We start from the raw sequence: 57,671 nt of genomic DNA, 5'->3' as shown, positions 1-57,671 counted from the left end.
GCCAGCATATTTGGCTGGATGCTCACCGCCACCGGTGTGACCACCGCCATCTCCAGCTGGGTGCTGGGCTTCACACAAGAGCCTTGGGTGTTCTTGCTGCTGGCCAATGCATTGATGCTGTTTGTCGGCTGCTTCCTGGAGCCCACCGCCGCCATCACCATCCTGGTGCCTATCCTCGTGCCGATTTGCCAGCAACTGGGCATTGACCTGGTGCACTTCGGTCTGGTCATGGTGCTCAACCTGATGATCGGTCTGCTGCACCCGCCCATGGGCATGGTGCTCTTTGTGCTCGCCCGTGTGGCCAAGCTCAGTGTCGAGCGCACCACCATGGCCATCCTGCCCTGGCTGTTCCCTTTGCTAGGCAGCCTTGTCGTCATCACTTATGTGCCCAGCTTGGTGCTGTGGTTGCCCAAGCAGTTTTATTGAGGTTTTTTCATGAGCAGTTTCATCCGTTTGCACCCGGCCGATGACGTGGTCATCGCGCGCAGCCAACTCATGAGCGGCAGCGCCGTCGAGGGCGTGCCTGTACGCGGCTTGATCCCGCCAGGTCACAAAATCGCGACACGCGCCATTGCCGTGGGCGAGCCCGTTCGCCGCTACAACCAGATCATTGGTTTTGCACACCAGGCCATTGCCCCGGGCGAGCATGTGCACACGCACAACCTGAACATGGGCGCGGAAAAAGGCAACTTCGAGCGCGACTACGCCATCGGGCAAGACGTGAAACCTGAACCTGTGCGCAAGCAAGCGAGCTTCATGGGCTACAAGCGAACAGACGGTCGTGTGGCCACGCGCAACTACATCGGCGTGTTGTCCAGCGTCAACTGCTCGGCCACCGCTGCACGGGCGATTGCCGACCACTTTTCCAAACGCAACAACCCGGCTGCGCTGGCCAACTTTCCGAATGTGGACGGCGTGGTCGCCCTGACCCACGGCACTGGCTGCGGCATGGACACCGAAGGGCTAGGCATCCAGCTACTGGAGCGCACGCTGGCCGGTTACGCGACACACGCCAACTTCTGGGGCGTGGTGGTGGTGGGCTTGGGCTGCGAAGCGAATCAGCTCAACACCTGGCTGGCGCACAGCAGCCTGCGCGAGGGCGACACGCTCAAGGTCTTCAACATCCAGGACACGGGCGGCACACGCCTCACAGTAGAAAAAGGCATTGCCTTGATCGAAGAGATGCTGCCCCGCGCCAACGCCATTACCCGCGAGCCTTGCAGTGCCGAGCACATCACCGTCGGTTTGCAGTGCGGCGGGTCTGACGGTTATTCGGGCATCAGCGCCAACCCGGCGCTGGGCGCAGCGGTGGACCTGTTGGTGCAGCATGGCGGTACGGCCATCCTGAGCGAAACGCCCGAAATATATGGTGCCGAGCATTTGCTCACGCGCCGTGCTGTGAAGCCCGAAGTGGCGCACAAACTGATCGAGCGCATCCGCTGGTGGGAGAACTACACCGCCATCAACGGTGGCGAAATGAACAACAACCCCTCGCCCGGCAACAAGGCGGGCGGCCTGACCACCATCCTAGAAAAGTCGCTGGGCGCGGTGGCCAAGGGCGGCACCAGCAACCTGCAGGCGGTGTACGAATACGCCGAACCCGTCACGGCCAAAGGCTTTGTCTACATGGACACGCCCGGCTACGACCCGGTGAGCGCCACAGGCCAGGTGGCAGGCGGGGCCAACCTGATCTGCTTCACGACCGGGCGCGGCAGCGCCTACGGCTGCGCGCCCTCGCCCAGCCTCAAGTTTTCGACCAACACCGCCCTTTGGAAAAAGCAGAAAGAAGACATGGACCTGAACTGCGGCGAAATCGTGGACGGCGGCGTGAGCATTGCCGACATGGGCCAGCGGATTTTTGAAATGATCCTCGCCGCCGCTTCGGGCGAGCCCACCAAGAGCGAGCGCCACGGCTACGGCCAAAACGAGTTTGTGCCGTGGCAAGTCGGCGCGGTAATGTGAGAAAAAAATGAGCCACACCATTTCTGCAAGCGACCTGCGCGCCAAAGTCGCACGCATCATAGAACAAGCGGGCAGCGCCCCGGCCGAGGCAGCCCAGGTGGCCGACAACTTGGTCATGGCCAACCTGAGCGGGCACGACTCGCACGGCGTGGGCATGGTGCCACGCTATGTGGACGCGGTGCTCGAAGGCGGCCTGAGTCCCAACATGGGCGTGAAGGTGCTGCTGGACACCGGCCCACTGCTCAACCTGGACGGCCAACGCGGCTACGGCCAAATCACCGGCGTGCAGGCCATGCAGATGGGCATCGAGCGCGCCAAGCAACACGGTGTGTGCACCGTAGCGCTCAGCCGCTCGCACCACCTGGGCCGCATCGGCCAGTTTGCCGAGATGGCCGTGGCCCAGGGTCTGGTGTCGGTGCATTTTGTGAACGTGCTCTCACGCCCCGTGGTGGCCCCCTTTGGCGGTGGTGACGGGCGCTTTGGCACCAACCCCTGCTGCATCGGCGTGCCCATGGGCAAGCGCGCCCCCTTTGTGCTGGACTTTGCCACCAGCCGCGTGGCGCAAGGCAAGATGCGCGTGGCCCACAACAAGGGCGAGCAAGTGCCGCCGGGCTATTTGATCGACGAACACGGCCACCCCACCACCGACCCCGGCGTGGTGGTGGTGCCGCAATCCAACGGCCTGTTTGGCGCGCTCATGACCTTTGGCGACCACAAAGGTTTTGGCATGGCCGTGGCCTGCGAACTGCTGGGTGGTGCGCTGACCGGTGGTGGCACCTGGCACCGCGAAGCCGACCAACAACGTGCCGTGCTCAACGGCATGCTGACCATGCTGATCGACCCCGTGCGCTTGGGCACGCAAGACATGTTCGAACAAGAAGCCCTGGCCTTTGCCGACTGGCTGCGCCAAAGCCCCGATGCCCCCGGCAGCGACGGCGTGCACATGGCGGGCGAACCCGAACGCACTGCCCGAGCCCAGCGCGAGCAAAGCGGCATCTGGATCGACGACGCCACCTGGACCGAAATCGAAGCATCGGAACAGAAACTCCAAGCGAGATCATCGACTTGAAGATGACTGGATTTTTTGTAGGAGCCAGCCCAGCTGGCGATGCGAACGCTTGCGGCCCGCAGGCTTTTCGTTTGCAGGGCAAGCGCCTACAAAGAGCGTCGCGCTTATTCGTTTGAAACCTCTCTTCACAGCACTTCCACCATGCCACTTTCTGCCCTCACCCTTTCATCGCTGCCGTCCAACGTGAAAGTGCCCAACTACGACCGCACAGCCCACGCTCCCGGCGTGGTGCATCTGGGCCTTGGCGCTTTTCACCGCGCCCACCAGGCCATGGTGTTTGACCAGTTACTGGCCAGTGGCGACACGCGCTGGGGCATCCACGGCGTGGGCATGACTCGGCCCGATTTGGTGAACCCACTGCGAGCACAAGACGGCCTGTATGCCGTGCGCATCGCCGATGCAAAAGGCGTGAAGTGGCAAGTGCCCGGCGCGCTTTGGCGCATGAATGTGGCCACCACCGAACGCGATGCAGTGGTGCAAGCCATCGCCGCACCCTCCACTCGCTGGGTCACCCTCACCGTGACCGAAAAAGGCTACACCCCGGCTTTAGGCCTGTTGCTGCTGGACGGCTTGCGCCTGCGCCAGCAGGCAGGCTTGCCCGGCATCACCATCGCCTCGTGTGACAACCTGCAAGGCAATGGCCACAAACTGCAAGCCTTGGTCAAAGCTGAGATTCCAGCCAAACACACCACGCCACAAGACGCGGAATTTCTGCGCTGGCTGGATGTACATTGCGCTTTCCCCTGCAGCATGGTCGACCGCATCGTGCCTGCCGCTACGGCTGAGGTGTTGACTGCGGCCCAACAAGCACTGGGCTTGCAGGACGCCTGCGCCCTGAGCACCGAAGGCTTTTGGGAATGGGTGATCGAAAACCGCTTTGCCGACCCAGCGGATGCAGCAGTGCTGCAAAGCGCCGGTGTGCGCGTGACGGGCGATGTGCACAGCTACGAAGAAGCCAAGCTGCGCATGCTCAATGGCAGCCACACGACCATGGCGCTCATGGGCGCGGTCACGGCGCGGCCGTTCATTGCCAACTGCATTGGCGTAGAACACATCCGAACATTTGTTCACCAACTGATGGGCCGCGAAGTCTCACCACACCTGAGTCGCAGCGACTGGGCGGATTACCGCGATGCGTTGATTGCGCGTTTTGCCAACCCGCACCTGAAGCACAGCGTGCACCAGATCGCCACCGACAGCTCGCAAAAAATCCCGCAACGCTGGCCACCTTCGGTGTTGGGGCAGATCGCCCAAGGCGCATCATTTGAACACCACGCGCTGGCAGCCGCCGTGTTCGTGCGCTACACCCTGGGCGTGGACGAAAACGGCCAAGTCTATGCCCTGAACGACCCGCAAGCAGCCAGCCTGATGGCCCTGGGTGCCGCCCAACGCACCGAGCCCGAGACCTGCGTGCGCGCCCTGCTGGCCCGCGAAGACCTGTGGGGCAGCGCCCTGCCACAGCACGCCGCATGGATCGCCCGCGTGACGCACTGGCACCAGCAAGTGATGCAGCACGGTGTGGACAAAGCCATCCAGCAACTGCTAAGCACAGCTGCATGAAAGCCCCTATACGCGCCCCCCGTAGGTCGGCAGCTTCAGCTCCGACAAGTCTCGCTTGGGCTCAGGCCTCATGTCGGGGCCAAAGCCGCCGACCGACAAAACCAGTCTGACGCCATTGCATGACAACGCAACCATTCACGCAAACAAAGCCATGAAAATCACCGCCGCCCGCGTCATCGTCTGCAGCCCTGGCCGCAACTTCGTCACCCTCAAGATCGAAACCGACCAAGGCGTCACCGGCGTGGGCGACGCCACGCTCAACGGCCGCGAGTTGGCCGTGGTCAGCTACCTCCAAGACCACCTCATTCCCTGCCTGATCGGGCGCGACCCACAGCAAATCGAGGACATCTGGCAATACCTTTACAAAGGCGCCTACTGGCGGCGCGGCCCGGTGACCATGAGCGCGATTGCCGCGGTGGACACCGCGCTGTGGGACATCAAGGCCAAGATGGCCAACATGCCGCTGTACCAACTGCTGGGCGGGCGCAGCCGCACCGGAGTCATGGTCTACGGCCACGCCAACGGCCGCGACACGGCCGAAACGGTGGACGAAGTCTTGCGCCACAAGGAAGAAGGCTACTTGGCCATCCGCGCCCAAAGCGGCGTGCCGGGGCTGAACAAGGTTTATGGCGTCAGCGGTGCGAACCGCATGTATGAACCTGCCGACGGCAACTTGCCCAGCGAACACGACTGGAGCACCGAAAAATATTTGCGCCACACGCCCGGCCTGTTTGAAGCCGTGCGGGAAGCCGTGGGTCCCGACATCCATTTGCTGCACGACGTGCACCACCGCCTGACGCCCATCGAAGCGGGCCAACTGGGCAAGGCGCTCGAGCCCATGCGCATGTTCTGGATGGAAGACCCAACGCCCGCCGAAAACCAGGATTCCTTCCAGTGGATACGCCACCACACCACCACACCCATTGCTGTGGGCGAGATTTTCAACAGCATCTGGGACTGCAAGACACTGATCGAAAAGCAACTGATCGACTACATCCGCACCACCGTGGTCCACGCGGGCGGCATCACGCACCTGCGGCGCATCGCTGACCTGGCCAACCTCTACCAAGTGCGCACCGGCTGCCACGGCGCAACCGATTTGTCACCCGTGTGCATGGGCACAGCCCTGCACTTTGACACCTGGGTGCCCAACTTTGGCGTGCAGGAATACATGCCGCACAGCGAGGAAATGCTGTCGGTCTTCCCGCACGATTACCACTGTGAGCGCGGCATGATGCACTGCGGCGAGTCCCCCGGTCATGGGGTGGACATCGACGAAAAGCTGGCTGCCAAGTACCCGTATCAACGGGCTTATTTGCCCGTGAACCGGTTGCAGCATGATGGGACTTTGTGGAATTGGTGATGCACTCTGACCATGAATCGGCTGCTTTGCAGCGGTTGCAGGCATCGATCCGAGTGAGCCCGTTGTCTGCTAACGGCCAGAAGCGGTCAGTCATCGATATCACGTAAATGGTCTGCGGGCGTTCACTACAACTGTGACTGCTAATCAAGCCGTGTATTTGTCATCAACTTGAACGAAGTGTTTCAGCATCGAGAAATCCACTGCTAATCACCTCTCAGCGCGATGAAAAATAATCCCAGTAAAGCTGCAATGGATTGCGAGACATGATTTGCTCAATGTGCTCGGAAATGATCCATTCGTTGGCTTGCGCAATGAGCTTTTCGAAGTCTGCAAACTGTTCATGGTTAGTGCATGGCCAATCGCTTCCCCAGAGCAGTGCACTGGGCCCCAACTCACTCAGTAAGAGCGCGGCCAAGCGCCCAGGATCGACTTCACCCAACCGGTAAGCGCCACTCAACTTGACGTATACAGGCGAAACCATGGCCCGAGCGTTCAAGGCCCGCAAGGTGGGGTCATCCGCACTGGCACGCAATGGCTTGGCCATATGGTCCACAACAAGGGGCAAATCCGATGGCAATTGACTGAGTACGTGAGGCAGTTTGCCTTGATCTGTGTGTACCTCAAGGTGCCACCCGCGCGACTGCATAGCATCCCAGAGGATATGGGCCTGTGCCCATGCCGGAATGTCATGAGATACACCTGCCAAATTCAAACGGATACCTCGCACACCTACTTCATGCAAGGTGTTGAACTCTTCCAAACTCACATCAGGCCTCACCACAGCGATGCCGCGTAGCATGTCAGGGTGAGCCTTGAGCGCATCCAACATCAGGCTGTTGTCGTTACCCAAAAAACTGGGCTGCACCCAAACACCACGTGTCACACCAACGTTTTGTGCTTGCCTCATCCAGTCGGATAACACGGCACTGTACTGCGGCACATACCGGGCACCCTCGATGGCAACGCTCGCATTGAAAACGTGGAAATGGGTATCGACCCAGTTTTTTGACTTCAGTGAATTCATGTTGTATATTCTAGTCCTCTAGATGTCTTGTTTCAACCCATGTCCACACTTCTGATCGACAATACGCCCGGCCAAAGCCGCTACGGCAAGTTGGCGCAGGCTTTGCGTGATCGCATCCTGCTGGGCGAGTGGGCACCTGGTGAGCTCATCCCAGCCGAATCGACTTTGGCTCAAAGCTATGGCGTCGCGCTGGGAACAATCCGCCAAGCCTTGTCGTTGTTGGTTGAAGACGGGGTCTTGCAACGTCGGCACGGCAAGGGCACTTTTGTGACCAAGGGTGTCGATGGCGCTTCAATGATGCGGTTCTTCAGATTTCGCGGCCTGGATGACGACAGCAGCACAACGCCCCACTCGCGCATCCTGACGAGTCGCCTCCGCAGCGCCAGCGTGCAAGAGGCTCATGTTTTCGGTCTTGAACACGGCGCACAAGTGCTTCAACTCGAACGCGTTCGAAGTCTGGACGCAGAACCTTGCCTGCTGGAAACCATCGTTTTGCCATTGCCGATTTTTGGGGCATTGGCCGATTCAGACACCAACGCATGGGACGATTTGCTGTACCCCATGTACCAACAGCGTTGCGGGGTTGTTATTCAAAAAACACAAGATACCCTGAGCTTTTCCCAACTCAATGCCACGCAAGCCAAGCGCTTGAAGCTGGCCGCCTCACACCCCTGCGTTCTGGTCGAGCGTCAGGCCTTCGACATGGCCGGCCGTTGTGTTGAGCTTCGCACCACACGTGGTGATGCCTATTCTTTCAAGTACACCGCACAAGTCCAATAAACCACCCCGGGAGATATGTCATGACTCACCTTGTTCGTCGCCAAGCATTTCATTTGATCGCATGGGCATCGCTCGCCATCTGCGCAGCCGCACCCTCTGCCATGGCCCAAGCGGTCTATCCCAGCAAGCCCATCACGCTGGTCGTCACTTACCCACCAGGTGGAGGTGCCGACGCTATGGCCAGACTGATTGCACCCAAGATGGGCGAAGCACTGGGTCAGGCCATCGTGATTGACAACAAGCCTGGCGCAGGCGGCCAAATCGGCGCTGCCGCTGTCGCCAAAGCCGCCCCAGACGGCTACACCTTGATGCTGGATGCTTCATCTTTTGCCGTTAACCCATCGCTCTACCCCAAGCTGCCCTACGACAGCGCCAAGGCCTTTCAGGCTGTTGGCATCGTCGCCTTGTTCCCCAACGTGGTGTTGGTCAACGCCAACTTCCCGGCCAAAAACATGGCTGAACTGATGGCCGCTGCCCGCAAAAGCAAGGACGCTGTTTCTTATGCCTCATCGGGCAATGGGTCAGCCCAACATTTGGCAGGTGCCCTGTTTGAATCTGCCGCCAAGGTGGACATGGTGCACGTTCCCTACAAAGGGGGCGGCCCCGCACTTAACGACGTGATCGGCGGTCAAGTGCCCCTTTTCTTCGGAAATCTGGCCTCGACCTTGCAACACGTTCAATCCGGCAAACTCAAAGCATTGGCCGTGACTTCAGGCAAACGCTCGCCCATCTTGCCCGACGTGCCCACCTTAAGCGAATCGGGTCTCAAAGGCACCGAGATTTACGAGTGGAACGCTGTATTTGCACCCGCCAACACGCCCGAGCCCGTGATGAAAAAATTGGCTTCGGCATTTCAACAAGCGCTTGAATCACCTGACGTCAAAGCACGCGTGGGACAACTCGGTGGTGAGATTCAAAAAGGTACACCTGAGCAAGCAAAGAAGTTCATTGAGCAGCAAACCAGTCTATGGAATCGAGTCATTAAAGAACGTAACATCACCACCGAATAACTCAATGAAGTGACCGATGGCTGAGCGTTAAGCATGGCCTGTAGGAATTAGGCGGGCACCCAAGGCATGGCATTGGACTTCTGCTTTGGGTCGGTTGCGGCCAGCCACTTGCGACGATTGAATGTCTGGTCCCAGCCTGAACCAGTCATTGCATCACCAAGGTAGAAAGCTCAGTAACTTCCACCTATCTCGCATACCCGTACCCCGACTCCCAAGCCTGCGCCATCTGCGCCCACAACGCCCTGGGCACTCGCGGGTCGCCTTTGGCTTTTTCCATGGTGCTGTGCATGGCCTGGGCGATGCGCTTGAGCGTTTGGCTGGGCTGACTGACCCCGCACACACGACGGCCAAAGTCTTCCAGTTCCTCTTGGGTGGGATAGGCTTTGGTGTGGTGTTTGCCCGCAAACAGTTTGAGTGCCAGGGTACGGTCCTCCAATTCGGGGCCGCCTGTGTATTGCGTGTAGGTGTAGATGCTGGTGGTCACCACATCGAACATCGGGGCCAGCCAAACATCTTCAGACGAACGGTAAAGCAGGCCAAAATTTTTCAAGTGCGCATCGCCATTGCGCACCATGATGGAAAACGCGACCTGCTCAAAAAACCGATGCAGGTTGTCGCTGGGCAATTGCAATTGGCGCAGGAGTTCTGCAATCCGCTGGTAGCTGCCCTGGTACTTGCGATCAGACAAGATGTCACGCACGCGCAGTCCGGCAAGGGACGCGATGTCCTCAAAACCCAAACGCTCGACCCGGCCATTGTCATGAACGACCAAATCAAAGCGGTCCAGCACCAGCATCTGTCCATCGTCAGACAACGCGAATGTCGGCGTTTCGATGCCTGCTTCCTGGGCCGCTGTCAGGCACAGAAATTCATTGACGGCCAAGCCTGGATAAGCGGCGCTGGCCGCCTTCACGATGAGCGAGGGTATCGGCACGGTGGGCTGGTCAGGCACCATGATCTTGGGCTGCATGCCTGCGATGCCCGCGCCTGTGCTGAGATAAGCGGCCACCAGTTCATTGAACACCTCTGGTGTGTAGGCCGTGCCCAACAATTCGCTTTTGCTCAGCGTTCGTGGCATGGGTGTGGGTGTTTCGCCGGGCAGGCTATAACCCAGCCGCCCGATCCCATTGCGCCCAACCAGCGCCAGCATGTGCATGGGCGTCATGGGTTGCTTCGGGAAGAGTTCCCGGATCTTCATGAACAAGTCGCCTTCAGGCAGGTTCTGGTCCATCGGCGGAAACAGGTCGCCATCTTGCCAGGTGAGCTGCTGCGAGGCGGGCATGAGCAAGGCCACGGCAGCTTGCTCAGCCTGGGGCTGCACATAACGGAATTCGTAAGTGGACGCCCGGAGCAGCTGACCAGCGTTTTCTGCATCGCCAATCGAGACGTTCAGCAACCGGATTTTTTCAGGCAGCATCATCGTCGTCCATGAACCTGGCAGCGACTTCGCTGGCTGTTGGCAAGCCTGCGCGCTCCATGCGCATCGCCAGCCCCAAGGCCCCCATGACGGCCAGCAGCGACGAAACCGTGGACTCTTCACCCGCTTCCAGCCGATAGATCACTTCGCGAACCTTGCCAGCCTTTTCGGCCAGAGCAGACTTGCTCAAGCCCAGCGCTTCTCGGCGGGCTTGCAGTTGGCGGCCCAGTTCATCAGGAAGGCGGATATTGTCAGTCATGGCGTGCATTTTTGCAGAAAAAATTCCTAATTGCAAGCCATGACTTGCAATTTATCCATGCACAGGCATGATCTCATCTGCTGGCATACACCCTAAACGTCGGACTCTTCGAGTGCCGACCTACAAGACGGTCATCTCGCGTACGGCACTACAAGGAAATGGACGATTACAGAATGCGTGCCAGCGCCGCCTGCAAATGCTCCGAAGGCAGCCGCTTGAAGCCCGAACGGGCAAAGCGCTGCAAGCGCCCTTGCATGAAGGCCACCAGCAAAGAGGCCACCAACTGCGCGTCGGCCGTGGGGGTGGCTGACTCAATGCCTTTGAGGGACTGACGCAGCTGCGCCTCGATTTTGTCAAACAGCAAGTTGATGCGCTCTTGCAAGCGTTCGTGCTCCAGCACCAAGGCATCGCCAATCATCACGCGGCTCATGCCCGGGTTTTTCTCGGCAAACTGCAGCAACAAGGCCACGATGCGGCTGGCCTGCACAGGGCCTGCGGGCTCGCGATCTGTCACCTGCCGAATCAGGCCGATCACCGATTGGTCCACAAAGTCGATCAGGCCTTCAAACATCTGCGCTTTGCTGGCGAAGTGCCGGTACAGGGCCGCTTCGCTCACACCAATTTTGGCGGCCAAACTGGCCGTGGTCACACGCTCGGTACCCGGTTGCTCCAGCATGGATGCCAGGGTTTGTAAAATTTGCAAACGCCGCTCGCCCGGCCGTGGGCGTTTGCGTGCAGGCGTCGCGTCCTCGTCTGAAAAACGCTCGCTTTGTGGTTCTTGGTCTGCCATGTCTCCCCCTCTTTTTTAATTCTGGTCACGCAGACGTGCGCGCGCTTTCAACGGCTGCGGATCATGGTGCCGAAGGCTTGTTCGGAGAGCACCTCCAGCAGCATGGCGTGGGGCACGCGGCCATCGATGATGTGCACCGCATTCACACCGCTCTTGGCCGCATCAAGCGCGCCCGCGATTTTGGGGATCATGCCGCCGCTGATGGTGCCGTCGGCACACAGCTCGTCGATGCGGCTGGGCGTCAGCTCGGTCAGCAGCTGGCCTTCTTTGTCCAGGACACCGCGGATGTTCGTGAGCATGAGCAGCTTTTCGGCTTGCAGCACGGTGGCCAGTTTGGCGGCCACCACATCGGCGTTGATGTTGTAGCTTTCGTTGTTGGCACCAAAGCCGATGGGGCTGACCACGGGGATGAAGGCATCGTCTTGCAAACAGGTCAAGATGGAAGGGTCAATGCTTTCGATCTCGCCGACCTGGCCCACGTCGTGTTCTTTGCTCGGGTCCTGGCTGTCCACCAAGCGCAGTTTTTTGGCGCGAATCAGCCCACCGTCACGGCCCGTCAGACCCACGGCCTTGCCGCCTGCGCGGTTGATCATGCCCACGATGTCTTGCTGCACCTCGCCACCCAGCACCCATTCGACCACTTCCATGGTCTCGGCATCGGTCACGCGCATGCCTTGGATGAACTCGCCTTTTTTACCCAAGCGCTTCAAGGCTGTTTCAATTTGTGGGCCACCGCCGTGCACCACCACCGGGTTCATGCCCACCAGCTTGAGCAGCACCACGTCTTCGGCAAAGGCCTGCTGCAAAGCCGGATCGGTCATGGCGTTGCCGCCGTATTTGATGACCAAGGTCTTGCCGTGGAACTTGCGGATGTAGGGCATGGCCTGCGCCAGGATCTGGGCCTGATCATGCGGGGCAACGGTGGGGGCAGCGGTGTTGTCGGTCATGGTGCGTGGCGAAGTGTCAAAAAAATGAGGGTTCAAAAGTCCAGAGGATTGTGCCGCAAGCCCGTGACGACTCAGAGGATCTCGGCCAGCATGCGGTTGACACCTTGCTGCCACGACGGCAGCACCAGCCCAAAGGCTTCTTGCAGCTTGTGGGTGCTCAAGCGTGAATTCAGCGGACGCTTGGCGGGCGTTGGAAATGCGGTGGTAGCCACAGGTGCGATTTCGGTCACTTTCAGGCCCGGATCGGGCTGGAGGTGACGCGCCTGTGCGATCACGTGGCTGGCGTAGCCGTGCCAACTGGTTTCACCCGAAGCCACCAGGTGGTAAATGCCAGCCAAAGCGAGGGCTGGGCTGGCCATGGCTTGGCGAATGGCATGGGCGGTCACATCGGCAATCAGGTCTGCGCCGGTGGGTGCACCGTGTTGGTCATCGATCACCGTGAGGCGTTCACGTTCAGCGGCCAGGCGTAGCATGGTCTTAGCAAAGTTGCCGCCCCGCGCCGCATACACCCAGCTGGTGCGAAAAATCAGGTGCTTGCAGCCACTGGCAGCAATGTGCTGCTCGCCTTCAAGCTTGGTCTGGCCATACACGCTGAGCGGGCCGGTGGCATCGCTTTCTTGCCAAGCTTGATCACCCTCGCCGTTGAACACGTAGTCGGTCGAGTAATGCACCAGCCAGGCACCGATTTCGGCGGCGGCCTGCGCCAGTGCGGCCGGTGCGGTGGCGTTCAGGCAGCGGGCCAATTCGGGTTCAGACTCGGCTTTGTCGACGGCCGTGTGGGCGGCGGCATTGACGATCACGTCAGGGCGCCAGTCCCGCACGGTTTGAGCCAGACGCTCGGGCTGGCTCAGGTCACCGCAGAAATTGGTGCTGTGCCGGTCCAGCGCCAGCACTTCGCCCAAAGGGGCCAGGCTGCGTTGCAGCTCCCAGCCGACCTGGCCGTTTTTGCCGAACAGCAGGATTTTCATGAGGCGCTGTATTGTTTTTGAACCCACTCCCGGTAGGCCCCGCTTTGCACATGGGCCACCCAGTCGGGGTTGGCCAGATACCACTCCACGGTTTTGCGGATGCCGGTTTCAAAGGTCTCGGCAGGCTTCCAGCCCAGCTCAGCTTCGAGCTTGCGTGCATCAATCGCGTAGCGGCGATCATGGCCCGGGCGATCGGTGACGTAGGTGATCTGGCTGGCGTAGCTGCCACCGGCCTTGGGGCGCAACTCGTCGAGCAGCTTGCACACGGTCTGCACGATCTCGATGTTGGGCTTTTCGTTCCAGCCGCCCACGTTGTAGGTCTCGCCCAAGCGGCCGCCCGCCAGCACCGTGCGGATGGCGCTGCAATGGTCTTTCACATACAGCCAATCGCGCACCTGCATGCCGTCGCCATACACCGGCAAGGGTTTGCCCGCCAAGGCGTTGACGATCATCAGCGGGATGAGCTTTTCGGGGAAATGGTAGGGGCCGTAGTTGTTGCTGCAGTTGGTGGTCAGCACCGGCAAGCCGTAGGTGTGGTGCCAGGCCCGGACCAGGTGGTCGCTGGCGGCCTTGCTGGCGCTGTAGGGGCTGTTGGGCTCGTAGCGGTGGGTTTCGGCAAACGCCGGATCGTCTTTCGCCAAGGAGCCATAGACCTCGTCGGTGGAGACATGCAAAAAGCGAAACGCCGTTTTGTCGGCTTCGGGCAAATCGGCCCAATAGCCACGCACCGCCTCCAGCAAGCGGAAGGTGCCGACGATGTTGGTTTCAATGAACTCGCCCGGGCCATGGATGGAGCGGTCCACATGGCTTTCGGCGGCAAAGTTGATCACGGCGCGGGGACGATGCTCGGCCAACAGGCGGCTGACCAGGGCCGCATCGCCAATGTCGCCTTGCACCAGTTGGTGGCGCGCATCGCCTTGCAGGCTGGCCAGGGTTTCAGGGTTACCTGCATAAGTCAGTTTGTCCAGATTGATGACAGTTTCATCGCTGGCAGCCAACCAATCGAGCACGAAATTGGCACCGATAAATCCGGCACCGCCGGTCACTAGAAGGGTCATGATGGGTTTCGTGAAGGGTCAAAGCCATCAACACAGACATGCCAATTTGACCGCTGTGTTGCCATCTTCTGATTTTAGAAGCATTGCATTGACCGCGGCCGAATGAATACAACAGTTTTCGTTCGAATTTCTTCCATTGCGGTTAAAGTGATGTTCACTGGAGCCCCATCACCATGAGCCAAACGCCCCCCTCCTCCGCCAAACGGCCATCGAAAGACAAGTCCGATTCAAACCAAGCACCCGAAAGACCTGACGCGGCAGCACAGCACATCTGGCTGGCTGGCTTGGGGGCCATGGCCAAAGCCCAGGAGCAAGGCAGCAAAGCCATCGAAGCCCTCATCAACGATGGCTTGGCTCTGCAACGCAAAAGTCAAGCCGAGGCACAACAGCGCATGCAGGAAGCTACAGAACGACTGACCAGCTTGGCCAGTGATTTCGGTCAACCCAACGCCGTCAGAACAGACCGACTGGAGCACCTTTTTGAAGACCGCGTGGCCAAGGCATTGCATCGCCTGGGCATCCCCTCAGCGGGCGATCTGCAGTCGTTGAACGAGCGCCTGGAGCGGCTCGAACGGCTCTTGACCAAGCCATCTGTGCCCCCCAAAGTCACCCCAGCCGTGACGCCTCAAACTGCACGCCAGAAACCCGCCGCCCGAAAGTCGGCCCCCAAGCCGTCCAACAACACGGTGCCGCCCGACACAAGCGCACCCGGACCCACACGCAAAGCCCGCCGACCAGCTGGCGGTTCATCCAGCGCCTGACGGCAAGCCATGGCCAAGAAACCCCCACGTCGAACCGCCCAGCGCATTGCCGAGGTCACGCTGGAGTTGTTCAATCGTTTTGGCGAGCCCAATGTCTCCACCACCGTCATTTCGGCCGAACTCAACATCAGTCCCGGAAACCTGTACTACCACTACCCATCCAAAGACGCCTTGGTCAACCAGCTTTTTGACCAGTACGAACAGGCGATCTTGAAACTTCTGGATGCTGCTCCGGACGTTCAGGACACAGAGGATGCCTGGTTCTTCCTCCACTCCTTGTTCGAGCAAATTTGGAATTACCGCTTCTTGTACCGCGACCTGAACAACTTGCTGTCAGGCAACCGACACCTGGAAACCCACTTCCAGCGGATTCTTGAACGCAAGACGTTGGCTTTGCGTTTGATGCTCGAATCTCTTTCTTCTGCCGGCTTGATGCAAATCGGCCCGGACAGCATTGAAACCATGTCCGCAAGCATGGCCGTGATGGTGACGTACTGGTTAAGTTATGAATATGTCCGCAACCCACGCCAAGCGATGGAGCCCGCGAGTGCGGGGCTGGCATTGACGACCGGAGCAAAGCATGTCCTGGCTTTACTCATCCCGTACATGGCCACCCCAGAGTTGCAACACCACTTGCAGAGCCTGACAGCAGCCTACAGCGTCTCGCCTGAATAAAGCCGGCTGAAATTGACCGCTTCGTCCTGAAAGACACGATTGACACCAGGGTGAAAACAATCTCAACAGCCCAAAGCTGAAGCGGCATCAGTTGAATCGACAGGCAGCCATGGCCAGCAAGCCATCAAAAATCAGGTTATCGACCAATTCGAACTGCACGGACATGCTGGGTGCCATCTTCCATCCCGCCCCCCCGGTCATCACACAGACCGGCTCCTGTCCGGTGTGTTCGCGCAAGTGCTGAACCATGCGCTCACATGCCCCGGCAATCGCATAGGTGCCACCACTGGTCAAAGCGTCACTCGTATTGGTCGGAAACGGCCGAACCTCACCGGTGGGAACATGCAAGCCCGCCGTACCCGATTCCAGCGCCCGGAGCATGATGCCGTGGCCCGGCAAAATCAGCCCCCCCAAAAAGTGCCCGTGCTCATCGATGGCTTCGACCGTCACCGCCGTACCCACCATCACGACCACCAAAGGTCTTTTTTGTCCCGTGGCCATCATGCGGTGCCGGGCACCAATCATGGCGACCCACCGGTCAGACCCCAAACGCGAAGGGTGATCGTAGCCATTGATCAAGCCCGCCTCTTCTAGGCCAGGAACAACCCATTTGGGTGAGAAATCCCAAATTTCCATCTGCTCTTGAACCCGTCGCTTGATCGCATCACCTGCAACCACGCAACCCAGCATCACATCAGGAACCGGCAATTGCGCCCAAGTCCCCTCGGACAAGCGGTCGATGTTTTCCAAAAATTCGGCACCATGCGCGAGCAATTGGCCTTGGGGGCTCGGTTGATCGTACAGCGCCCATTTCAAGCGCGTATTGCCCACATCAATGGCTAAGAATGTCATGCGCCGATGATAATGAATTTCAATCGGCGTGTGAGACCACCGCTTTACCCGGCGCTGCCCGCAGTTTGCGCTTTGCGAATGGCGTCTTGTGCGTCACGGTCCGAACGTGTGGGGGCATCCGACGCATCCACTTGCAAGAGCAAACCCAGCAATTTGGCACCGTGTTCGACGGCCATGGAGGCATATTTGATGTCACCCTGAACCAGGGCGCTGGCCATGAGCTCGACCCGCTCGAAAGCATGGATGTTGCCGGACACTTTGCCAGCCACAATGATCCGACTGGCAAACACATCGCCCTGGACCTCGCCGTTGGGTCCAATCACCACCGAAATGGTGGCGTCTTTAGGGGCTTCAATGTTGCCGATGACCTTGCCATCAATGCGCACACTTTCCTGCAACCGCAAACAGCCATGGATCTCCGCATGCCGCCCAATGAGCGTGTCGAATTTTTCCTGGCTCATGACCAAAGGGGTGTGGTTTGTTTTTTTCTTGCCAAACATCTTGCTTCCTTTTTGTGTTGACAGTTGTTACTTGCGTGCCCAAACAGCGAGGGCCTTGGCGGGGTGGATGGCCTGATCTTTGAAAATAACTTCGTAATGCAAATGAGGTCCCGTAGATCTACCAGTATTACCTAAAGTACCCACTTTATCGTGACGATCGACTTTGTCATGAATGTTGACGTTTATAGTCTTGAGGTGTGCATAACGTGTGACAAAACCATCGGCATGCGACACATCAACCATATTGCCGTACGCCCCCGAATACTCTGCACGCAAGACCACCCCATCCGCTGTTGCCAAAACAGGCGTCCCCATGGGTGCTACAAAATCAATGCCCTCATGCATGCTGCGCAAATGGGTCATCGGATCAGCCCGAACACCAAATGTGCTGGTCAATGCGAAATCAGTTGAAAGGGGCAACACCGTTGGCAAGCGGTCAATCCGGGCCAGGTCTTTTTGCCAGCGTTGATGCATGTCCTCCATGGCTTTGTCATAGTCTTGCATTTGCTTGAGAGACTGATCCAGTTGGTGGTCCAGTTTCTTGGCTGAGAACCCCCAACGAGGCAACAGGTTCAGCGGACCGCCGCGCCCCACCAAAAGGTTGCCCTGGCCCGGTAATGAGGAAGTAAACAGCTTTTCAATACCCAACCTGCCCAACACTTCATTTTTCACACTCTCGAGCTCATGCAAACGTTCAGTGACCGTTGAAAGTTGCGAATTCAATGCATCGAGCTTGTGACGGTAGATGGCCTCCATTTTTTGCTGTTCGCTTTGACTGGTCACACCCCCCATGCGCTGCGCCAGTTCGGGCACATACTCAACCGCCACCCTCAATCCAATCAGGTTGAACACAAAACCCAGGATCACCAAGCAACTGGAAGCGGCGGCCAGTGCCAACAAGACCGTTCGGGCCGTGATGGACCAAGTTACGACTTTGGCCGCCGGACCAGACACCCAAATCACTTGCATACACTCTCCTAGGCTGCTGTATCAATGAATCACCAGCCTTGTATTAGATCAAAAGTATTCATTAAGTCAATTGAGATTTCTCTGTACTCCTCGGCACCCGTCAACCAGCCTCACAAAAGCCTGCGATTCAAACGAGAAGGTGGTGCTTACCCGTTGCGGGTATTTGGGGGATGGGGGTATGGCGCAGGCAAAAAACGAGGGCCACCCCGCCAGAAGCAGCCTCACAGCCTGAGCTGAAATGCTTAAATGACCGGGCGCGCCACCGGCATAACCGACTCATAAGCACGCGCGGCCCTCAACACCAGCGCGTCACCAAACATGGGCCCGACGATCTGCAAGCCCATGGGCAGACCGCCGCGGGTCAGCCCGCATGGCACGCTGATCGCAGGCTGCTGAGTCAAGTTGAAGGGGTAGCTGAACGGGGTCCAGCCCAGCATGGACTCGGGATTCATGGGAACAGCACCGGCAGAGCGCGCTTCAAATGCCGGGATGGCGACGGCCGGGGTCACCAACAGGTCATAACGGCGCATGAACTGGCGCATGTGCGAACCGAGCACGCCGCGGCGCTGGTTCAACTGCTGTACCTGCAGGGCGCTCATTTGCGCGCCCATGGCCGCCTCGGCCCGGAAGTCGGGATCGGCCAAGGCTTGCTGCTCGGCTGTCAGGCCAGACCACACGGTGTAAGCCCCGAGGAACCACAAACCGGTCGTGATCTCCAGCGGATCTTCGAAGCCCGGGTCCACCTGCTCCACATGCGCGCCCAAGGTTTCAAGCTGCTTGACGGCCGTAGCCACCGATTCAGCGATTTCAGGATGCACATTGCGGGCATAGCCCAAGGTGGGCGAATACGCGATGCGCAGGCCACGCACGCCGTCTTCCAGACCCACGGTGTAATCGGTCGCATCGGGCGGCAGCGATGTCCAGTCGCGGGCATCGGGCTGCTTGAGCACGTTGGTCATCAAGGCGGCATCGCGCACGCTCATGGTGTGTGGACCCAGGTGCGCCACCGAGCCAAAAGGCGACAAGGGGTAGGCGGGCACGCGCCCAAAGCTGGGCTTGAGGCCCACGTTGCCGCAAAACGCCGCAGGAATGCGCACGCTGCCCGCACCATCGGTACCCACACTCAAGGGCCCCAGGCCTGCGGCCACGGCCGCCGCCGTGCCGCCCGAAGAGCCACCGGGGGTGCGGTTCAGATTCCAGGGGTTGCGCGTGATGCCAGTGGCCGGTGAATTGGTCTCGCCTTTGCAGCCAAACTCGGGCGTGGTGGTTTTGCCCAGCAACACGGCACCAGCCTCGCGCAGACGGGCCGTGGCCGGCGCGTCAACTTCCCAAGCTTGGTTAGGATCGATGGTGCGGCTGCCGCGCAAGGTGGGCCAACCCTGGGTCAGGATCAGGTCCTTGATGGAGGTGGGCACGCCGTCCAGCGCGCCCACGGGCGAGCCTTGCTGGCGGTGCGCTTGCCAGCGCGACTCGCTGGCCCGGGCGCTGGCCAGGGCCGCCTGTTCATCCACCAGACAAAACGCGTTGATCTGGGGGTTGACCCGCACGATGCGCTGCAAAACCGCTTTCGTGACATCCACCGGCGACGCCTGACCACTGCGGTACAGGGCCAGCAGTTCGTGGGCCGGAGCCTGGGTCAGGTCAGTGGTGTGGTCGGTCATGGTCATGCCTTTTTGTGAAAATTTCAAAACCCCGACTTGAATGCCAACATCAAGGTCGGGTGCGGGTCTGCGGGCTGAGCTTCTTCCAGGGCAAGTCGCCCGGGTCGGCCGCCATGGGGCCGGCCGCCTTGGCCACCAACACACGGCTGGCAATCGGCGTGAAGTCGGCTCGGAAATGGTTGGAGCTTTTGACCACCAGCAGTTTCATCTGTTCGGGCTGAACGCCCACGGCGCGAAACAGCTCACGGTCAAGCATCTGCATCTTGCCGCTGGCCACGGCAATCAGCACGCCGTCGATCTCCAGGCACGCGCAAGGACCGATGTGGGCTTTCATGCCCGTCATCATCGGACCCTTGAGTTCGCAGTAATCCGGCCCCAAAGCCCGCACGGTGAAGCGGCCTTGCACAGGCGGGTCACTGGGCTCACCGGTGAAGGTGGGCACGGCCTTACCCAAAGCCAGTTGCAAGCTGGCGCCCACGCCGGCCGCATGTGCTTTGCTGGCTGCTTCGGGGTCATACAACAAGCCCAAGGCCACCTGGCTTGGCCAGCGTTTGCCCGCCCCTTGCTGCAGCAAAGCGTGCAGCATGCCGGTGGTGTTGCTGTCGCCGCCTGCACCCGGGTTGTCCTGTGTGTCGGCCATGACGACCGGCGCGGTCGACACCTCTGCTGTGGCCAGCGCCTGGGCCACCGCCTCGCGGGCAGGCAGCACATCGGGGCGCCACTGGCCGGGTTCGGCCACACGCTCATAAAGACGCTGAACGGCCGCATCGGCCTGCGGGCCATGGCCCCAGACCACGGGACCGCACTCGTCAAAGTCGGACGCTGGAAAGCCCATGCAGAAACTCAGCATGCAGCCGGTTTGCGCCTCCAGCGCGATCATCTCGTCGTACAGGTCTTTGGCCGGTGCCATCCAGGTGCTTTGCGCGTTGAGCGGAATCAAAAACGGCAGGCGACGCGCCTGCATGGGACGCTTGCCGCCTGCACGCAAATGCTCGCGCAGCAGCGCGGCGGCTCGCTCGCCGGTGTCGGCCATGTCAATGTGCGGGTAGGTGCGGTAGGCGACCAGACCATCGGACAGCTGCAACATGCGCTCGGTCACATTGGCGTGCAGATCCAGGCTGGCCACGATCGGTACCCGGGGGCCGACCACGGCACGGATGCGGGCGATGAGTTCGCCTTCGCTGTCGTCGGCGTTTTCGGCCACGGCCGCGCCGTGCAAATCGAGGTAAACGCCATCGAGACCCTGCACCATGGCCGCACGCACATCTTCAAGAATGGCGCTGCAAATGCGCTCGAACGCGTCACGCGTGACATACGACGATGGCGTGGCACCCGCCCAAGCCGAGGGCACCAGCTGCCAGCCCACACGCTTGGCCGCATCGATGAAACCGCCGGCCGGGATGTTGACCCCGGTCATGGCATCGACCATGGCCTGACCGCGCACATAGGCTGGAAAGGCCTCGCCACTTTGAAAAGCGGCCCAGTCGGCCAGGCTGGGGGCAAAAGTGTTGGTCTCGTGCTGGTAACCAGCCATCAGGATACGGGTCATGGGGTCTCAGTTTTCCAAGGGGGGCAGTGCGACGGGCGCCGCATCAAACAGCCGTCGGGTGTAGTCTTGCTGGGGGTTGGCATACAAATCAACCGTGCGACCCTGCTCGACAATGCGCCCCTGGTGCATCACGATGACGCGGTCACACAGTTGCGCGGCCACACGCAGGTCGTGCGTGATAAAGAGCAACCCCAAACCCAGACGCGACTGCGCCTCTCGCAGCAGGTTGAGGATCTGGGCCTGCACGCTCACATCCAGCGCGCTGACGGCTTCATCGGCCACCAGCACTTGCGGGCGGCACGCCAAGGCACGGGCAATCGCCAAGCGTTGGCGCTGACCGCCGCTGAACTGGCTGGGGTAACGCTTCAAAGCCTCCACCGGCAAACGCACCTGCGCCATCAATTCAACCGCCAGCGCCTCAGCCTGTTCGCGCGACTGTCCAAAGTTCATTGCACCTTCGACCATGGACTGGCCCACGGTGCGACGCGGGTTGAGCGAGCGGTTCGGGTCCTGAAACACCACCTGCACACGGTGGCGCAGCGGACGCAGCTGACTTTCGGGGCGCTGCGCGACCTCGTCTTCACCCCAACGGATCTGGCCTTCGGTCGGATCGATCAGACGAATCAGGCAGCGCGCCAAGGTGGACTTGCCCGAACCGGACTCGCCCACGATGCCCACGGTTTCGCCCGCATGCACAGCCACAGCGGCATCCACCAGTGCGGCCGTGGGTCGGCTGCGACCCAGCCAGTCACGGCTGACATAGGTTTTACCCACGCCTTGGCCCGACAACAAAGCCGGGCCTTGCGGTGCGGGCTTAGCCGGCGGAGGCATCATGCCCGGCACAGCGGCCAGCAACTGGCGGGTGTAATCGGCGCTTGGGCGGCGCAACACCTGGTCACAGTCACCGCTTTCCACCGCCTGGCCCTGGTTCATCACCAGCACCTGGTCGGCAATCTCGGCCACCACACCCATGTCGTGGGTGATGAACAGCACCGCGCTGCCCTGCTCTCGTTGCAGGTCGGCAATCAAGCGCAAAATTTCCTTTTGCGTGGTCACATCAAGCGCCGTGGTCGGCTCGTCGCAAATGAGCAGCGCGGGCTTGAGGATCACGGCCATGGCGATCACGATGCGCTGACGCTGCCCGCCGCTCAACTGATGCGGGTAGCTGCGCAACATGCGCGCCGGTTCCGGCAGCTTCACGCGCTCGAACACCCGCAGGATTTCCGCACGGCGCTGCTCGGCAGGCCAGTCGGTGTGGGTGGAGAGCAATTCATCGACCTGGTCCCCACAGGTCATGACGGGGTTGAGGGCTGTCATGGGTTCCTGGAACACCATGCCCATGGCCTTGCCGCGCAACTGACGCAAGCGCAACGCAGAAGCGGGCAGCAGAGACTCGCCTTGCAACAGCACCTCGCCCGCCACCGGCTGGAGTTCTTTGGCCAGCAAGCCCATCACGGTGGTGGCCATGACCGATTTGCCCGATCCAGACTCCCCCACCACACACAGGGTTTGACCGGGCAGGATGTTCAGCGATACAGCGGTGACGGCATGCGCCCGATCCCCGCCCGCAGGCAATGCGACCGACAGGCCGCGTATGGAAAGCACGGGCTGACTCATGAGCCACTCCGTTTGGCAAACTTGGGATCGAGCACATCACGCAGGCCATCGCCCAGCAAATTGATGGCCAGCACGGTGGGCACCAAAAACAAAGCCGGGTACAGCACATTGCCGGGGTACTGGGTGAACTGCACACGGCCTTCGGCCATGATGTTGCCCCAAGTCGGAATGTCCGCCGGCAGGCCCAGGCCCAGAAAACTCAAAATGGCCTCGGTCAGCACCGCGCTGGCGGCAATGAAGGTGCCCTGCACGATCAACGGAGCCATGGCATTGGGCAGGATGTGGCGCATGAGGATAACGGGCGTGGGCGTGGCCAGCGCGCGCGCAGCCTCGACAAAAGGTTCTTCGCGCAACGTGAGCACCAGCGAGCGCACCAGCCGCGTCACACGGGGAATTTCAGGAATGGCAATCGCCACCACCACGGTCCACAACTGAGCGCCCAGCGCCGCCACCAGGGCAATGGCCAACAAAATGGACGGGATGGCCATCAAGCCATCCATGACGCGCATCAGCACCGCATCCATGGCCCTGAAGTAGCCCGCCAGCATGCCCAGCAAGCCCCCCACCAGCAAGGCCACCGAAGCGGTGAACAGGCCAATCAGCAAGGACACCCGCGTGCCAAACAGCACACGGCTGTAGATGTCACGGCCAAAGTTGTCCGCCCCCATCCAGAAGGTGTGGGCCACGCTGGAGCCGTCCAGCATGGCAAAGGCCCCCACCGTGCCCGACAAGGTGTTGATGTTGCCCGAGTCCATGGCTGCCGGGTCCACGGTGCCAAGCCAAGGTGCCAACATGGCCACCAGGATCAGCAACAACAGCACACTGGCACCAAAGCGAATGGACGCATTCGCCATCAGTTTGCGCAAAAGGAAATTCATGCGGTTCAATAACGGATGCGGGGGTCAAGCCACAAATAGCTCAAATCCACCAAGAGGTTGATCAGCACATAGAGCACGCTGAAAAACAGCACCACCCCTTGAATGACGGGAAAGTCCCGGTTGAGCACCGCGTCCACCGTCAGCGAGCCCAAGCCGGGAATGGCGTACACGGTTTCGGTCACCACCACACCGCCAATCAGCAAAGCAATGCCGATGCCAATCACGGTGACGATGGGCACGGCCGCATTGGTCAGCGCATGGCGCAGCAGCACCGCCTGCTCGGTCACGCCCTTGGCGCGGGCTGTGCGGATGTAGTCTTCAGTCAATGCCTCGGACACGCTGGCACGCGTGACCCGCGCAATCAGCGCGACATAAATCGTGGCCAAACTGACCCACGGCAAGACCAGCTGGTAGGCCCAGGCACTCAGACCCTGGGATGACGAACCCCACAAGCGCCGATAACCCTGCACGGGCAACCACTGCAGTTCAATGGCAAAGATATAGATCAGCACATAACCAATGACAAACACCGGCACTGAAAAACCCGCCACCGCAAAACCAGACAGGATGCGGTCCAACCAGCCGCCCATGCGCCAGGCGGCCAAAGTGCCCAAAGGCACAGCCACACAAACAGAAATGAGCATGGTGCCCACCGCCAGCGACAAAGTGGGCTCGATGCGCTGGGCAATCAGTTCTGTCACCGGCTTGCCCAAGTAAAAGGAATAACCGAGGTCGCCCTGCACCACACCTGAAAGCCAAATGCCAAATTGCGTCAGCAAGGGCTTGGTCAGGCCCAATTGCTCACGAATGCGGTTGATGTCTTCGTTGGTGGCGTTGTTGCCGGCAATCACGGCCGCCGGATCCCCCGGCGTGAGCCGAAGGATCAGGAACACGATGACGGCCACCGTGAACAACACTGGAATCAGCGCCAGCAGGCGCTGCATCAAGAATCGCAGCATAAAACTTCAGCTGTTCTTGTTGGAAATGGTTTTCAGTTCTTCTTGATGTTCCAGTACACCTGAGCACCACCGGGCACCAAGCCCGAGATGTTCTTGCGCAGGGCTGCGGGGTTGAAGTACTGCCCGAGCGGTACGTGCGTGGCGGTCTCCATGGCGCGCAGCTGGATCTGCTCGGCAAGCTGTTTTTTCTGGGCATCGGTGGAAGCCTGCGCAAACTTGACCTTCAGATCTTCGATCTGCTTGTCGTCCTGCCAGCCGAACCAGCCCTTGTCACCCGCCGCGTTCATCATGGCCATGGTCAGGGGGTTGAGGATGTCGCCGGCAGTCCAGGCGGTCATGAAGGCGTTCCAACCGCCCTGAGCGGGTGCATCTTTCTTGGCGCGGCGTGCCACCAGCGTGGCCCAGTCCATTTGCTGCATGTCAACCTTGAAGCCAGCGGCTTCGAGTTGCTGCTTGGCCACCAAGGGCAGCTTGGCAATCGAGGCCAGGTCGGTGGGGCGCATCAGCACCACAGGGGTACCGTCATAGCCCGCATCCTTGAGCATCTGGGCGGCTTTCTTGGGGTCGGCCATGCCAGTGTAGATCCCCGTCTTTTCGCTTGCAAAGGGTGTACCGCAGGGGTACATGCTCTTGCAGAAAGTGAACATGCCGGGCGCGCCCACTTGTGTTTTGAGGTGCGCTTCCTGACCCAGGGCCACCATGGCAGCCTGCCGGATCTTCACATCATTGAACGGCGCATGCAAATGGTTAAACCGGAAGATGTACTGCAGGCCAGCAGGCTGCGCATCCACCAACTGGATGTCTTTTTGCGCCTTCAAGGAAGCGTACTGCTCGAACGTGGGCTGTTCGACAATGTCGACCTCGCCCGCCACCAGTGCATTGAACTGGGTTTGCGGGTCGCGGATGATGACCCACTCCACACGATCCAGATGCACTTGCTTGCCACCTGTGGTGCCATCGGGGGCCTCGCTGCGCGGCTTGTATTTGTCGTTCTTCACGTACACCAGACGCTCACCGGGCTTGTATTCGCCAGGCACGAACTTGTAAGGGCCGGAGCCGATGTTCTCCTTGATCTGCTCGCTGCCGGGGGTGGCGGCAATGCGCGCTGGCATGATGAACAGCACGTTGGAAGAGGGCTTGCCCAGCGCTTCGAGCATCACACCAAAGGGTTGCTTGAGCTTGAGGACAAAGGTCTTGGCATCGGGCGTGGTGTAGGTGTCCACGCTCTTGGCCAAGACGCCGCCAAAGCTGTCGCGACTGGACCAGCGCTTGATGGATGCGACCACGTCTTCGCTGGTGACAGGCTTGCCGTCATGAAACTCCAGACCATCGCGCAGGGTGAAGGTCCAGGTGAGGTTGTCCTTGCTGACGTTCCACTTATCCACCATCTGGGGCTTGACCTTGCCGGCCAAATCGGTGCCGAACAAGGTGTCGTAAATCATGTACCCGTGGTTGCGCGTGACAAAGGCCGTGCTCCAGATCGGATCGAGGATCGTCACGTTGGCATGTGGCACCACCTTCAGGGTTTTACCTTGGGCCTGCACCCCCATCGGGACCAACAGGGCTGTGGCCAATGTGGCCATGGCAAACAGGGAACGACGCTTCATGATTCACTCCAGTCAAAAGGGGGACAACAACCGTTGCACCAAACCACTATAAATCCAAACATGCTGACTTCTTCTCAGGACATTACCCAATACAGCGCACTCGACTTGTCTCGTGCGATACACACCAAGCAAGTGTCATGCCGCGAAGTCATGCTCGCGACACTGGCCCAGGTGGACCGGCTCAACCCGGGCAGCAACGCCATCGTGAGCCGTGTTGAGACCGATGTGCTATTGCGACAGGCCGACGAGCGGGATGCCCAGCTGGCCCGAGGCGAGTCGATGGGCTGGATGCACGGCATGCCCCAGGCCATCAAAGACCTGTCTAACGTGCAAGGTCTGCGCACCACTTTGGGCAGTCCGCTGATGAAAGACTTTGTGGCCAGCGAGGACGGCCTCATGGCGCAACGCATGAAAGCCGCCGGGGCCATCGTCATCGGCAAGACCAATACGCCCGAATTCGGCTTGGGCTCACACACCTTCAACGAAGTGTTTGGCCCGACCCGCAATGCCTGGAACCCGGACAAGTCTGCCGGTGGCAGCAGCGGCGGTGCGGCCGTGGCGCTGGCCCAACGCATGCTGCCTGTCGCCGACGGCTCGGACTTCATGGGCAGCCTGCGCAACCCGGCGGGCTGGAACCATGTGTTTGGCCTGCGCCCCTCGCAAGGGCGCGTGCCCATGTGGCCCGCACAAGACGTGTTCATTGCCCAACTGGGCACCGAAGGCCCCATGGGCCGCCATGTGCGCGATGTGGCCATGCTGCTGTCGGTGCAAGCCGGGGCAGACACGTCCAGCCCCTTGAGCCTGACAGGTGACCCGGCCGTGTTCGCGGGCTCGCTGCACAGCGACCCCAAAGGCCAACGCATTGGCTGGCTTGGCAATCTGCAAGGCTACCTGCCCATGGAAGACGGCATCCTCCCACTCTGCGAATCGGCACTGCAAAGCTTTTCGGGCATGGGCTGCAGCGTGGACGAAGCGCGGCTGGGCATGCCGCCTGAGCAAATTTGGGAAGCTTGGCTGGTCTGGCGGCAGGCCTTGGTGGGGCCGCGCATCGCGCCTTTCCTGGTCAACCCGGGCAACCGCGCCCAGATCAAGCCCGAAGCCTTGTGGGAACACGACCAATCGCTCAACCTGACCGGGGCCCAACTCATGTCGGCCAGCGCCAGCCGCACGCGCTTTTACCAAAGCATGCTGGCGCTGTTTGAAAAGTTCGACGTGCTGGCGATTCCGGTGGCGCAGGTCTGGCCCTTTGATGTGAGCCTGCGCTGGCCGCAAAGCGTGGCGGGCAGGTCCATGGACACCTACCACCGCTGGATGGAGGTGGTGATTTACGCCACCTTTGCAGGCCTGCCGTCCATCAGCGTGCCTGCGGGCTTTGGCGCCAACGGGCTGCCCATGGGCCTGGCGCTGATTGGCAAACCGCAGGGTGAGTGGGACATGTTGACACTGGCCCATGCCTACGAAATGGCCAACCAGGACATGATCGCCCGGCGGCCACCCGGCGTTTAAACCGCCAAACTCAATTTTGCTGCCAGGGCAGGCCGCGAAAGCGCCATCCGCCCTTGTGGCCCCGGTGGGCCTGCTCGTCCGGGTCGCCTTCAAAGCCTTCCAGAATGTTGTAGGCCTGCAAGCCCAACTCGGTCGCGCGCTGGGCAGCGGCAATCGAGCGCACCCCACTGCGGCACAGCAGCACCAGCTTTTTGCCGCCAGCGCCCACGGCCTGAACGCCCGCATCAAAGTCGGGGTTGACCGCCATGCCGGGCCACTGCTTCCAGGCCAGCGCCAGGGCGCCAGGCACAAAACCCACCCAGGCGCGCTCGGCATCGCTGCGCACATCCACCAAAACGGCCTCACCCGACTGCACCCAAGCCCAGGCCAACTGTGGGCTGACATCGCCTGCATAGCCCTGCGCGGGCTGCACGCCGGACGGCAAAGAGACTTGGGGATCGTTCATGGCGGTGTCCTGTGAGGCTGAAAACGGGTTTGAATGATAGCTTTTCGAACGTCCATCACGCTGTCAGTGACAGGAAAGCCACCACCAGCTAAGATGCGGGTCTTGATTGACGTTTACGTCAACGTCAACTGAACCACCACAGAGACAACCATGACCGACCTGTCCGCTGAATTCAAAGCCCTGGCTGAATACCGTCCCACGAACAAGGTGCGCTTTGTCACCGCCGCCAGTCTGTTTGACGGCCACGATGCGGCCATCAACATCATGCGACGCATCTTGCAAAGCATGGGGGCCGAAGTGATCCACCTGGGCCACAACCGCTCGGTGGACGAGGTGGTGACCGCCGCGCTGCAAGAAGACGCACAAGGCATTGCCATCAGCTCTTACCAGGGCGGGCACAACGAATATTTCACCTACATGACCGACCTGCTCAAGGCCCGGGGCGGCGAGCACATCCAGGTGTTTGGCGGCGGCGGCGGTGTGATCGTGCCGTCTGAAATCCGCATGCTGGCCGAGAAAGGCGTGCGCATCTTCAGCCCCGAAGATGGCCAGAAGATGGGCCTGGCCGGGATGATCGGCGAGATGGTCATGCGTTGCGACCAGGACGTGAGCCCGCTGGCCCCCAAAGACGTGGCAGCGATTCAGGGCCACGGCGAGATGAACTGGCGCGCCCTGGCGCAGCTGATCACCGCTTTGGAAAACGACAAGGCCGATGCGGGCGTGGTCCAAGCTGTGCGCGAACAGGCTGCGCAAAAGAAAGTGCCCGTGTTGGGCATCACCGGCACCGGCGGCGCAGGCAAGTCTTCACTCACCGACGAATTGATCCGCCGACTGCGGCTGGACCAAGGCGACGCGCTGCGCGTGGCGGTCATCTCCATCGACCCTTCTCGCCGCAAGAGCGGTGGTGCCCTGCTGGGCGACCGCATCCGCATGAATGCCATCAGCCCCTGGTCGCAAGGCCCGCGTGTGTTCATGCGCTCGCTGGCCACGCGTGACTTTGGCAGTGAAATTTCAGCCGCCCTGCCTGACGTGGTGGCGGCCTGCAAGGTGGCCGGTTTTGATGTGATCGTGGTCGAAACCTCGGGCATTGGCCAGGGCGACGCCGCCATCGTGCCGCATGTGGACGTGCCGATGTACGTGATGACGCCCGAGTTCGGTGCGGCCAGCCAGCTCGAAAAAATCGACATGCTGGACTTTGCCGAGTTCGTGGCCATCAACAAGTTCGACCGCAAAGGCGCCAGCGACGCGCTGCGCGACGTGGCCAAGCAGGTGCAGCGCAACAAAGAAGCCTGGACTGTGCCGACCGAGCAGATGCCGGTGTTTGGCACCATGGCCGCCCGCTTCAATGACGACGGCGTGACCGCGCTGTACCAGGCGCTCAAAACCCGCCTGGCCGAGCTGGGCATGCAGACCACCGAAGGCCGTTTGCCCGTGGTCAACGTGCGCCACAGCACCCACCAAAACCCGGTCGTGCCCTCCGCCCGCACCCGCTATTTGGCCGAAATCAGCGACACCGTGCGCGGCTACAAAAAGCGCGCTGTGACCCAAGCCCGTTTGGCCCGCGAGATCCAGCAACTGCGCGCTGCCGCCCGCATGCTTGAAGTGGGCAAATCCGGTCGCGCCAAGGCCGCCGAAGCCGCGATTGACCTGGCCGTGAGCCGCGAACAAACCCAAGACCCCCATGCGCGAAAGCTGCTGGCCCAGTGGCCCGACATGCAAAAAGCCTATGCGGGCGACGAGTACGTGGTGAAAATCCGCGACAAGGAAATCCGCACAGCGCTCACCACCAAATCGCTGTCAGGCACCACCATCCGCAAGGTGGCGCTGCCCAAATACGAAGACGACGGCGAAGTGCTCAAGTGGCTGATGCTGGACAACGTGCCCGGCAGCTACCCCTACACCTCGGGCACCTTTGCCTTCAAGCGCGAGGGCGAAGACCCGACCCGCATGTTTGCCGGTGAAGGCGACCCCTTCCGCACCAACCGCCGCTTCAAACTGGTCAGCGAAGGCCTGCCCGCCAAGCGCCTGTCCACCGCCTTCGACTCGGTCACGCTGTATGGCAACGACCCCGACCTGCGTCCCGACATCTACGGCAAGATCGGCAACTCGGGCGTGAACGTGGCCACGCTCGACGACATGAAGGTGCTGTACTCGGGCTTTGACCTGTGCAACCCGACCACCTCTGTGTCGATGACCATCAACGGCCCAGCGCCGTCGATCTTGGCCATGTTCATGAACACGGCCATCGACCAGAACATCGACAAGTTCAAGGCCGAGAACGGCCGCGAGCCCACCGAAACCGAGACCGCCAAGATCAAGGAATGGGTGCTGGCCAATGTGCGCGGCACGGTGCAGGCCGACATCCTGAAAGAAGACCAGGGTCAGAACACCTGCATCTTCTCGACCGAGTTCTCGCTCAAAGTGATGGGCGACATCGCGCAGTATTTTGTGCACCACGATGTGCGCAACTTCTACTCGGTGTCCATCTCGGGGTACCACATTGCCGAGGCCGGGGCCAACCCGATCAGCCAACTGGCGTTCACGCTCTCCAACGGCTTCACTTTTGTGGAAGCGTATCTCGCGCGTGGCATGCACATCGACGACTTCGCGCCGAACTTGAGCTTCTTCTTCAGCAACGGCATGGACCCGGAATACACCGTGCTGGGCCGCGTGGCGCGCCGCATCTGGGCCGTGGCCATGAAAGAAAAATACGGCGCGAATGAGCGCAGCCAAAAGCTCAAGTACCACATCCAGACCTCGGGCCGCTCGCTGCACGCCCAAGAGATCCAGTTCAACGACATCCGCACCACGTTGCAAGCGCTGATCGCGATCTACGACAACTGCAACAGCCTGCACACCAACGCGTTTGACGAAGCGATCACCACGCCCACCGAAGACTCGGTGCGCCGCGCCATGGCGATTCAGATGATCATCAACCGCGAATGGGGCCTGGCCAAAAACGAGAACCCGAACCAGGGCGCCTTCATCATCGACGAGTTGACCGAACTGGTCGAAGAAATGGTGCTGGCCGAGTTTGAAAAGATCGCCGAACGTGGCGGCGTGCTGGGCGCGATGGAAACCGGCTACCAACGCGGCAAGATTCAAGACGAATCCATGCACTACGAGATGCTCAAGCACACCGGCGAGCTGCCCATCATTGGCGTGAACACCTTCCGCAACCCCAAGGGTGATGCGGTCATGGACACGCTGGAGCTGGCCCGCTCGACCGAGGAAGAAAAGCAGTCGCAATTGAAGCGCCTGAACGACTTCCACGCCCTGCACGCTGCCGAATCGCCAGCCATGCTCAAGCGCTTGCAGCAAGCTGTGATCGACAACGGCAACGTGTTCGAGGTGCTGATGGACGCGGTGCGGGTGTGCTCGCTCGGCCAGATCACCAACGCGCTGTTCGAGGTGGGTGGACAGTACCGACGCAATATGTGAGGGCGGTCACGCCGGCCCGATCACGACCGCCAAAACCCGTGCCAGTCATTCAAAGCTGACTGGCATTTTTCATGGGCGGTTGATGACAGGTGACCCCCAGACCTCGTGCGCGAAACCTCAGTCCATGCGTTTGGGCCGCGGCAAAGCCGCCCGACCAAGCCATGCGGAGCATCCGCCGCTTCCCACGGTAACGACAGATCCCAGCCGCCCTGATCAACCACCAACACCAACTCAACGAAGCCATAACCACAGCCGCCCCCCCCGGCTTTGAGCGACCTGTGTCGGTCGCTATCGTTCAGGCATCCGTTCACCGGCACGCTGTGGCTGCATGTGTTTTGTCTGTTCAAAACACATGCTGGCGGTGTTGGCCTTGCGTCGCTCCAAAGCAATCCCTCCCTCCCGCCTCGCTGAACGAACCGGACCGGACCGGACCGGACCGGCCTCGCCACAGAAATCAAAACCAATAAAAATGAAATTAGCCAATTGGGTATTTTACAAACCAAAATAATCAATAGAATAAGAAACAAGAAAAAAACTGTTAACGAAATGTTGATTTCTTAAATCAAACTGACAAGTCTGATTACTTTCAGGAGACACCCTGACAACCGCCCAAACTTCAATTCGACGATGCCCAGTTGACGGCCGGCGATGAATAATAATTAGCTCAAATTTGAATCGAAAATCACCCGTCAAATCAACGCTTCACACCTGCGAAAACAACAGCCAGAACGCCATTCCGCCCTGAAGACCTTGATGACCACGCACATGCTCCCCACATTACAGACCACCGATGAAATCGCCAAAGAGCGGTCCGATGTTCTGTGGGCACTGGAAAACCGCTTGAAGGGTTCCGGCCCCCAAAACATTCGGTACTGGCGATTGCTTTTGAAAAAATACATGTGGCTCGCCGGACTGGGGGTCGCCCGTGCACTCAAGCGCTCATTGGACATTCTGGCCAGTCTCATCGGACTGATTTTGCTGTCCCCCATTCTGTTGGTGGTCATGTTGGCCATCTGGTGGCATGACAAGGGCCCCGTTATCTTTGTGCAAAAGCGTGTGGGCCAATGGGGTCGTGAATTCAATTGCCCAAAATTCCGGTCCATGGTGCTCAACGCCGAGGCCCTCAAAGTCCAACTTTTGTCGCAAAACCAGCACAAGGACGGCATCACATTCAAGATCAAGCGCGATCCTCGCATCACACCCATTGGCCGTTTCATCCGGAAAACCAGCATCGATGAGTTACCGCAACTGTGGTGTGTTCTGGTCGGAGACATGTCACTCGTGGGTCCGAGACCGCCTGTGCCGCAAGAAGTCGCCAAATACTCACTCAATGAGCGCCGTCGCCTGGATGTCAAACCCGGACTGACCTGTTTTTGGCAGGTGGAGGGCCGCGGCGATGTCCCCTTCTCTCAACAAGTTGAAATGGACATTCGCTACATCGACAGCCAAGGGGTCTGGCTTGACATGCTCCTCATCTTGAAAACCATCCCTGCCGTGTTGTTCGGCAAAGGGGCTTACTGATGCAGTCTGTCCCCAATCCCAAGAAGTTCAGATCAGCCATCCTGGTGACGGGCAGTCCCTTGGATGAAAGTGATCAAGTGCCTTTGGCCATGGAGCGGGCGGTGCATCTCGTTCCCTTTTTGGGCAAGTGCCCGTTGGTCCATGTCCTTGAATCGATGGTCGCCCTGGGCATTGAACACATCACTTGCATCGGCTGGATGAACCCCGACTTGGCAAGAGACGTTTTGGGTGATGGGCAGCGTTGGGGCATCGCCCTTGAATGGATCACCGTTCAAGGACCGGAGGAGGTGTTTCAGAAAATATCGCGCCTGTCTGTGCCCTCCAATGAATATGTCTTGGTGGGCAGCACCAATACACTGCTGGACATCCGCCACGTGCCCACGCCAGTGTCGTCTTGCGCCTATGGCCTTAACCCAAGCACGAATGCCTGGCCTTGGCTGGTTTTGAACGAACAATCCCTGCGTCAGGCCGGCGCATGCCAATGGCACCACTGGCCTTTGGTGCCAGACCAACTGGGCCTACCTGCCATCGAAGTACCCGGTCTGCCCTTACAAAGTGGCCAGGACTTGCTCGCCGCCATCAGCCCCATGCTCAAGGGCTCTCTGCCCGTGGTGGTGCCCGCCGCTCAAATCGAGTCCGGTATCTACATCTCCCGCAATGTCGTGATTCACCCGACCGTGGTCATTCAGGGGCCTGTCTACATCGGAGAAGACGTTTACCTCGAAAAAGGCTGTCGCATCGCTGCGGGTTCGGTCATCGGCAAACAATGCCGCATTGGTCATGACACCACCATTGCCAACAGCATCATTGGCCCCGAAAGCTGGCTGGGTGCTGAACTGGAGTGCACACAGATGGTCATCTGGCGCGGTGTCGCCTGGAGCAACCGCTGGAAAGCGGAAATCGAAATTCGGGATACGGTCTTGCTCGGTTCAGGGGCGTGGCACTTGACGATGCAAAGAACATTGGCACAGGGACTTTCACTGTTGAGTGCGACTCTGCTGATGCTGCTGGTACTGCCTGTTTTGCCCTTCTTGTTCCTGCTGGCGGCCATGACAAAAGATTTGGAGATACGCCCTTTTGTCTTTCCCAAACGGTCACACCTGCACAAGCCTTCAAGAAACATCGTGTGCCTTTTTGGTGCCGGACCCAGCACAAGAGGCTGGAAGCATTTGCTCGGCTATGTGGTCCCGAATCTTTATCTCGTCATCTTGGGCCAACTGCACCTGACGGGCATGCGTCTGCGCACACAAACAGAGTGGAAAGCCTGCCCGCCCGAAGTCCAGAAATGGCTTTCCCGGCGATCTGCCGGGCTGATACAAGAAGAATGGCTCAACGGCCCACACAGCGGAGACTGGCTGGAATCGATCGTACAAGACCGATACCAAGTCGCTAGAGGCCGATCATTGCGCTATCAGGCCCATTTGCTCTGGCGTTATTTTTTCAAATTGACAACCGGCTCACATGAGCCCTTGCGGAGTTGACCGGATTTTCGGAGGTAAGCATGATCAAAAACTACAAAAGCAAAGAAGGCGTCAGCGTGATTGAGGTCACGGTTTCATCGCTGGACGCATCCAACACTGACACCTTCAAGGACGCCGTCAAGCCCTTGATGCAGGAAGGCAATCGCATCGCGTTGGACATGAAGATGCTCGACTTCATGGACAGCTCCGGTCTGGGCTCATTGGTCTGGATGCTGCGTGAGTCCGAGAAAAATCAAGGCGCGATTCGCCTCGCTTGCGTGACAAGGCCTGTGCAAACACTGCTTGAAATGGTGCGTATGCACCGGATCTTCCAGATCCACCCCAGCGTCTCGGACGCGGTCAATGCCTATTCACCCGCATGATGACGGAACACGACCATGAACACTTTTGATGAATTCCATGCGTTGACGTTCCTTGGGGATGATCGTCAATTCTTGATTCAGGTCGTCAAGGCCATGCAAGACATCTTGAACGATCAGCAACACGTCATGGCTGAGGCTTTGGCCAAAGACAATGTGGTTCGCATGCGCCAATGCACACACTCGCACTTGCCCACTTTGAAAATTTTTGGCTTGTTAGAGGCTGCCAAAGTTTTTGAAATGTTTGAGGCTGCGGTCAGCCGTCAGGACCTGGACGCCGTCGTGCGGCTGAAGCTGGCTGTGATGGCCCATTGGCACGATGTTCAGCGTGTTCTCAGCGAATGGCTGACGCGGCAAATACCCAACGAACTGGTGATCCCGATTCAGCAAAATGACACCATGCTTTTTCAGGCCACTCAGAACCGATTTTTCCCCGTCGATGGTCCATGAGCGAGAGTCCGGAGCCGTCACGCCTGAAGGTCCTGATCGTCGAAGATCACCCTGTCACACAATTGATTCTTTTGCGCTGGCTGAAGTCGCAAACGTTCGACGTTCAGTTTTGCGCCAGCGAAGACGAAGCCCTTGAACTTTTATCGCAAGACAATTGGCACGTTCTACTGACAGACTTGCACCTGGCCTCGGACTGCGAGACGTCCGATAGCCAAACCGGTCTGTTCTTGCTCAAATATGTGCGCACTGTCTGGCCTAGCGTCAGCTGCGTTTTGATGACCGCCTGGGGCGAACAGGACAGTTTGTCGAAAGCCGTTCGACTCGGTGTTGATCGCATTCTGATCAAACCGCTCAAACGCGATGAGCTGCTGTCGGTTCTGCACCGCCTGGATCAAGCCCGCAAAACCCGAGAGGCCTTGTTCAAAGCAACGCATGAACTGGAATTGCGGCGACAATCCATTGAGAAATTGCGCAACAGGGAGCGACAATTTGCACTGCTGATCCAGGAGTCGCTTTTGTTTCACGTCCAAGCCAACCCCTTACCCGGGATCTCATTGAGCCATGAGATACGCTCACTTTATGAGGTCAGTGGCGATGTGCTGGACGTGACCGTTCGCGTCGAAGGCTGCGTTGACATCCTGTTAGGCGATGTCATGGGCAAAGACATGGCCGCAGCGCTTTTGTCTGCAGGCATGAAAAGCGTGCTGGCCACCACACCCGACAAAAGCGTCAAGGGCTTGATGAATGCTGTTCTGGCACGCATGACCCCGATGCTGCAATCAGCAGACAGTTTTTTGACCTGCATTTTTTTGCGCGTAGACACCCAAGCGGGCACTTTGGAAATGGTCGATCTGGGCGCTCCGCCCTTGCTGATTCAGCGCAGCGACCTGAACAACACCGTGATTCAGGCCCATGGGCAAATGATGCCCATGGGCATAGAACAAGGCCCCGTCACCAGCGTCGTTTTACCGATCTATCCAGGTGACCGGATTCTGCTGATGAGTGATGGCATTCTGGATGGCATGGCGCAGTCCAACACGCGCATGGCGGTGGATCAGATTGCACAGGAACTGATCGCCACGCCTGCGCTGCAAGAAGCACAACTGTGCAAGCGCCTGATGCAAATCAGCGAAGACGCGACAGGCCATGCGGATGACCGAATTTGCATGGCCTTGCGGTTTGCACCCACCGAGCCTGCTTTACCCCATCGCTGGACATCACAGTTTGCTGACAATCTGCAAGAACTGGCAGCCATGAGGGCTTGGCTTGCTGAGCTTTTCGGCCACATGAACTTGTCGGCAAGTGACTGGGCAGCTGGCGTACTGCTGGGCTGCACCGAAATTTTCAGCAACATCGTCAAGCACGGTGAACAGATCAGCAACGCCCCCGCACACATTTTCATGCTGGTCCATTTTGGTCACGGGTCGTGCAGCATTGAATGGCATTTCAAAATGCGCCCTTTCAATTTTGACCCTTACAAACCCGTGCAACTGCCCTCCCCTGAATCGATGAGCGAGTCGGGCTATGGCATGTTCCTCGTCAGTCAACTTTTTGAGCAAGTGCACTACTTCACGCACAGCCCTGAACATCAAAGCATCATGGCCCGCAAGCAGATACCTGCGGCCTGAGCCCTCTTTACCCACCACCGCGCAGGATCACTGGATGCAACTGACCACAACACCACTCAGCGCGGCCGACACCATGCTCGTGCATGTGCCTCTCGACCAGCTTACCCATGAGAATGCGCTGGCGTTTGACAACGCCCTCGACGCTGTCCTTGAGCAGTCCCAAAACACCATCCTCGACCTGGAACAAGTCGCCTTCATGGACAGCATGGTGATGAAAAAAATCCTGAAAAGCCAGCAACGCGTGAACAAACGAAATGGTCACCTCGTTTTGGTGCGACTCAGCCCTACGGTCAATGCCCTGTTTGAGTTGATCGGTTTGAGCGAAATTCTGACAGTGCAGCAGGATGTTGATGGTGCGTTGGCTTTTCTGAAAGCTCAGCAGACTTTGACGTCACCGCCTGCGGCCAACGCCAGCAACTGAGACTGTCCCCCGCACAGCCCAAACCAGGCCATCCCAAGATGGCCCCCTCAATCAGAGGACATCAAGCCAACTCGGTTTTGATCTTGGTCTTGATGAATTTAGCGGCACGCCTTTGCATGCGCCAAGCAGACCACTGCGTTTTGAGCATTTCAAGGCGCAAAGACCAATAAGGTACCTGCATGAATTCCTTGTACTTTTTACCCGTCAAACTCTCCACAATGACCGGGTCCACACCGCTGCTGGATGGCCCAATCGGCACACCGTTGACAAACAGGCCCACCGCATCCGGATCCAGTTTCTCAAGCACCCCTTTGGCGCGCACCACATCGGCTTTGGTCATGGACTGAATTTCAGCCACTAAAAATACCTGACCGATCACCTCGATCAACAATTCTGCATCGGCACTGAGCAACAAAGGCGGCACGTCCACCAAAATAAAGTCGTACGACTGAGACCACTCGGTCATCGCCAACTTGAATTTGTCCAGCCGCCTCAGGCCGTTTGTCCGATAGGCCCCAATGGACACCACATCGAGCAAGGTGCCCTCATGGTTGAAACTGGAAACCACCTGCGTCAATTCAGCGCGCCCCGAAAGGTAATCGGTCAAACCGATTTTGAAGTCCTCAAAAGCGCCATGGGGCTTGAAGCTGTTGGCATCAATCACCAATACCTTGGGGCCCAGTTGAACCAAGGTGCGCGCAGTCTCCAGCACCACACGCGTGACCCCCGTGCCCAATTTGACCGAGGTGAATCCATACACCTGACGGTTGTGCCGCGCCTTTTCGCGGATCAAGGTTGAACTGAAGCGTCGCATCTGATCTGCGGCCTTCATCTTCGAGGCATAGTCGCGCATCCGAACCAGCCAACCGGCCGCCGAGATGCCCATGGCTTTTTCGGCCTCCATCACACTGCGCAAGTTGCGGTCCAGAATTTCGATGACCGTGGGCAAGATAAATCCAACCAAGACAGCCGCCACAATGACCATCAGCAACATTTTGACTTTTCCTGTCCCCATGGGCGTCTCTGGCGGCAATGCAGCAGTCACCAAACGCACAAAGCCAATGGCGTTCTTTTCGCTCAACAGGTAATTCACGCGGTCCCTGATTTCGTAATAGTCTGTCTCGCGCCTGTTGAGCTCTTTGGTGATCCAAACCGCCCTGCGAAAAGTGCGGGCAAAGTCACTGGCTTGGGCCTGCACCTCATTCAGTTGCTTTTGTATGTCCTGCTCCGTTGCTTTGGCCTGTTCTGCTGCGGCAATGAATCTTGTCAGAAGGTTTGCCTGCGCCAACTTCTCAAATTCGCTCTCACGCAGGGTTAGCCGTTTTGTCATGGCTTGCAACTCGGCCTCCATACCAGCCTTTGCAGGATGCTGACTGGCTAACCCAGAAGTGAGTCGATTCAACTCCTCAGTTCTTTTCACCACCTCATTGCGCAGCGATTGCAGGCCAGCGTCTTGAAGACGCAACTCCAACGCCGACCGTTGGTATGTGGATGACACCTCTTTTTCGTTACGAAAAGATGCCAAAGCAATTTCAGCCTTCATCCGTTCAATCGTGGCATTGGCGAGCTTCTCGTTCAAAAGTCTCAAATTGCCATCATAGGGATTCTCGGTATTCTCATTGAAGGTGGTCAAATTCAGCTTTTCAGCCAACCCAGCACGCTCATCTTCGAGTTTCGCCATTTCTCCCAGCAATACTTTTTGTCTTTCTGACAAAGATTCGGCTCGATCTGATGAGCCATAAATCTGCTCTTCACGGGTTGTCTGGATAAATGCATCGGTGATTGCGTTCACCAACTCGTCCAAATGCTTCTTGTCGGTGTCATCCCGACCAATGCGAACCATATAGGTCTCAGGAATGCTGCGAACGTAGGTTGTTTTTTGCAGGCTTTCAATGTACCGGCGTTCGCTCATGGCCGGGGGCTTGAGGTCAATGCCTTTGTCATTCAGGCTCTTTATCGCTTTTTTGAGAACGTCATAGCGTGTCACTGTTTTGGACAGGTGAAACACAAACTGCAAGTACTGACTGTTGGACTGAAGCTCAACTTCCTTGTCGGTTTCCAGGTTCTTCATGTACGCAGGCGCCACCATGAACACCGCTTCGGCGTTGTATGAACTTTGGCCTTTGAACCACGCAAACGGCACCCCCGCCAAAACCACGACCAAGGCCACAACAGCACTGATCCGCCAATGACGTATGAAGCTTTGAATGGGCGCAATGCGTGCGCTAGGAGGGGCATTGGTGGACATGACACTTTGCCTAATTTAAAGAAGCATGAAAGGCGAACATCAGGGATGTGTTTATTTTCACAAAATTAACTAATATATAAATTATAGTGCCATAAATAATTTTTTTATGAATCTAAAGAATGAATAAATGATGTGCATTGTGCGTATGATGATCATTTTCTAAGCGCTGTTGAATACGCCAATGCTCTCGTTCTTTTTTGCATTCTTAAGCTTACTGCTCATCATCCCCGCGTTTTCAATGCTGACATTGACGCTGGCATCACTCAAAACAAAGGCACATCAACTAAGCCCCAAGTTAGGCCAGCGAGACATTTCTTTGGTGGTCATCGTTCCGGCACACAACGAGTCGACGCATCTGACGCCGACACTTCAATCCATACGCAACCAAATGGGCCCCAAAGATCGTCTTTTGGTCGTTGCCGACAATTGCACAGACGATACGGCCGAGGTAGCGCGTACATTCGGTGCCGAGACGATTGAGCGGTTCAATGACGCTCTTCGTGGCAAAGGCTTTGCTCTCGCTTTTGGTGTTGACCACTTACGTTCAAGCCCACCCGATGTGGTTGCCATTGTTGACGCTGACTGTCTGCTCTCTGAAAACGCACTGCAACTCCTTTCCGCCGAATGCCATACGTCAGGCCACCCCGTACAGATGCTTTATCTGATGACGACTACGGGACCACACAGCGCCCTTCGCTTCAGAGTCGTTGAGTTTGCAATGCTGATGAAAAACAAAGTCAGACCTTTGGGTTCTTTTGCCATAGGGGGTGCATGTCACCTGATGGGCTCGGGAATGGCTTTGCCTTGGAAACTCATTGCAAGCTCAAATTTGGCCACTGGTCACATCACAGAAGACATGAAACTGGGCATTGAACTGACCCTACAAGGCACCCCTCCCCGTTTTTTGTCATCAGCCCGAATTGACAGCCAATTTTTGGAAAACAGCGCTGTCATCAAAGGTCAAAAATCACGATGGGAACACGGCCATATGGCTGTCATGGGTGAAGAATTGCCGCAATTGTTGTGGCAAGCGCTCAAACAACGCAAAGCGGCCCCGATGGTCCTTGCCATGGATCTGATGATCCCGCCAATTGCGTTTTACTTGATGCTGCTCAGCGCAGTGCAATTACTTTCCTGCACAGGAGCTTGGTTTTTTGATGCATTGAAACCCATGGCTTGGGTCACCGCATCCGGTTTTGCGGCCTTATCGTTGTCGGTTCTTGTTGGCTGGTGGTTTTTTGGTCGTCATCTTTTGAGCATGCGCGAACTGCTGACCACCCCTTTGTACGCGATCTGGAAACTGCCCATCTACATTGCCTATTTCATGAAAAAAAGGTCTGGCTGGAAACGTACCGACCGCCACTGAAGACGAATGAGACTTCTATTCAGTAGAATCATTTTCGAACAAATCAGCCTCTCCTTCAGTTGTTCCGATAAACCCGCCAAGCGCCCCATAGCGTGAAGCAAATGCCCGCAGCCTCCAGCCATTTGTGCACCGACACACCGGCAATGCGGATGTACAAGATGGCATCGACATCATGAAATGAAATCGACTGCAAAAATGTCAACCCAACCAATGCCATGGTTCCCAACACGACCGCCCCATAGTCAGCCCACAAATAGCGCAGCGAATGGCGCAGCCTAGCCAGCAGCACCAACACAATGGCGACACCGACCAAGATCACATCAAACTGCAAGCTTCTTCTGGCACCGTATTGCCCGCTGTCCCGGGCGATACTGCGCGCCAGATACAACAAAATTTCATTGATTTGAAAAACGGCATTCAACGACATCAGGGCGAGTACACCGCCCATGAAGAGACAGGCCCTTTTTTTCTCCCCTGCCGACCATCCTACCGACAGCATCATGAACGCTGGAAGTCCGTAGCCTAAGGCCATCACCACATCTTTCCACTGAAATGGGTGGCTGAAAAACCAAACATCCAGGGCTTGACTCACGACATCCATCTGCATCATTTCTGCTTCCCCTTGCGTCGTACCCCGACTTTGCCCAGCGACTTGCCCAACATGAGGAACCCAGTCAGTCTGCTTTGCGTGGCCCATTTTTCTATCCACATAGGCCCTGCAACGCCTAACAGCCCGCCCAGCGCAATCTGCAATGGAAGCCATGACATGGCCATTTTTTCTGTAGCAATGCGAGACGCTGCCGTAAAAAAAACATGAAACAAATAAATGGCATATGAGGAAGCGCCAACCTTGGCCCACCATGCGCCCTTTAAAGGCATGCGCAAAACAAGCACACACAGACACAAACCTGCCATCAACATCTCCGCAGTTCTGCGGTCCGGGTTGGGCATCGGCACACCCATGCGAAACATGGCGATCACGGCGACAATCAGAATTACAAACATCACCCCGTTATTCATGGCGAGGGCTCTCACATCAAAACGAGACAACGCCAGGCCCCACAAAAAATAAGGCGCAAGGTAAATGGCGCCCTCAATGCCCAGCATGCGAGGGCCGCCGATCGACAGATACAGCGCGACAACACACACGAACCAGGCCGCAAACCACCAAGGCCTGGCCAAACGCCCCCATTTTTCCAGCAAGGCCACGCCAACAAAAACCCACAGCAAGGACTCCAAATACCAAAAGTGCGCTACGGGCTCAATGTGCAGCAAATACCAACGGTGCACTGCCGCATTGCTCCCCGGCACCATCGACTGCAACAGTGCAAAGATGGTCCCTACAAACAACATGGGCACCAGCAATCGGCGGGCCTTGCCCTTCATGAATGAAGCCACATCACCTTGAAAAGGTCTCAGCGCATACACCCAGCCAGACAAAAAGGTGAACAACGGCATGCGCAAATAGGCCAAGCCATCATTCAACCAACGCACAGGTCCATCAGCCACACGCAAGCCATTTGTGGGACTGTCACCCACCACGTGGTAGAGCACCAACAAAACACAAGCCAAACCGCGTAGGGATTGAATTTGGGCATTTTTTTCTGCAACGGTCATCTCTGCTCACCTTGCATGGTCAATAAAAAGGTCAACCCATGCCAATGCAGCAAGCGTTTGGCCATTCCATCGCCGGCCAGCAGACTCAGGCTGCGCTGTTGTGCTCGCAAGCATCGGCATAAGTCCAGCAACTCCCCGGCCAACTCGGGACCCATGTCCGTCACATTCGTCAGGTTCACGGTCACAGCGCCTTGGCCATTTTTGATTTGATCAAACCCAGCATGGCAACGCTCAACATCCGATGCACGCCAAGCCCCATCCAGGCGCACCATGTGGTCGCGTTCGTCGGCTGATTCAACCCACAATCGGGCCATCTGCTGTGCAGGTTGCCATCTTCGCATCCACGTCCAGACCATGTAAGGCAGCAACTGCTTGGCGAATAAACGAACAAAGGCCAGCGCATCTTGCCCATACCTTCGCCACAATGCCGGCTCCTCCTTGATGCGCCACAACCATTCAAGCCCTGTGCGCTGCACCCAAAGCGGTGCGCGCAATACAGTGCCTGCTGCAAAGTTGATCACCGCGCCCAGATGACTGATTACCGGCACAACGATGGTGGCACGGTTTTTTTGCAACCACGCCTGCCCCTTGACGGCTCCCATGGCCACCACCAGGATATCGGCTTGGCTGGCATTGATGTGGTCAATGAAATGCGGCGCACTCAATGTATCCACTGAACCAAAACCGGGCGAGGCATGCCCTACGCACACCATGTTCTTCGTATTTTTAGTCAGGTTTTCGGCTGCTTGTTCAGCCGCCCCATCGGGGCCACCAAAAAAATAAACACGCAGCGGCATTTCGCCTGGTGCCAATGCATCGTTTTCCAGCTTTTCAAAAATATTGGACCCGGTTACCCGCTCAGGCAATGGTGCGCCCAGCCACCTAGACATCCAGATCAAAGGCATACCATCTGCTGTCGACAGGTCACTGTCAATGACCGATAAACGAAAGGCCAAATCGGTTTGGCAACCCATCAAAAAATTCAAGTTGGGTGTCGACAGGAACAACCTTTGTTTTTGTCTGACGGCTTGCCGCACCCGGTCCGTGGCTTCTTGCAAAGTCAACCGGTCCATAGGCAAACCCAGCAGGCCCATGACCTGTCGTCTGTTGTCATCCATGTGATCTGCGCTCCCTGGCTTGGGCTGCGTGGTCTTGCAGCAAACCCAGCAATCTTTGTGTGGCGTCTTCCCACGAATAAGCATGTGCGCGGGTGTGGGCCAGATCTGATCGCCTAAGCCAATCGGATGGCGACTCAGACAACACCGCCACCATGGCATCGGCCATGGCCTGTGGCGACTCACTCGGCACCAACACGCCACCACCATTTGCAAGCAAATCAGGGGCTGCGCCAATCGGCACGCCAATCACGGGTGTACGACAAGCCATTGCCTCTAAAATCGGCAGCCCAAAACTGTCCAAGCGTGAACCAAACAACCAGACATCGCATTGGGCGTACAAACCAGCCAGCATGTTTTGAGCAGGTCGTTGAAAGTACTGCGTCCCTATAGGCAAGTCCTGAGGACTCAACAGGTCATCGACTCCAAAGCTCAGCACCTGCAAATTCGGTATCTTTTGACGAGCCAAATCACAGGCCGCAGCGCAAACATCGGCCCCCTTGATGGCCGCTTGGGCATAGATGAAACCGACCCTTGGAACCAGATTTCGCGCTCTGGGTGATGCGTTGAACTGAACCAGATCTACCGCATTGGGTACCACGTGCATGTCCAACGGGCCGAGCTTGTCCTCAATGGTCTGCCTCAACCCATGAGAGATGGCAATCTTCAAATTTGGGTGGCGCAATGCCCTGTGTACGCAGGGTGTATGAGATGGATCAATCCAAATTTCGTAACCCTGTATCAAATGAACATGAAGGCCTTTATTACTCGGCAACTCGTGCATCCAATCGGCTGTTTCCCACCATGTGGCCACAACCACATCCGCATCCGGCAGATCGCTTGCAACAATGGCCCTCTTCCGGGGTAGCACCTTGTGCGGCACACCTGAGTTGGCCACATGGCCGGGTCTAGGCTTGATCATCCGCATCAAATTTCCCCAACGCCCACGCACCAAGGTACTTACCCATTTTCGCAGCGGTGGTTTGTCAGGGGCATTGCTCACCACCAACACTTCGTGCCCCAACTTTTGCAAGCATTTCGCATACGTTGCCACGACCCGGTTGCCACCAGTCAGGTCATCTGCCGGCATTAAAAAAGTCCATTGCATTTTTTATTCCTCAAGCATGACCTGGCCAAATGGCAAGAAACAGCCTATCCACGCCCCATCCCAATAGCAAACCTGCTAACACGGCCGGCAACCACCACCGCTCTGATGCGCGTCCCAACAAACCTTCGCGCCACTTGAAAACCAGGCTCAAGGGCCAGCTGGCAAATTGACACCCCACCACGGCCAGCAAAGCGCCACGCTCACCCGCCAGTGCAAAGCCCGCAGGAACTGTGATCACCAAGCCCAAGGCTCTGAGCGCGTTGTTGGCACTGACCCAGGCCGGCTGGTTATTGGCAAACATCAATTGCTCTACAACCTGATAGCGCAATGCGAGCAATCCCCAACCCAAGGTTTGCAGCATCCAGCCCGCCTGCTCATAGCGCGGGTCATACAACACCCAAACCGCCCATTGGCCGGCCATGATCAATGCACCAGAAAGCCCACCCAACAGCACATCCACAATGCGCTGGACTCGGCCATAGATGCGCACCATGTCATCTCTGTGACTGCGCAGGGCCTGGCTCAGGCTCGGAAACACCACATGCCCATTCAGGCTGGAATAAATCCCAACCACTGCGGCCAACAGGGTGCTGGCAATTGAATACAAACCAAAACTGGTGGCACTTAAAAGTGCCGCCAAGATGAGCTTTTCAATGTTAGCCGCCAAGAACCCGATGATGGACGACAGAAAAATCCATTTGCCAAACCCGATGATTTCCGCAGCGTGTCCTTTGTCCCAGCATGGCCGCACATTTTTTCCGGGCAAATAAAAATGGCTGAGCAGCGTCCGCGTCATACCGTTCACCATCGCACCGACCATCAAAGACCAAACGGAGCTTGTCCACCATGTCAGACCGATGGTGGTGAGCATGGCCGCAAGCTGAGACAAAAATTCCAACCGCGCCAAATATTTGCCATGCAAGTTTCTTTGTGCTGTCGCCAGCTTCATCGACTCCAAACCTTGCAACACAGCGCAAACGGCGAACGATGCCATCATCCACGGCATTCTCGGGTCGGCGTAAACCGAGGACACCTGTATCCAGTGGCTTTGCGACAAGATGTGAACGCCAAACCCCATCAGGCACACCAGCACCACCAAAATCATGGCCCTGATGAGTTGCACGGCCCAAGCGGTTCCCAAAAAACGGGCTTCGGTGCCTTGATCGCTTTTAACCACACTTTGCCAAATGCCCATGTCCGAAAACATGACCAGGCCAAAATACAGCGTACTCATCGCAGTCATCAACCCAAAGGCATCTGGCATGAGCAAGCGCGTCAGCACCAAGCTACTGATGAGCCGCAAGGCCTGTGACGACACGTTGCTGCCCACCAGCCACAAGGCGGCCTTGACCATCCGCCCACCCAAGCCGGGAGATTCACCTGAATCGATCATGGCAACCACCTTGCGCACACTTTCACCATGGCCTGGGTGGGCTAGCTTTGCCACCAAGCGTGTCATGCCAAGCCTGCACCAACTGACTGGCATGCTGCGCAAAGTCTTGTGCCTTGGCCTTTTTTCCTTGCAACACCGCTTTCAATTGCCTCAACTTGATCCATGACCACTCGATGCCAAGGAGCCCCGCCCCACCCAATAGACCGTGGTGTTTTCTGTAATACAAAAAGGCGCTGCGCATCCGCCAACTCTCCAGCTGCAGACCGGACTTTGAAATTCGGGCTTGATTCACCGTTTTTGCCGATTCGCCGCCAATGTGCATAGCCTTGATTTCTGGCCAATACCACACCGCTAAACCCTCGCGGGCCATCCGTCGGCAAAGGTCCACTTCTTCGTGGTACATGAAAAACCGCTCATCAAAACCGTCCAGCTGGCGGAACACCTTGGCAGGGATGAAGACAAATGCCCCAGGTATCCAGTCCACCTGGGCGGCCTGCTCGGGGTCTGCCCAGCCCCTGTTCAACCTTGACCATGTTGGGCTTTTGGGAAACAGTCCCGCAATACCTGACAGTATGAAAAATTCGTCGCGCAAACGCGGAAACATGCGTGCTGTAGGCTGCCTGCTGTTGTCCGGTCCGCGCAACTCACCACCGGCTAGGCCGACACGCTCATGTCCCGCCAGCAGGGCCAACCCGCGTTTCAAGGCGCCCTCATGCGGAATCGCATCCGGATTGAGAAGCAGCAAATTTGTACCTTCAGCATGTCTTGCAGCCAGGTTGTTGCCCGCTGCAAAACCCAGATTTTCCGGGCTGGCCACCAGTTTGACCCACGGGTGTTCATCGCGGATCACCAAAACCGTATCGTCTTTGGATGCGTTGTCCACCACGATCACTTCCGCTTGCAAATCTTGCAGCTGAATTTGAAGGCGGCTCAACAAAGGCCCCACCAAGCGTGCAGAGTTATAGGTCACGATCAGAATGGAAAGGTCCATGCGTTTAGCCTTGTTTGTTGGTCGGTTGCTGTGCGTAAACGACGTTCACACATTTCTAGGAAACTCTTGAAACAACTTGCCCAAATGGCGCACGTTATTGGCCAGATCAAAATCTGTTGTGACCTTGTGGCGAGCCTCTTTGGCTAGAGACTCGCGCAAGTCACTGCTGCTTAAGATCAGCTGAAGTTGCGAGGTCAAACTGGCCACATCTCCCGGGGTGGTCAGCAGGCCCGACACACCGTGCTGAATCAACTCGGGTATGCCATTGACAGGCGTGGTGACACAAGGCACACCACTGCACATGGCCTCCATCAACACCACCGGTATGCCTTCGGCCAGACTGGGCAAAACAAACACATCAGCTTGCGCAAAAGCGTTCTTGACTTCTTGTTGGTTCAAGGCGCCGGTCATGGTGATGTGGTTTTGCAGACCATGCAAAGCCACTTCGCGTTCAATGCGAGCCCGGTCAGGCCCGGCCCCCACCATTTTGAGATGAAAGGACATGCCCCCACCGCGCAATTGGGCGCAAGCTTGAACCAGCAACACCTGGCATTTGGCAGGCGTCAACCGCCCCACACACAACATCTGAACCACTTCAGACGCCACCCTAGACCGATAAGGAAACTGCGCCGGATCCACCCCCAGGCGGCACACTTGCATCTTGTGCCAGTGATCACTGTCACTGATGCGCATCAACTGGCTGCGCGCAAACTGGCTGATGCAAATCACCGCATCAGCCTCTTTCATTTTGAGGGCCAAGTGCTGCCCAGGCACATCATCAAACTCATCAGGCCCATGAATGGTCAAGGACAAATGGCATTGGTTCAAGCGCTTGGTTAACAAACCGACGGTGGCTCCTGCGTTGCCAAAATGCACATGCAAATGGCGCAAGCCCTGTTGCTCCATCCAGCGCGCCACCATCAGCGCCTCAACGCCATAGGCGAGGCCCTTCCAAGGCTTGGCCGCGCCACCCAACCGAAAGGCAGAGGCCAACATCTTCACACTGGAAAAGCCATAACGCGCCACAGCCCACAAGGCGGCTTTCAGCGCACCACGTGCACCATCGGCTTTGATGCCATAAGTGGTCTCGGCTTCTTGCCTTTCGTAAGCCTCCATCTGTGCCAATGGTCGATCTGGTTGATTGACCGAGGCACTGACAATCTGCCACCCATCACGCCGCAAATGCTGTATTTCACGCAAGATAAATGTGTGAGAAATGGCCGGATAAGTGCTGACCAGATACCCCAGTCGGGGCAATGAAGCATCGCTGTTCATGTTGACATGTCCTTGGTGGCCACGACGGGTGGTGCTTTTCGAAAATCAACCGGAAGTGGCTTGGCTGGAATGCCTGCCACCACACATTGGGGCGGCACATCGCGCGTGACCACGGCATTGGCTCCGACCACGGCCCCTTCACCCAGGGTCACGCCTTTGAGAACCGTGACGCCACGGGCAATCCAGACATTGCGCTCGACGCGGATCGGTGCGCTGATGTGACCGCTGTAGCGCATGGCCGATTCACTGCGCCGGTGATCGGCATCTCTAACGCTGCTGTATTCGCCCACCATCACGCCATCACCTAAAACAATGTGCTGAAAAGCCACAAGGTGAACACCGCGTGAAAGCACAACATCGTCACCGATGTCGATTCGACCTTCACCCTGCGTTTCCAAATAAACACCCGGATAGATCATGGCCCTTTTCCCCAGGCTCACTCGACGCGTGCCCTGCAGTTCGACCGTACCCAAAAGCACATTTGAAGAGTCTATGGCGTGCCCCAACCCTTCTTGCAATCGTGCCAGTGCCCACACGCGCACCACACGCTCGACGAACACTGCGCGCCAAAGTCTGGCCACAGGTTGCAGTGCTATGACCAGCCAGCGTTTGATGCCTTGACTTTTAGGGCTTGTCATCACTCTTTACCGCCTGCTTGTATTCGACCATTTGGATTTCTGCGTGCTGGCGTTGGGCTCGTCGCCATTGCAGTTGTCCAAAAAATGCCGGGATTTTTTGGAACAAGACATGCGCCGCATATTGCCAACACAACAGAGTCTGGCCAGGCGCCTTCCAGGCGCAGCGCTTGGCCGTACGCGCCAGCACTGCCAATGCAGCCATTAGCACGGCCAGCGTCACCAAGGGGTGCACCCACATCAAAATGGGTGTGAACGTGAACAACAAGCCATGCCGGAAATCGCGCTTGGCGTCGTGTTGCCACAGAGGGTCACCACGCACACGCATGCGTTCAGCCACCTCTGCATAGGCAATGCCTGAACGGTAAGCCCTTAGCCAATAGGCTTTGAATGTGGTGATAGCCAAATCATGTGTTGCCATCGGGACATCAATGTGTTCAATTTTCCACCCACCTGCTCGTAAGCGAGCACACATTTCCGGTTCTTCGCCTGCTTTCAATGTCGGATCGAAGCCATCCACACCGGCAATTGCGCAACGCCTGACCAAAACATTGCCGCCAAAAAACAATGTTTTGCCAAGAGGAAATACCCAATCAAGATCCATGACACGGATGTAGATTGACTTTTCTGGATGCACCTCTTTCAAACGACCAAACGCCGCACATGTCTCTGGGTCTTTCAAGACACTCAAAGCATGGTTTACAAAATTTGGATGCAGCTGCGTATCGCCATCTAAAAACAGAATCAATGGGGCCTTGGCCATTCTCCAGCCGAGGTTTCGCGCCTTGCCTGCACTGGGGGATGGATCATCCAGTTTTGCTACGTTTGCTCCGAGTTCTTTGGCGTTTTGCAAACTTCCATCGCTGGAGTTCGAGTCCACATAAATGAGCTCATACGAATGCTTCTTCCAATCTGCCGATTGAACAGATTGAATGCACTTGGTGAGTCGCTGCCCCTCATTGCGACCAATGATGACGACCGATACGGTCAAGGGCTCATTCAAATTGGTGCAGGCTGAGTTGGTCTCGTTTGTCATTTGGTCACCAAGGAATCCAATGTCAATCCAAAAGTAAAAATGGAGATGGCAGGGGCAATTTGTTTCATCACATATCCAAAGTCGCTCAATCCGGTATTGGGTACAAACAAAACATCGCCATCTTCCATGGCGTAGTTTTTAGTTCGGTCTGCCGTGATCAGGTCTGACCATGTCACGTACTCCACTTGTTTGGTACCGGCTCTGTAAAGACCGATGCGGTCCGATTTGGCGTTTTCAGTCAACCCTCCGGCTTGAGCAATGGCATCCAACACAGTCATCCGTGGTGTCATGCGGTAAGAACCCGGGCGCCCGACGGCCCCCATGACATAGACCGATGTATCCGACGAATCGGGGATATAGACGATGTCCCCTTTTTTCATGCGAATGTTGTAGTTCACATCACCGTTGAGCAAGGCCTTCAAGTCCACCCAAATGAGTTTGTTGCGCCCCCGAATGATGGCGCAACGCGACAGGGTGGCTTGTTTGTCCAGCAATGGCATGGCACCTGCGTTCGCCAACACATCAATCAACGTGGGGGCATGTGCAAATTTCATGGCGCCGGCTTTTTCAACGCGCCCTAAAACAGTGATCTGATTAGAGGGGTATTCGTCAATAGCCAAGGTGGCATGGGGTGACGTGAAATATTTAAGCAATTCACTGCGTATAGCTGCCAGCGCTTCATTCCGTGTTTTGTCCTTGATCAGCATGTCCCCTACCAACGGAACTGTGATTTTTCCATCGGGTCCCACCACAAATTTTCCGGAAACATCCGCTCGAGCATGCACATCTAACTTCAATACATCACCGCTACCAATTGTATAAACCGGGTTTTCAGTCTCTTCTAGCAACGCCAGATCCTCAGTGCTACTCAAAATTGGTTGAGCGGATTTTTCTATCGGTTTGAAATTGGGGTCTGGCGGCAGGCTGCGACACCCTGTCAACCACAACGCCAGCAGAAAGAAAACACAATGGAATATAAATTTCATATTTATTAACCATGAAATCATTAAAATCAAAAAAATTAAATTATTTAATTTTATTTTTTTATATCTGTTGTTTTTGATAAAAAATAAATATACAGATTGTTAGCTCAACAGTTTATCATCCAATTCATCTTTTTGACAACCCACAACCTAATTCAAGCAACACATGACTAGATACATCGTATTTATCGCCATGTACTTGTCAATAGTCATGCTCATAAAAAAAGGTCCTCAGGAAACTTTTTTAAAAGTTTTAATTCCTTTTTTCTTATTCATGCCATTTATGTTTTGGGTGAATATTCCGGGCCTGCCAGATCCTAATTTCATGCAGGCGGCTATTCTTCCCATTCTTTACATACTTATTCGTGATTATCGTGATAAGTTTAAATTCGGTCGGATGGAAATTTTACTTTCAATTTATGTTGTCATACGTGTTATAAATGATTTTTTAGGGCGTGGTTATTCTGATGCGCAAAATTTTTTATTTTATATGTTATCAACTTTGATAGGTCCGTACATGATCGGGAAATATCTCATTGATACAAGAAAAATGGACACAGCTACAGCCAAAACATTTGTACTGATGTTCATGTTTATGTTTCCCATGTTTTTATATGAGGCTAAATTTTGGGTCAACCCTATTTTTCAGTTGCTCTCACGCTTCTTCCCTGATGCATGGAGTGGTTTATCTGTGCGATGGGGTCTAGCAAGAACTGCAGGTACATTTGAACACCCGATTTTGGCTTGCATCATGGTTGTCACCGTTTACAGACTTCACAGGTGGTTATGCTGGATAGGTGAATGGGATAAACCCCAATTTGGCATATGGAACTATCTTGATAAAATTAGCTTCTTTATACCCATCCCTTTTAAATATCGAATCTCTATTGCGCTCATATTAATGGCACTTTTAACCATATCTAGAGGTCCATGGATTGGTGGTTTTGCAGGTGCGGGTTTAGCTATGATTGGAAATTTTAAAAATAAAAAACTATGGCTAGGAATTCTTTTAGGTTCATTTGTATTGGGTGGTGCCATCGGCAAAGTTGCCATGGAAGCTTACACAACTGCAGGTGAAGGTGAAGTTCTTAGTGCGGAAGCACAAACAATGTTGTATCGATCCGTGATGCTCGATAAATACAAGGGATACCTCGAAGAAAAATACTATACAGGGTGGGGGTTAACTACAGTGCCAAAAGTTCGTGGCATGGAATCAGTTGATAATGCATTTTTTCTGATGGCATTACAACACGGAATATTAGCACCAGCTTGTTTTATCGGTATATTTTTTTATGCAATTGTTTCTCAAATTAAATTTGGCTTGAAAAGTCCACCCGGCAATATTCCAATTGGCTTTACTTTTTGTGGCGTTTATCTTATTTGCTTTATATCTTTTGCAACTGTTTATATGGGAGTGCAAACAGAACCTATGCTATTTTTACTTTTAGGATGGGGTGAAAGCATAAAAAATAGATCAACTGAAATAAATGATCAAAACCAATTCGAACCAACATCCTCAAAAAGCAAAAAAACATTCAATTATGTTATTTCATAATTTTCAACATCCTATAAATATTTTACTGCTTTTACCTAGCATCATTTTTGTCAATCTCACAAGAAAATATGACAATACCGTGACCAGGATAATAGAGACCCCAAATTTCACTAAGCCACCTTCTATCTGTATATTCATTCTCATGAGAATTTTTTCCCCCAGCACTATTAAATAATTATGTAAAAAATATATACCAAAACTTGGTGCAGCCAAAAAATTCATAGCCCGACCCATTTTTTGATCGTATTTGTAAAAAAACATTAATATAACGACACACATGACACTAAATTTTATTACGTATAAAAATTGCAAAAAATATTCACTTTTGTTTTGATAGAAACTCATAATCCATGAACAAAAAAATATTATCACGAACAATATAAATCCATAAAAATAATAATTAGATAAATTTAAAATTTCTTTTCTTCTGCATGAGATCCACATTCCAAAAACATAAAATCCCAAGAAATGCATTCCACTCAAGAATGGATTATGAACCGGGCTAATTTCGCGAGGAATAATTACGGTCAAGATCATTAAGAATGGAATGACCAGATAATTTTTATAATTCTTGTTAATTATCACAAAAATGGGAGAGATTAGATAGTATATCAAAATCATTGGAATGAACCAAAAATGTGACATATGAATGCCCGTCGAATAATAAATTAAAACTTGCTTCCAAACTGGAAGACTTGCGTATATTTCTTTTGGAGAATAAATCTCATCCAAAATAGCCGGAACAGATAAAAACAAGTAAGGCAAAAGGATGAATTTAAATTTCTGGCTTAAATAGTCAAAGTAGTTATATTTATCAATTAGAAATTGAAATAGAAATCCCGCTATGAAAATATAAAAAACTGACGACCCATGCAATAACGAATGTAGAAAATATCTGGTGTCACTTGAACTCGTCCATTGCAGCAATTGCGAACTAAGACAATGAACCCCAACTATTAAAATAATAACAAAACCTCTAAAATTATTAATATAGTTTAAATATTCTTTATTCATTTTATTTCCCCATTATTAACTCAAAAAATTTAATTATTTTAAAACCATTTAAAATTTTAACATTTGAATGTTTACGACTTGCAACAAACCATGTGGCTCTTCTACTTCAATTTTTAGTTTTTACTTCTCAAAATCATAATTTTTGAACATCAAAAGACAAAGAATTTTAACATTTTTGAATTAGTTTTCTTATTTATGATAACATAGATTGAGTAAAATTCGCAACCACTACTAAGGAGTCATCTTTGGACACTTCACTGTCTACGCCGAGAGTCTTGCTTTGTGCTTACCAATGTGCGCCACGCGGCGAATCCGTATCTCAAATTGGTTGGCAATGGTATATCAATTTATCAAAACTTGTACCCGTTACCTTAGTGACTCATATTCGCAATAAAATCGCATTAGAAGAAGTAGGAGCACCATTTTTAAACACTGAAATCATTTTTATTGATACTGAGTGGTTCGCGGGCCCCTTATATCGTATGGCGGTAAAGTTATTTCCGCGTAGTGAACATGCTGCTTTTTTAATTTCTTCTTTAGACACTTATGTATATGATTACACAGCAGTCAAATTACTTAAACTAAAACAGAAAGTTTATCACTGGAACATTGTTCATGTTCCAACTCCAGTTTCTCCAAAGATTGCTACTCGGCTTCATTCATTAAACCTTCCATTAGTTCTGGGACCTTGGAATGGGAATATGCCCAATCCAAGAAATTTTTCGGAAATCATGCGTGCAGATTCAAGTTGGTTATATCCAATACGTAATCTCGCGAGAATTCCTCAATGGTTATATGGAACCTTAGGTAACGCTGAGGCAATATTAGTAGCTACCGAAGCAACCTTCAAAGGTATACCAAAATCATATCATCATAAATGCATCAAAATGATAGAGAATGGTGTTGTTCCTGCGCTTTTTAAGGAGGAACCTTGGCCTGATTTTCCATCAAAGTTGATTCCACTAAAAATAGTTTATGTTGGACGCCTAGTTCCTTTTAAAGGTGTTGCAATGCTATTGCAAGCCGTGGCAACAGCAATTAAAAATATTAACATTCAACTCGATATTGTTGGTGAGGGCTCACAACGTGCCGAATTGGAGAATATGGCAAAGCAGATAGGTATACATTCAAATGTATTTTTTCATGGGGCATTGACGTCTATGCAAGTTGCAGAAAAATTAAAGTATTCTCACGCTCTTTGTTTACCATCAGTTCGCGAATCCGGTGGCGCAGTTCTCTTGGAAGCAATGTCTGTTGGGCGTCCAGTAATTGCCTTAAACTTTGGAGGACCAGCAGAAATCGTTACAGATGATGTCGGAAAGCTTATCCCAATGACAAATTGGGGAGGTGTGGTTAAAAGTTTGGCCGGATGTTTTGAAGATATTGTTAAACAACCGGAACAATGGAAAAAAAAGGCTATGTTTTGTAGAAAAATTTCAGAAAATAATTTCAGCTGGACAAGTAAAATACAACAAGCAATTATGTTGTATAGAAAAATTTTATCTAAATAAATTTACTTTAACATTTAAACTTCATGCAAATAGTTAATCATAGCGAACTACACTGCGAATGGAATTGGCTAAAAGAACAAATTATCGATTCAAAGCTAAATTGGATCCATTCCTCTTCACAAGCATGGCCTTACATTGCTAAATTACCTGGCAATACTACAATTCGGCGTCTTTATGCAGCATGGTCTGCTGTATCTTACACCTGTGAAAAGCCATCATTATTGGTTTCTCATGGTCCTCGCCCAGCGATGTATGCTAGTACCCTTGCTTTCGGTCGACTCAAAAAAACTCCACATTTAGCCTTTTCGTTCAACTTTACACAACTCCCCAGTTCTCGCCGGCAAATGCTGATGACTCGAGCATTTCAATCAATAGATCGATTTACCGTTTTTTCATCAATGGAAAAGGAACTTTACTCGCATATTTTTAGTCTTGATCCAAAACGAATTGATGTACTCCACTGGGCTGTTCAACCACATAGGAAATCTCAGTTAATAAAACCCATTCAAGATACTCATTACCTTTGTGCCGTCGGTTCCCAAGGCCGTGATTACCGTGTATTGATGAAGGTAATGTCTCAATTACCAAACTGTCGACTTCATTTGGTGGCATATCCTGAAAATTTATTGAATTTAGATATTCCAGAAAATGTGACTGTCCATCAGCATGTATCTTTCACATTTGCTGCCGCTCTGATTGCTCATGCTGATGCAATGATTCTTCCTTTAATTGGGTCAGAAGTACCGTGTGGTCATGTAACTGCCGTGATGGCCATGCACTTGGGCGTACCAGTCATCGCAACCGACTCAATTGGATTGCACGACTACCTTCGCCACGGAGACACTGCTGTGTTATTTCCCTCAAATCAAGCACATGCACTCAAACAGTGCTTGGAGTCATTTCTTGATGATCCTACTCATCTCAGATTGTGTGCAGACAGGGCTTTTAAATTTGCTCAAAAATACTGTGTCGAAGAACGCACAGTTGAATATTTTCAAGATTATATTGAGCACACCTTTGGATTCACTCCGATCGTAACAATAACAAGCGACAGCTATTCGAAGTAAAAACACAGAAAATGCCAGGTCATTTGACTCACGATGGTGAATCGACCGTCTGCAGCGATCTAAACTCCCTCACCGCGTTTTGGAAATCCATATGCAGCACCTGCCGCCTTTCATCGCCCCATTCGAGCACCACGATGCCGACAGTGCCTTGGCGCAAATGCAGCATATTTACAGCACAGCGTGAACCACCTGCGCCAGGCCATGCGCGAGTTTGTAGCGGGTGCGGACATGGCGGACACCCGGGTGCGGGCTTTTTAACCCTTTGTGCGGGTGCAGATCAGCAGCGCAAACCGCAAAGCCGAAGGGTTTAACAGCCGCCTGAGCTACGGCTTTGTGGCCGAGCCGGGTCGCTTTGATACCACCCTCACCCGGCCCGACCTGTTCGCTTTTTACATCCGCCAGCAACTGGCGCTGCTGCTGCAAAACCACGGCGTGAGCCTTCAGGTGGGCACCAGCAACCAGCCGATTCCCATCCACTTTTCTTGGGCCGAAGAAGCGCACATGGAAGGCAGCCTGAGCCCCTCGAGTTCGACACGAAACGCGCTAAGTGCTTGATTTCATTAGAAACCGTTCAAAAGTTTCCACTACAACAGGCTCAATTGCGCATCCGGCACGGGCTTTCTGATGTTCATCGCCGCCAGCAAGTCAGCCTGCTCGCGGTGGATATTGGAGATGCCTGAAACCGGCACCCCTTGGTTGATGGCAACGCTTTGGCGCTGGATTCTTCGCAGTTTGGCCAAGGCCGTTTCTGGCGAGGCGCTGTGGCCTGCCGCCTTCAGCCGCTGGCGCATCACGCGGTACAGGATCAAGGCCATGAAGCAAATGCTGGCGTGAGCGCGGATGCGCTCAGGCAGGCGGTGATAGACCGGCGCGATCTCAATCTCGCTCTTGAGCACCCTAAAGCCCCGCTCGATGTCGGCCAGGCTCTTGTAACGCTGCACGATCTCGGCAGGTTCAAGGTCCGCCACATTGGTGACCACCCGAGTTCGACACCAAACATCATAAGTTGTTGATTTATATACAGCCGGTTAAATTTTTGCCACTACAACAACTTCATCTGTTCTTTTTTCTCCGGATGTTTTACCTTCAACGCGCCCAACACTTGCGCCTGTGCATCGTTGATTGCGCTCACCCCTTCAATGAGTTCTGCCTCGTTGATGCGCACCTTGTGTCGCTGGATTCTTCGCAGCTGCTCCAATGCCCGCTCCGGGCTCAATTCGCTTTGCGCCTGCTTGAGCCTTTGGCGCATCACACGGTAAACAATCAGTGC

Annotated in this window: 51 protein-coding genes and 2 pseudogenes (1 of these 53 running past the window's edge); 22 read left to right on the top strand and 31 right to left on the bottom strand. The window is 55.8% G+C overall.

The window, feature by feature from the left end:
• The 5 genes from B9Z47_RS13805 to manD form a co-directional block, all read left to right on the top strand.
• Positions 1-426, top strand: partial view of a TRAP transporter large permease gene (locus B9Z47_RS13805; protein WP_108331821.1) — the final stretch only. The gene continues 969 nt to the left of window position 1, outside the view; 426 of the gene's 1,395 nt are visible here — the last part of the coding sequence; the start codon falls outside the window, past its left edge; it ends in the stop codon at positions 424-426.
• A 9-nt stretch (positions 427-435) separates the two neighbouring features.
• Positions 436-1,962, top strand: coding sequence for a UxaA family hydrolase (locus tag B9Z47_RS13800; RefSeq protein WP_108331820.1), 1,527 nt, complete (start codon positions 436-438; stop codon positions 1,960-1,962).
• Between the two features lie 7 nt (positions 1,963-1,969).
• Positions 1,970-3,031, top strand: coding sequence for a malate/lactate/ureidoglycolate dehydrogenase (locus B9Z47_RS13795; protein WP_108331819.1), 1,062 nt, complete (start codon positions 1,970-1,972; stop codon positions 3,029-3,031).
• Positions 3,032-3,172: 141 nt separating this feature from the next.
• Complete coding sequence (locus B9Z47_RS13790; RefSeq protein ID WP_108331818.1) at positions 3,173-4,591, top strand: mannitol dehydrogenase family protein; 1,419 nt, start codon at positions 3,173-3,175, stop codon at positions 4,589-4,591.
• A gap of 151 nt (positions 4,592-4,742) precedes the next feature.
• Entirely contained in the window at positions 4,743-5,954 is a 1,212-nt protein-coding gene (gene manD / locus B9Z47_RS13785) for a D-mannonate dehydratase ManD (protein ID WP_108331905.1), read from the top strand.
• A 214-nt stretch (positions 5,955-6,168) separates the two neighbouring features.
• On the opposite strand, the gene B9Z47_RS13780 is transcribed toward manD, so the two are convergent.
• Entirely contained in the window at positions 6,169-6,978 is an 810-nt protein-coding gene (locus B9Z47_RS13780; RefSeq protein WP_233253808.1) for an amidohydrolase, read from the bottom strand.
• A 39-nt stretch (positions 6,979-7,017) separates the two neighbouring features.
• Here B9Z47_RS13780 and B9Z47_RS13775 point away from each other — a divergent pair, with 39 nt between their 5' ends.
• Complete coding sequence (locus B9Z47_RS13775) at positions 7,018-7,758, top strand: GntR family transcriptional regulator (protein WP_108331816.1); 741 nt, start codon at positions 7,018-7,020, stop codon at positions 7,756-7,758.
• Between the two features lie 20 nt (positions 7,759-7,778).
• Positions 7,779-8,768, top strand: a complete 990-nt coding sequence (locus tag B9Z47_RS13770) for a tripartite tricarboxylate transporter substrate binding protein (RefSeq protein WP_108331815.1) — start codon at positions 7,779-7,781, stop codon at positions 8,766-8,768.
• 184 nt (positions 8,769-8,952) lie between these two features.
• On the opposite strand, the gene B9Z47_RS13765 is transcribed toward B9Z47_RS13770, so the two are convergent.
• The 6 genes from B9Z47_RS13765 to rfbB form a co-directional block, all read right to left on the bottom strand.
• The gene (locus B9Z47_RS13765; protein ID WP_108331904.1) at positions 8,953-10,185 is read right to left on the bottom strand and encodes a type II toxin-antitoxin system HipA family toxin; all 1,233 of its coding nucleotides are present in this window, start codon (positions 10,183-10,185) and stop codon (positions 8,953-8,955) included.
• A complete protein-coding gene (locus B9Z47_RS13760; RefSeq protein WP_233253807.1) occupies positions 10,175-10,444 on the bottom strand; it encodes a helix-turn-helix domain-containing protein in 270 nt (89 codons plus the stop codon). Before B9Z47_RS13760 ends, B9Z47_RS13765 begins: the two co-directional genes overlap by 11 nt.
• Positions 10,445-10,610: 166 nt before the next feature.
• The gene (gene slmA / locus B9Z47_RS13755) at positions 10,611-11,234 is read right to left on the bottom strand and encodes a nucleoid occlusion factor SlmA (protein ID WP_108331813.1); all 624 of its coding nucleotides are present in this window, start codon (positions 11,232-11,234) and stop codon (positions 10,611-10,613) included.
• Between the two features lie 47 nt (positions 11,235-11,281).
• On the bottom strand, positions 11,282-12,181 hold the full coding sequence (gene argB, locus B9Z47_RS13750; protein WP_108331812.1) for an acetylglutamate kinase: 900 nt from the start codon (positions 12,179-12,181) through the stop codon (positions 11,282-11,284).
• Between the two features lie 71 nt (positions 12,182-12,252).
• Positions 12,253-13,149: a dTDP-4-dehydrorhamnose reductase gene (gene rfbD, locus B9Z47_RS13745; RefSeq protein ID WP_108331811.1), complete on the bottom strand. Its 897-nt coding sequence runs from the start codon at positions 13,147-13,149 to the stop codon at positions 12,253-12,255.
• Positions 13,146-14,207, bottom strand: coding sequence for a dTDP-glucose 4,6-dehydratase (gene rfbB, locus B9Z47_RS13740; protein WP_108331810.1), 1,062 nt, complete (start codon positions 14,205-14,207; stop codon positions 13,146-13,148). The genes rfbD and rfbB overlap by 4 nt, the downstream gene beginning before the upstream one ends.
• 173 nt (positions 14,208-14,380) lie before the next feature.
• On the opposite strand from rfbB, the gene B9Z47_RS13735 reads away from it, so the two are divergent.
• Together B9Z47_RS13735 and B9Z47_RS13730 are read left to right on the top strand one after the other, a co-directional pair.
• Positions 14,381-14,968 (top strand): phasin family protein, encoded by a 588-nt coding sequence (locus B9Z47_RS13735; protein WP_108331809.1) that lies wholly within the window; start codon positions 14,381-14,383, stop codon positions 14,966-14,968.
• 9 nt (positions 14,969-14,977) lie between these two features.
• Positions 14,978-15,643: a TetR/AcrR family transcriptional regulator gene (locus B9Z47_RS13730; protein WP_108331808.1), complete on the top strand. Its 666-nt coding sequence runs from the start codon at positions 14,978-14,980 to the stop codon at positions 15,641-15,643.
• An 87-nt stretch (positions 15,644-15,730) separates the two neighbouring features.
• Here B9Z47_RS13730 and B9Z47_RS13725 read toward each other — a convergent pair whose 3' ends face one another.
• The 9 genes from B9Z47_RS13725 to B9Z47_RS13685 form a co-directional block, all read right to left on the bottom strand.
• Positions 15,731-16,495 carry a type III pantothenate kinase gene (locus tag B9Z47_RS13725; RefSeq protein ID WP_108331807.1) on the bottom strand — a complete coding sequence of 255 codons (765 nt, stop codon included), beginning with the start codon at positions 16,493-16,495 and terminating at the stop codon, positions 15,731-15,733.
• A gap of 44 nt (positions 16,496-16,539) precedes the next feature.
• The gene (locus B9Z47_RS13720; RefSeq protein ID WP_108331806.1) at positions 16,540-16,995 is read right to left on the bottom strand and encodes a polymer-forming cytoskeletal protein; all 456 of its coding nucleotides are present in this window, start codon (positions 16,993-16,995) and stop codon (positions 16,540-16,542) included.
• A gap of 27 nt (positions 16,996-17,022) precedes the next feature.
• Entirely contained in the window at positions 17,023-17,964 is a 942-nt protein-coding gene (locus tag B9Z47_RS13715; RefSeq protein ID WP_108331805.1) for a M23 family metallopeptidase, read from the bottom strand.
• Positions 17,965-18,206: 242 nt separating this feature from the next.
• Complete coding sequence (locus tag B9Z47_RS13710; RefSeq protein ID WP_108331903.1) at positions 18,207-19,625, bottom strand: amidase; 1,419 nt, start codon at positions 19,623-19,625, stop codon at positions 18,207-18,209.
• A gap of 49 nt (positions 19,626-19,674) precedes the next feature.
• On the bottom strand, positions 19,675-21,174 hold the full coding sequence (locus B9Z47_RS13705) for a M81 family metallopeptidase (protein WP_108331804.1): 1,500 nt from the start codon (positions 21,172-21,174) through the stop codon (positions 19,675-19,677).
• Between the two features lie 6 nt (positions 21,175-21,180).
• A complete protein-coding gene (locus tag B9Z47_RS13700) occupies positions 21,181-22,791 on the bottom strand; it encodes an ABC transporter ATP-binding protein (RefSeq protein WP_108331803.1) in 1,611 nt (536 codons plus the stop codon).
• Complete coding sequence (locus B9Z47_RS13695; protein ID WP_108331902.1) at positions 22,788-23,669, bottom strand: ABC transporter permease; 882 nt, start codon at positions 23,667-23,669, stop codon at positions 22,788-22,790. The genes B9Z47_RS13700 and B9Z47_RS13695 overlap by 4 nt, the downstream gene beginning before the upstream one ends.
• A 5-nt stretch (positions 23,670-23,674) precedes the next feature.
• On the bottom strand, positions 23,675-24,628 hold the full coding sequence (locus tag B9Z47_RS13690; RefSeq protein WP_108331802.1) for an ABC transporter permease: 954 nt from the start codon (positions 24,626-24,628) through the stop codon (positions 23,675-23,677).
• Between the two features lie 32 nt (positions 24,629-24,660).
• Positions 24,661-26,235 carry an ABC transporter substrate-binding protein gene (locus B9Z47_RS13685; protein WP_108331801.1) on the bottom strand — a complete coding sequence of 525 codons (1,575 nt, stop codon included), beginning with the start codon at positions 26,233-26,235 and terminating at the stop codon, positions 24,661-24,663.
• Between the two features lie 60 nt (positions 26,236-26,295).
• Here B9Z47_RS13685 and B9Z47_RS13680 point away from each other — a divergent pair, with 60 nt between their 5' ends.
• Positions 26,296-27,741, top strand: coding sequence for an amidase (locus B9Z47_RS13680; RefSeq protein ID WP_108331800.1), 1,446 nt, complete (start codon positions 26,296-26,298; stop codon positions 27,739-27,741).
• Between the two features lie 10 nt (positions 27,742-27,751).
• Here the strand turns inward: B9Z47_RS13680 and B9Z47_RS13675 are convergent, their stop codons facing one another.
• On the bottom strand, positions 27,752-28,186 hold the full coding sequence (locus B9Z47_RS13675) for a rhodanese-like domain-containing protein (RefSeq protein WP_108331799.1): 435 nt from the start codon (positions 28,184-28,186) through the stop codon (positions 27,752-27,754).
• A gap of 150 nt (positions 28,187-28,336) precedes the next feature.
• Between B9Z47_RS13675 and icmF the strand changes: the two genes are divergently transcribed.
• The 7 genes from icmF (at position 28,337) to B9Z47_RS13640 (ending at position 37,487) form a co-directional block, all read left to right on the top strand.
• Entirely contained in the window at positions 28,337-31,627 is a 3,291-nt protein-coding gene (icmF, locus tag B9Z47_RS13670; RefSeq protein ID WP_108331798.1) for a fused isobutyryl-CoA mutase/GTPase IcmF, read from the top strand.
• 753 nt (positions 31,628-32,380) lie between these two features.
• A complete protein-coding gene (locus B9Z47_RS13665) occupies positions 32,381-33,148 on the top strand; it encodes a sugar transferase (protein ID WP_199226402.1) in 768 nt (255 codons plus the stop codon).
• Positions 33,148-34,629 carry a hypothetical protein gene (locus B9Z47_RS13660; RefSeq protein WP_108331797.1) on the top strand — a complete coding sequence of 494 codons (1,482 nt, stop codon included), beginning with the start codon at positions 33,148-33,150 and terminating at the stop codon, positions 34,627-34,629. The genes B9Z47_RS13665 and B9Z47_RS13660 overlap by 1 nt, the downstream gene beginning before the upstream one ends.
• A 20-nt stretch (positions 34,630-34,649) precedes the next feature.
• On the top strand, positions 34,650-34,991 hold the full coding sequence (locus tag B9Z47_RS13655; RefSeq protein ID WP_108331796.1) for an STAS domain-containing protein: 342 nt from the start codon (positions 34,650-34,652) through the stop codon (positions 34,989-34,991).
• Between the two features lie 15 nt (positions 34,992-35,006).
• Positions 35,007-35,438 (top strand): hypothetical protein, encoded by a 432-nt coding sequence (locus tag B9Z47_RS13650; RefSeq protein WP_108331795.1) that lies wholly within the window; start codon positions 35,007-35,009, stop codon positions 35,436-35,438.
• A complete protein-coding gene (locus B9Z47_RS13645) occupies positions 35,435-37,066 on the top strand; it encodes a SpoIIE family protein phosphatase (protein WP_108331794.1) in 1,632 nt (543 codons plus the stop codon). Before B9Z47_RS13650 ends, B9Z47_RS13645 begins: the two co-directional genes overlap by 4 nt.
• Positions 37,067-37,100: 34 nt before the next feature.
• Complete coding sequence (locus B9Z47_RS13640) at positions 37,101-37,487, top strand: STAS domain-containing protein (RefSeq protein WP_158271694.1); 387 nt, start codon at positions 37,101-37,103, stop codon at positions 37,485-37,487.
• A gap of 61 nt (positions 37,488-37,548) precedes the next feature.
• Here the strand turns inward: B9Z47_RS13640 and B9Z47_RS13635 are convergent, their stop codons facing one another.
• On the bottom strand, positions 37,549-39,735 hold the full coding sequence (locus tag B9Z47_RS13635; protein WP_108331792.1) for a hypothetical protein: 2,187 nt from the start codon (positions 39,733-39,735) through the stop codon (positions 37,549-37,551).
• A gap of 181 nt (positions 39,736-39,916) precedes the next feature.
• Between B9Z47_RS13635 and B9Z47_RS13630 the strand changes: the two genes are divergently transcribed.
• Positions 39,917-41,101, top strand: coding sequence for a glycosyltransferase family 2 protein (locus B9Z47_RS13630; RefSeq protein ID WP_108331791.1), 1,185 nt, complete (start codon positions 39,917-39,919; stop codon positions 41,099-41,101).
• A gap of 55 nt (positions 41,102-41,156) precedes the next feature.
• Here B9Z47_RS13630 and B9Z47_RS13625 read toward each other — a convergent pair whose 3' ends face one another.
• Genes B9Z47_RS13625 through B9Z47_RS13580 form a run of 10 tightly spaced genes read right to left on the bottom strand, consistent with a single transcriptional unit; the run spans position 41,157 to position 51,257 of the window.
• Positions 41,157-41,708: a hypothetical protein gene (locus B9Z47_RS13625; RefSeq protein ID WP_146185806.1), complete on the bottom strand. Its 552-nt coding sequence runs from the start codon at positions 41,706-41,708 to the stop codon at positions 41,157-41,159.
• On the bottom strand, positions 41,708-42,718 hold the full coding sequence (locus B9Z47_RS13620; RefSeq protein WP_108331789.1) for an acyltransferase family protein: 1,011 nt from the start codon (positions 42,716-42,718) through the stop codon (positions 41,708-41,710). Before B9Z47_RS13620 ends, B9Z47_RS13625 begins: the two co-directional genes overlap by 1 nt.
• Entirely contained in the window at positions 42,715-43,836 is a 1,122-nt protein-coding gene (locus B9Z47_RS13615; protein WP_158271693.1) for a WecB/TagA/CpsF family glycosyltransferase, read from the bottom strand. Before B9Z47_RS13615 ends, B9Z47_RS13620 begins: the two co-directional genes overlap by 4 nt.
• Positions 43,829-44,941, bottom strand: coding sequence for a glycosyltransferase family 4 protein (locus B9Z47_RS13610; RefSeq protein WP_108331787.1), 1,113 nt, complete (start codon positions 44,939-44,941; stop codon positions 43,829-43,831). The genes B9Z47_RS13615 and B9Z47_RS13610 overlap by 8 nt, the downstream gene beginning before the upstream one ends.
• 10 nt (positions 44,942-44,951) lie before the next feature.
• Entirely contained in the window at positions 44,952-46,334 is a 1,383-nt protein-coding gene (locus tag B9Z47_RS13605) for an oligosaccharide flippase family protein (RefSeq protein ID WP_158271692.1), read from the bottom strand.
• A 22-nt stretch (positions 46,335-46,356) separates the two neighbouring features.
• Positions 46,357-47,325 (bottom strand): glycosyltransferase family 2 protein, encoded by a 969-nt coding sequence (locus B9Z47_RS13600; protein WP_108331900.1) that lies wholly within the window; start codon positions 47,323-47,325, stop codon positions 46,357-46,359.
• A 45-nt stretch (positions 47,326-47,370) separates the two neighbouring features.
• Positions 47,371-48,600 carry a glycosyltransferase family 4 protein gene (locus B9Z47_RS13595; protein WP_108331785.1) on the bottom strand — a complete coding sequence of 410 codons (1,230 nt, stop codon included), beginning with the start codon at positions 48,598-48,600 and terminating at the stop codon, positions 47,371-47,373.
• Complete coding sequence (locus B9Z47_RS13590; protein ID WP_108331784.1) at positions 48,597-49,238, bottom strand: DapH/DapD/GlmU-related protein; 642 nt, start codon at positions 49,236-49,238, stop codon at positions 48,597-48,599. The genes B9Z47_RS13595 and B9Z47_RS13590 overlap by 4 nt, the downstream gene beginning before the upstream one ends.
• Positions 49,225-50,271, bottom strand: a complete 1,047-nt coding sequence (locus B9Z47_RS13585) for a glycosyltransferase family 2 protein (RefSeq protein ID WP_108331783.1) — start codon at positions 50,269-50,271, stop codon at positions 49,225-49,227. Before B9Z47_RS13585 ends, B9Z47_RS13590 begins: the two co-directional genes overlap by 14 nt.
• On the bottom strand, positions 50,268-51,257 hold the full coding sequence (locus B9Z47_RS13580) for an SLBB domain-containing protein (RefSeq protein WP_158271691.1): 990 nt from the start codon (positions 51,255-51,257) through the stop codon (positions 50,268-50,270). Before B9Z47_RS13580 ends, B9Z47_RS13585 begins: the two co-directional genes overlap by 4 nt.
• Positions 51,258-51,420: 163 nt before the next feature.
• Here B9Z47_RS13580 and B9Z47_RS13575 point away from each other — a divergent pair, with 163 nt between their 5' ends.
• A complete protein-coding gene (locus tag B9Z47_RS13575) occupies positions 51,421-52,809 on the top strand; it encodes an O-antigen ligase family protein (RefSeq protein ID WP_108331781.1) in 1,389 nt (462 codons plus the stop codon).
• A 3-nt stretch (positions 52,810-52,812) separates the two neighbouring features.
• On the opposite strand, the gene B9Z47_RS19215 is transcribed toward B9Z47_RS13575, so the two are convergent.
• The gene (locus tag B9Z47_RS19215) at positions 52,813-53,823 is read right to left on the bottom strand and encodes an acyltransferase (RefSeq protein ID WP_108331780.1); all 1,011 of its coding nucleotides are present in this window, start codon (positions 53,821-53,823) and stop codon (positions 52,813-52,815) included.
• A gap of 245 nt (positions 53,824-54,068) precedes the next feature.
• Between B9Z47_RS19215 and B9Z47_RS13565 the strand changes: the two genes are divergently transcribed.
• The 3 genes from B9Z47_RS13565 (at position 54,069) to B9Z47_RS19010 (ending at position 56,956) form a co-directional block, all read left to right on the top strand.
• Positions 54,069-55,334, top strand: a complete 1,266-nt coding sequence (locus tag B9Z47_RS13565; protein ID WP_199226400.1) for a glycosyltransferase family 4 protein — start codon at positions 54,069-54,071, stop codon at positions 55,332-55,334.
• Between the two features lie 23 nt (positions 55,335-55,357).
• Positions 55,358-56,401, top strand: a complete 1,044-nt coding sequence (locus tag B9Z47_RS13560) for a glycosyltransferase family 4 protein (RefSeq protein ID WP_108331779.1) — start codon at positions 55,358-55,360, stop codon at positions 56,399-56,401.
• 270 nt (positions 56,402-56,671) lie between these two features.
• Entirely contained in the window at positions 56,672-56,956 is a 285-nt protein-coding gene (locus B9Z47_RS19010; protein WP_233253806.1) for a hypothetical protein, read from the top strand.
• Between the two features lie 29 nt (positions 56,957-56,985).
• Here the strand turns inward: B9Z47_RS19010 and B9Z47_RS13550 are convergent.
• Both B9Z47_RS13550 and B9Z47_RS13545 read right to left on the bottom strand, forming a co-directional pair.
• Positions 56,986-57,381: pseudogene (locus tag B9Z47_RS13550) on the bottom strand (IS1634 family transposase); the annotation flags it as partial.
• Between the two features lie 62 nt (positions 57,382-57,443).
• A pseudogene (locus tag B9Z47_RS13545) lies at positions 57,444-57,671 on the bottom strand (IS1634 family transposase); the annotation flags it as partial.

The sequence above is a fragment of the Limnohabitans sp. 2KL-1 genome, assembly GCF_003063435.1.
GTDB lineage: Bacteria > Pseudomonadota > Gammaproteobacteria > Burkholderiales > Burkholderiaceae_C > Limnohabitans_A.
Note: the sequence above shows the minus strand (reverse complement) of the source record. Positions and strands in the feature narration are given on the sequence as shown.

Bases quoted from the DNA above. Each gene is read 5' to 3' on its own strand.
- B9Z47_RS13790 (WP_108331818.1), top strand. From the start codon at position 3,173: ATGCCACTTTCTGCCCTCACCCTTTCATCGCTGCCGTCCAACGTGAAA.
- B9Z47_RS13655 (WP_108331796.1), top strand. From the start codon at position 34,650: ATGATCAAAAACTACAAAAGCAAAGAAGGCGTCAGCGTGATTGAGGTC.
- B9Z47_RS13695 (WP_108331902.1), bottom strand. From the start codon at position 23,669: ATGAATTTCCTTTTGCGCAAACTGATGGCGAATGCGTCCATTCGCTTT.
- B9Z47_RS13590 (WP_108331784.1), bottom strand. From the start codon at position 49,238: ATGACAAGCCCTAAAAGTCAAGGCATCAAACGCTGGCTGGTCATAGCA.
- icmF (WP_108331798.1), top strand. From the start codon at position 28,337: ATGACCGACCTGTCCGCTGAATTCAAAGCCCTGGCTGAATACCGTCCC.
- B9Z47_RS13765 (WP_108331904.1), bottom strand. From the start codon at position 10,185: ATGCTGCCTGAAAAAATCCGGTTGCTGAACGTCTCGATTGGCGATGCA.
- B9Z47_RS13620 (WP_108331789.1), bottom strand. From the start codon at position 42,718: ATGACCGTTGCAGAAAAAAATGCCCAAATTCAATCCCTACGCGGTTTG.
- B9Z47_RS13700 (WP_108331803.1), bottom strand. From the start codon at position 22,791: ATGAGTCAGCCCGTGCTTTCCATACGCGGCCTGTCGGTCGCATTGCCT.
- B9Z47_RS13595 (WP_108331785.1), bottom strand. From the start codon at position 48,600: ATGAACAGCGATGCTTCATTGCCCCGACTGGGGTATCTGGTCAGCACT.
- B9Z47_RS13730 (WP_108331808.1), top strand. From the start codon at position 14,978: ATGGCCAAGAAACCCCCACGTCGAACCGCCCAGCGCATTGCCGAGGTC.
- B9Z47_RS13680 (WP_108331800.1), top strand. From the start codon at position 26,296: ATGCTGACTTCTTCTCAGGACATTACCCAATACAGCGCACTCGACTTG.
- B9Z47_RS13650 (WP_108331795.1), top strand. From the start codon at position 35,007: ATGAACACTTTTGATGAATTCCATGCGTTGACGTTCCTTGGGGATGAT.
- B9Z47_RS13735 (WP_108331809.1), top strand. From the start codon at position 14,381: ATGAGCCAAACGCCCCCCTCCTCCGCCAAACGGCCATCGAAAGACAAG.
- B9Z47_RS13640 (WP_158271694.1), top strand. From the start codon at position 37,101: ATGCAACTGACCACAACACCACTCAGCGCGGCCGACACCATGCTCGTG.
- B9Z47_RS13720 (WP_108331806.1), bottom strand. From the start codon at position 16,995: ATGTTTGGCAAGAAAAAAACAAACCACACCCCTTTGGTCATGAGCCAG.
- B9Z47_RS13800 (WP_108331820.1), top strand. From the start codon at position 436: ATGAGCAGTTTCATCCGTTTGCACCCGGCCGATGACGTGGTCATCGCG.
- B9Z47_RS13760 (WP_233253807.1), bottom strand. From the start codon at position 10,444: ATGACTGACAATATCCGCCTTCCTGATGAACTGGGCCGCCAACTGCAA.
- B9Z47_RS13795 (WP_108331819.1), top strand. From the start codon at position 1,970: ATGAGCCACACCATTTCTGCAAGCGACCTGCGCGCCAAAGTCGCACGC.
- argB (WP_108331812.1), bottom strand. From the start codon at position 12,181: ATGACCGACAACACCGCTGCCCCCACCGTTGCCCCGCATGATCAGGCC.
- B9Z47_RS13705 (WP_108331804.1), bottom strand. From the start codon at position 21,174: ATGACCCGTATCCTGATGGCTGGTTACCAGCACGAGACCAACACTTTT.
- B9Z47_RS13665 (WP_199226402.1), top strand. From the start codon at position 32,381: ATGACCACGCACATGCTCCCCACATTACAGACCACCGATGAAATCGCC.
- B9Z47_RS13645 (WP_108331794.1), top strand. From the start codon at position 35,435: ATGAGCGAGAGTCCGGAGCCGTCACGCCTGAAGGTCCTGATCGTCGAA.
- manD (WP_108331905.1), top strand. From the start codon at position 4,743: ATGAAAATCACCGCCGCCCGCGTCATCGTCTGCAGCCCTGGCCGCAAC.
- B9Z47_RS13635 (WP_108331792.1), bottom strand. From the start codon at position 39,735: ATGTCCACCAATGCCCCTCCTAGCGCACGCATTGCGCCCATTCAAAGC.
- B9Z47_RS13715 (WP_108331805.1), bottom strand. From the start codon at position 17,964: ATGCAAGTGATTTGGGTGTCTGGTCCGGCGGCCAAAGTCGTAACTTGG.
- B9Z47_RS13560 (WP_108331779.1), top strand. From the start codon at position 55,358: ATGCAAATAGTTAATCATAGCGAACTACACTGCGAATGGAATTGGCTA.
- B9Z47_RS13615 (WP_158271693.1), bottom strand. From the start codon at position 43,836: ATGGATGACAACAGACGACAGGTCATGGGCCTGCTGGGTTTGCCTATG.
- B9Z47_RS13725 (WP_108331807.1), bottom strand. From the start codon at position 16,495: ATGACATTCTTAGCCATTGATGTGGGCAATACGCGCTTGAAATGGGCG.
- rfbD (WP_108331811.1), bottom strand. From the start codon at position 13,149: ATGAAAATCCTGCTGTTCGGCAAAAACGGCCAGGTCGGCTGGGAGCTG.
- B9Z47_RS13710 (WP_108331903.1), bottom strand. From the start codon at position 19,625: ATGACCGACCACACCACTGACCTGACCCAGGCTCCGGCCCACGAACTG.
- B9Z47_RS13660 (WP_108331797.1), top strand. From the start codon at position 33,148: ATGCAGTCTGTCCCCAATCCCAAGAAGTTCAGATCAGCCATCCTGGTG.
- B9Z47_RS13575 (WP_108331781.1), top strand. From the start codon at position 51,421: ATGACTAGATACATCGTATTTATCGCCATGTACTTGTCAATAGTCATG.
- B9Z47_RS13685 (WP_108331801.1), bottom strand. From the start codon at position 26,235: ATGAAGCGTCGTTCCCTGTTTGCCATGGCCACATTGGCCACAGCCCTG.
- B9Z47_RS13775 (WP_108331816.1), top strand. From the start codon at position 7,018: ATGTCCACACTTCTGATCGACAATACGCCCGGCCAAAGCCGCTACGGC.
- B9Z47_RS13770 (WP_108331815.1), top strand. From the start codon at position 7,779: ATGACTCACCTTGTTCGTCGCCAAGCATTTCATTTGATCGCATGGGCA.
- B9Z47_RS19215 (WP_108331780.1), bottom strand. From the start codon at position 53,823: ATGAATAAAGAATATTTAAACTATATTAATAATTTTAGAGGTTTTGTT.
- B9Z47_RS13675 (WP_108331799.1), bottom strand. From the start codon at position 28,186: ATGAACGATCCCCAAGTCTCTTTGCCGTCCGGCGTGCAGCCCGCGCAG.
- B9Z47_RS13600 (WP_108331900.1), bottom strand. From the start codon at position 47,325: ATGGACCTTTCCATTCTGATCGTGACCTATAACTCTGCACGCTTGGTG.
- B9Z47_RS13580 (WP_158271691.1), bottom strand. From the start codon at position 51,257: ATGAAATTTATATTCCATTGTGTTTTCTTTCTGCTGGCGTTGTGGTTG.
- B9Z47_RS13630 (WP_108331791.1), top strand. From the start codon at position 39,917: ATGCTCTCGTTCTTTTTTGCATTCTTAAGCTTACTGCTCATCATCCCC.
- slmA (WP_108331813.1), bottom strand. From the start codon at position 11,234: ATGGCAGACCAAGAACCACAAAGCGAGCGTTTTTCAGACGAGGACGCG.
- B9Z47_RS13625 (WP_146185806.1), bottom strand. From the start codon at position 41,708: ATGCAGATGGATGTCGTGAGTCAAGCCCTGGATGTTTGGTTTTTCAGC.
- B9Z47_RS13585 (WP_108331783.1), bottom strand. From the start codon at position 50,271: ATGACAAACGAGACCAACTCAGCCTGCACCAATTTGAATGAGCCCTTG.
- rfbB (WP_108331810.1), bottom strand. From the start codon at position 14,207: ATGACCCTTCTAGTGACCGGCGGTGCCGGATTTATCGGTGCCAATTTC.
- B9Z47_RS13780 (WP_233253808.1), bottom strand. From the start codon at position 6,978: ATGAATTCACTGAAGTCAAAAAACTGGGTCGATACCCATTTCCACGTT.
- B9Z47_RS13610 (WP_108331787.1), bottom strand. From the start codon at position 44,941: ATGCAATGGACTTTTTTAATGCCGGCAGATGACCTGACTGGTGGCAAC.
- B9Z47_RS13690 (WP_108331802.1), bottom strand. From the start codon at position 24,628: ATGCTGCGATTCTTGATGCAGCGCCTGCTGGCGCTGATTCCAGTGTTG.
- B9Z47_RS13605 (WP_158271692.1), bottom strand. From the start codon at position 46,334: ATGATCGATTCAGGTGAATCTCCCGGCTTGGGTGGGCGGATGGTCAAG.